This is a genomic window from Savagea serpentis (genome assembly GCF_015351395.1).
In the GTDB taxonomy this organism is placed as follows: Bacteria; Bacillota; Bacilli; order Bacillales_A; family Planococcaceae; genus Savagea; species Savagea serpentis.
Genome location: NZ_JADKPV010000001.1, coordinates 920178 through 977848, shown reverse-complemented (window position 1 = coordinate 977848; position 57671 = coordinate 920178). Strand labels below are relative to the sequence as shown.

Genomic DNA, 57671 nt, shown 5'->3' with positions numbered 1-57671 from the left:
CACAAAACTTAATTCCCGTTCATATCGCATTCATCCCGATTTTAATTCCGCCACTGCTTCACGTATTCAATGAGATGAAAATCGATCGTCGTGCAGTAGCGAGCGCTTTAACATTCGGCTTGAAGTTTCCGTACATTACAATACCCGTCGGTTACGGACTTCTTTACCAAACTTTAATTAAAGAAGCGATGGACGATAACGGAATGCCAATTGCGAAGTCGACAGTTTCAGTAGCTATGCTTTTCCCAGGAGCTGCCATGATTATCGGATTGTTTATCGCTGTATTTATTACGTATCGCAAGCAAGTAGAACCGAAAGAGCCGATTCGCAAATTAGAACAGCCTGAAGCGGTGGAAAAATGGAATATCCATCATACGTTGACGATCCTTGCGATTATCGGGGCGCTCGCTGTTCAAATTTGGCAAGATTCGCTCATTTTAGGGGCGCTTATCGGTATTATTATTTTATTTATCGCACAAGTTGTACCAGCTGCGCGTGGGGATGAGGTCGTTCAAGAAGGGATTGCGATGATGGGCTTTATCGCCTTCGTTATGCTTATTGCTGGAGGTTATGCGAACGTGTTGAAAGAGACGGGACATGTGAACGAGCTCGTTGAATGGACATTGACGATTACAGGCACATCGCCATTTATTATCGCCTTTTTCTTATTATCGATCGGTCTCATCATCACGCTCGGAATCGGCTCGTCGTTTGCGACAATTCCAATTTTAGCGACATTGTACATTCCGGTCTTTTTAGAAGCGGGAATTTCGGTTACATTAGCGGCTGTCTTAATCGGTACAGCTTCTGCGTTAGGAGATGCAGGATCACCGGCAAGTGACTCGACGCTCGGTCCGACTGCAGGGTTAAATGCGGACGGAACGCATCACCACATATGGGATACATGTGTACCGACTTTTTTACATTACAATATCCCACTCTTCTTGATTGGACTCGTAGCGGCTGTCATTTTAGGATAATATTTGAAATGACAGTAGAACCGTGTGAAAATATAAAGAGAGAATGAGAAGGGGATGAAGAAATGATTGAATATGTTAATTTGGACATTTTTAAAAGTAAGGCGGATGCCATTGTCAATCCAGTGAATACGGTCGGTGTGATGGGTGCGGGGCTTGCGAAATTATTCGCAGAGCGCTATCCGAAGATGGAAAAAGAGTACGTGCAACTGTGCGAAGACGGCAAGTTACGTGTCGGCATGCTACATTGGTATGAATCGGACGATTATTGGCTCGTCAATTTTCCGACGAAAGCCCATTACGAAAACTTATCGAAGCTTGCGTATATTGAAGCGGGCTTGAAAACTTTCGTAGCAACGTATAAAAACTATCCGATCGAATCGATTTCATTTCCTCAACTAGGTTCTGGGTTAGGGGGCCTCGTCTGGGAAGATGTACGTCAATTAATGGAGCGTTACTTACAAGATCTCCCTTTACATATTTATATTCACGTTCCCCCTTTTCACGATGCGTAATATTGAAGGAGCATACGGCACGAATCAAAATTGGCTCGCGACATATGGGGAGACGACGCCATTTTGGGCAGCGCGTGCTTGCGGTGTTGCAGCTGCTGCAAATGTATTATTGCAAGGAGAGCAAGTGACGGAACGACAAGCAGCGGCTTTCATGGGGATAGTCTTTCGTCAAATGAAACCGAAGTGGTGGGGAATGCCGTCGATGCATCGCTGGTTGCGCCACGTTCAAACACTCGCTCAATTACAAGGCAGAGCTGTGCAAATGAGTAAGCCACACGCTACGAATGCAGACGCATTGCGTCAGTTCATCGAGCAAAGTTTGCAGCGAGGGGAATGGGTCGTCGTACTTCACTGGTTTCATCCGATTAAAATGTTGCGTTATCATTGGGTGACGATTACCGCTTCAAATCAACAAGGGTTAACCTTATCAAGTTGGGGAAGGCGCTATACATTTAGTTGGGAAGATTGGTTTCAGCAATCATTTCATGCGAAATATGTCGGAATAAAGCTCATTTAATTCATTGATATATTATGATGTTTCACTCATAATAAAAAATAGACCCGATTCGGAGAGAACCGAAAGGGAAATGATTTAAAGGAGACAGGACTTATATGGAATTACAACGTGCCAAAATTATTAATCCAGTCGACCCGAACCGTGCGACGAAACTATTTGGTGGAGAAGCTTCAGGAATTTTGAATTGGAATGACTTGAAATATCCGCACTTTTACGAACTTCGTGAAGAAGTGCGTGCGAACTTTTGGATTGCAGCAGAAGTCGATATGAGCGCGGATGGTCGAGCATTTCCAACGTATGCGCACCGCGATGCTGTGCTCGAAACATTGGCGTTACTTGCTCATCACAATGAACAACAAATTGATTTATCTTCCCTCGTAGCAGATTATACGACAGACCCTTCTGTCACAAGTGTATTTGCGACGATGTATGATCAAAATAGCGAACATAATCATGCGCTCAATTATGCGATTGCTCATTTAGTAGGGGAGAAAGAGCAAGCAGATGTTTTACGTGTTGAGAATGACGTACTTTCTAAACGTCGTCTTCAAGCGAAAGAACAGTATGATAAGTTGCAACAAGCACCGACAGAACGTCATATTTTAGAAGCGCTCGCTTACTTAGCTGTATTTAAAGGAATGCAATATTACACACGCTTTGTCACGACGTATGAAATGACAGAGCGCGGTGAGATGAAGTCTGTTAGTGAACTCGTTGGCCTCATTCATCGCGACCGTCTCGCGCAGTTGAAATTTATCGGAGAATTGTTCCGCACAGCGCTGCAAGAAAGCGATATCGACAAATTGGACATTCACCCGTACGTGAAAGAGCTCGTCCGTACAGAAGTCGAGCTCGAGAAAGATGATATCGTACGAGAAGATTTAGAATCGTACATTCGTTACCGAGCGAATCGCGTTTGTCGCGTATTAGGTGTGGCGGAGATGTACCAAGAAACATCGAATCCGCTTGCTTGGATCGATAAATATACGACGTTCGAATCGACAGATGAAGCCCCGAAACAAGATAGTGTCGGTTTCGATTTAGACGGTTTCGACGATTTGTAAAATAAAAACTTCCTCCTTTTTTATTCAGGAGGAAGTTTTTATTATTTTTGCAAATGATCATGTGCGACTGGAATATTTAATTTTTCAAGGTGTTTGCGCATCGCATACGTAATGAGTTGCAATGTGCGAACGCGCGCATAGCGTTTTTGGTTACCCTCGATAATATACCAAGGAGCATTTTTCGTATTCGTTTTCGCAAACATATCGTCTACAGCCTCTTCATAGGCATCCCATTGTTCGCGATTGCGCCAATCTTCTTCTGTTAATTTCCAACGGCGGAACGGATCTTCTTCACGACTTTTAAAGCGTGCGAGTTGTTCGTCCTTGCTCACATGGAACCAAAACTTTAAGACGAGGAATTTTTCATCCGTTAATGTTTTTTCGAAGTTGTTAATTTGGCCGTAAGCACGTTGCCATTCGTCCTCTGTTGCAAACCCTTCGATACGCTCGACAAGGACGCGTCCGTACCAAGAACGGTCAAAAATCGCGATGCCTCCGTAGCGCGGTAAATTGCGCCAGAAACGTTGTAAATAGTGTTGACTTTTTTCTTCTGTCGTCGGTGCAGCAGTCGGATGCACTTTGTAGCCACGTGGGTCGAGTCGTTCTGTTAAACGTTTGATTGCGCCACCTTTTCCAGCAGCATCCCATCCTTCAAAAGCGAATACTGCGGGAATATCGTTTAAATAAAATGTTTGTTGCAATTTGAGCAATTCAAATTGGTAATGTTTCAATTGTGCTTTGTATTCTTTTTTTGATAGCTTTTTTGATAAGTCTACCTCTTGTAATGTTAAATGCATGTTAAAAACCTCCATGTTGTATTTGTCATATCTTGAAAAATCGATTATGATTTGTAACAACCCATCTAGGGTATATGTAAGGCGTTATGAATTGAGGAAGGTGCTAATATGTCTCATAAAATCAGTATTATCGATATCGGATCGAATACGATTCGACTCGTCATTTATGAAAAACGTCAAGACCGATATAGTTATGAATGTATCGAAAATATTAAAGAAACGGCTCGTTTACGATCCCGTTTTGACGAAGAGGGAAATTTATCCGAAGAAGGAATTCATATCCTTGTCTCTACATTACATGAATTCATGAAAATCGTCGATCATTATGGGGTAGATGAATGTGTAGCAGTTGCGACAGCTTCTTTACGGCTCGCTGCAAATTGCGATGACGTACTCGCTCGTGTGAAAGCGGAAACAAATATTCAAATCCGTTTGCTCAGTGATTATGAAGAAGCATACTACGGTTACTTTGCTGTTCATCATTCCATCAGTTTGCAAGAGGCGGTAACGATTGATATTGGCGGGGGCAGTACGGAAATCACGTATTTCAAAGATGGCAAAATGAAAAACTATCATAGTTTCCATTTCGGAGCGCTTTCTTTAAAAATGGAATATATTTCAGATGAAATGCTCACAGCGAAAGAACAGAAGCGTATGAAACAATTTTTAACGGAACAGTTTGCTTCACTCGACTGGTTACAAAACTTACAAGTACCCGTCATCGCAATTGGTGGAAGTGCTCGTAATATCGGTCGCATGTACCAACAAATAATCGATTACCCACTGGACGAACTTCACCATTACGAAATGACGGTTAAACAATTGCGCAAAGTAGAAGATATTATTTCTGAGCAAAGTTTATCAAGCTTGCAAAAGATGGATGTCATCGATAAAGAAAGGGCGGACACATTGCAACCTGCAATCGCCACTTTTATCGCTTTATGTGAAGCGGTTCATACATCGACGTGGATCATTAGCAATCGCGGTTTGCGCGACGGTCTTCTTTATGAGATGCAAGGGAAGACAGAGGAACAAGGTGATGAACTAATCGAGGAAAGTTTATATGAATTGAAAAGTCGATTCTACATAGGGAGTCAACAAGAAGATGACTTGCGTCGACTCGCGCTTCAGCTCTTTCACGAGGTGAATCATCTACGCCCGATATTCGATTCTTCTGACGAACATTTACTTCGACTTGCGACACCGATTTTTAACTTAGGTAAAAAAGCGGATGCTGAGACGAGTAACATGACTTTCTTCCTCGTTTCGCATTATACACTACTTGGTTTATCACAAAAAGAGCGAATTGCGATTGCGCTCATTGCTTCATTTAAAAATCGCCGATTGTTCAATCAATATGTCGAACCATTCTCCCCATGGTTTACGGAACAAGAACTCCATCGTTATGCAGCATTAGGAGCGATTTTGAAAGTGGCTCAAACATTAGATCGTACAAAAACATCCCATGTTAAAATGATTATCATACATGAACCAAAAGAATCATTTTGGGAAGCGAAAATCATTTATGAATGCTCCATCATAGCTGAGAAATATCATTTTAATCGGCAGAAAAAACATTTAGAAAAGCAATTTAATGTAACAATCTCCCCAAATTTTGTAGAAAAGTTGTAATTTACACGAAATTTACAAAAATTCACAGAAATTCAACGGATTCTTTGGTACTATATTGTTATACTAAAGAATAGAGAATTATTTGAATTTTAAATAAAGGAGAGCGATGATGTGGAAACGACACCATTAACGAATGAAAAACAAGAGCTTGTGCCGGTGGAAAAAGAGGTAGATTTAAACAATACGCTTTATTACAATAACCGTGAAATTAGCTGGCTAAATTTTAACTTACGTGTACTAGAAGAAGCGATGGATGAACGCAATGCTTTTTTAGAACGTTTAAAATTTTTAGCGATTTATGAATCCAACTTAGATGAGTTTTTCATGGTGCGTGTAGCGAGTTTATTCGATCAAATTCATGCGGGATACAACATTCCAGAAAATAAAGCCGGAATGACCCCAAGAGCGCAATTGAATGCTATTTCAGATGTTCTACATAAACATGTCGAAATTCAAAACAATACGTATTTAGCTTTAATGCCGAAGTTGAAAGATTATAATATTCACGTCTTAAAAATGGAAGAGTTATCAAAAGAGGATATTCAATATTTAGAAGAGCATTTCGACGAGCATATTTTTCCAGTGCTTACGCCGATGGTCATCGATGCCCATCGACCATTTCCGAAATTGTTAAATAAGTCATTAAACTTAGCCATTACAGTCGGAAATAAGCCATCGAAAAGGCAAGGAGATGCGACGGATGATGAGAAATTATCAATCGTTCAAGTGCCTTCTGTTTTAAAGCGTTATATCGAAATCCCAGCGCATGAAGAAACAGAAACGAAACGCGTGTTCGTTTTGTTGGAAAATGTTCTTAGTTATTTCATTCATAAATTGTTTAAAGGTTTCCAAGTGACATCGGTGACGGCTTTCCGCATCACACGCAATGCGGACTTGACGATTCACGAAGAAGGGGCGCAAGATTTGCTTGCGGAAATCGAACAAGAATTGCGTAAACGTCAATGGGGCGCGGCAGTTCGTCTTGAAATTCAAGGAGATAATAAAAATGATACGATTGTCAATTTCTTAATCGATAAATTAGAAGTGGAGCGCAAACATACATACTTTTATGAAGCGCCACTCGATTTAACATTTTTATTCTCGTTTTACGGCGCGTTAAAAGAGACGCATCCGACATTAGCAGACGCGCCGCACCCACCGCAAGTGCCACAAGATTTAGTAGCGGGCCAAAATGTGCTCGATGCAGCGCTTGAAGAAGACTTATTACTTCACCATCCGTATGAATCATTCGATCCGGTCGTCGAATTGATCGCACGTGCAGCGGAACATCCTGACGTATTAGCAATTAAACAAACGCTTTACCGTGTCAGCGGCAACTCACCAATTATTAAAAGTTTAAAACGAGCAGCAGAAAACGGCAAGCAAGTGACGGTATTACTTGAGTTAAAGGCGCGTTTTGATGAAGAAAATAACGTCCAATGGGCACGCGAACTTGAAAAAGCAGGTTGTCACGTCATTTACGGCATTATTTATTTAAAGACGCATAGTAAAATTTCATTAATCGTTCGTCGTCGCAACAATAAAATTGAGCGCTTCGTTCATCTCGGAACGGGGAACTATAACGACGCGACCGCACGTATTTACACGGATCTCGGACTTATCACAACGAATGAAGAAATCGGGGAAGATGCGACGAATTTCTTCAACCATTTAAGCGGCTATATGAAGAAACCGAAATACAATCATTTAATCGTTTCACCGGTCGATATTCGTAAAAAGTTTATCGAACTGATGGAAAAAGAGATGGAACATCATAAAAAGCATGGCAATGGACATATCATAGCGAAAATGAACTCACTGTCCGACAAGGCGCTCATTATGAAAATGTACGAAGCATCGCGCGCAGGAGTGAAAATTGATTTGATTGTGAGAGGTATTTGTTGCTTGCGTCCAGGCATTCCTGGCATTAGTGAAAACATTACCGTTCGCAGTATCGTCGGTCGCTTCCTCGAACATACGCGCATTTTCTACTTCCATAACAATGGGGATGAAAAAGTGTATTTATCTTCAGCGGATATGATGACACGCAATATGGACCGCCGTGTGGAGATTTTATTCCCGATTTTAAAGCCGCATTTACGCGACCGTATTATCGGCTGGCTCGATCTCATTTGGTCGGACAATGTGAAAGCGCGTGAACAAGCAGCAGACGGTACGTATCATTACGTTCCGCGCAAAGCGGGGGAGCCGGTCATTAACAGTCAAGAAGTGCTCTATGACCGAGCAAAACGCCATGCAACGGCTTCGTCTCAAGCATTGACTGAAATTCGCAAAAATAAAGTGAAAAGTCCATTTTGAAGAGTTCTGCATTGGCTAAAAAATAAGCTAATGCGAGGGCGAATAGCTCGCACTGAATAAAAATCGCAAATTTCTCATTTTAGTAAAAGTGGGAGTTTGCGATTTTTTTAATCGTTCGTCTTACCATACAGAAGCTTGAGTCCATTTTTATGTATGGTCCATTTATGACTTCATCGAACTGATGGCTAAACGATTTAAATAGCGCATGACATCATCTTTTGTGAGGGTGTCATGCGCTTTATTATTTAGTTCATCGCTTTAATTTCAGCAATTTTCCAACGCTTCCCGTCTAATTCGTAACGGAAGCGATATTCCGAATAGCCATACCAGTCACTATAGGTAGAATAATCGACATATACGTAATCACCTGTTGGAGATACATCTGCATAGCGAATGAATTTCAAAGGATTGTAATGCCCTGGAATGAGTTCCATGTCGCATTCGTAACAAAGTGCTCCACTTTTGTAATGAGTCATATAATCATTTAACATAGGCGATGTTAAATAAGGAGAAAGCATGTTTTGATAAGGTTGAAGTGTAGAAGCCCCCTCTTCAAATGCTTGGGTGATTGTTTGAACGACTTGGTTGACATACGCTTGCCCGTTTACTTGTGTTTCCATATGATCGATTGTTGCTTGTCTATTGTTAACTGGTTTTGTTGTATGTTCTTTTTTCTTATGCTTTGTTTCATCTAAAATGGTCTGTTTTTCGCCTTTTAATGCTTCAAGTTGCTCTGCTTTTAAGTTTGTTCTTTCATTTGTCAATAAATGTTCAATTCGCTCGAATCGTTTGGCATCGTCTTCAATCGCGAGTGCTTCAGCGACGATATCGGGCTCTTTTAATGCTTGTGCAATCTGTTTTTGTTCCGCTTGTCCGATGCGTTGATGCAATGTCGGGTTAAGCACAGTCGCTGGTCGCTTTTGTAAATCTTCGAAAAATTGTTTCGCTTCTTCCCAACGTTCTTCCTCCATTAGTTGTTGGCCTTCGAGCATCGCATTCGTCCAACTGAGCCATTCATTTACTTCATCTGTATTTTTTTCAGATAGTGCTTTTTCAAACATCGTTAGAGCGACGCGGTATTCACCCGCTGCAAACTGTTCTTCCCCTGTCTCCATCATCGATTTATATGTCGATGATTGGCACGCCGTCAATACGAAAAGAAGTGCGAATAAAAAGAGTTGTCTCATTGGCAAATCCCTCCAATTTTATATTCTCTTTATCATGAATGAAAAAAGTTGTAAAGTAAATGATAATGTCAAATTATTCTTGATAAAGCGTGAAGTTGTACGATAGTAAGAGAAAGGAGAGAACGAATGATGTATGAAAAAATAATAGAAACTCCAATCGGTCCGTGGGTCGTTCAAACATTGGAACGTAAAATTACATGGCTTGCTCCAATTGAGATGCCGAGAGAGAAGAAAATTCCCAAAAATTTAGCTATTTTGCAGTTGGCGGAGCAACAAGTGCGGGACTATTTCGCAGGAGAACGGATGGATTTTGAATTATCATCTGCTTTTGAAGTGACGGATATTCAAGCGGATATTTTCGAAGCGATCATGCTCATTCCGTACGGTGAGACAAGAACGATTCAACAAGTGGCAGCCTTTATCGACAAGCCAGAAGCAGTTTACGCGGTGAAGCGTGCTCTCTTACATAATGGATTGTGGCTCATCGTCCCTTCATCGCGTCGTCGATGAAGGGGCGGAAGCATTCCCAGGCGCACGTGCGATTGAACAACAGTTACTGCGCCACGAGCGCGATTATCGTATTCTTTAAACAACCCGAAACTTCGTGTGGCGCGAAGTTTCGGGTTGTTTTATTGAAGGGAAGAAGCGGTCTTTGCTTTATTTTTTAAAGAGAGACGCTTTCTTCTTTCGTGTTGTAGCAAAGATCGTTGATATAAATTGTTCGCGATGATCATCACAGATACGATGAGTACACCTGCAATTTCGTAAAAGCTCACGGTATATCCTTGGAGGACGCGAATGATGATTGTCGTCACGGGTGCAACGTTAATGAACAAAATCGCGTTGATTGGCTTTAAAATAACGACTGCTTGATTCCAAAAAATTAAAGCGAGTAAACCCGGGATGAAAATCATGAACAACATATGATAACGAACCGTATACACTTCTGCCATCGTCGGGACGTCTATCCATCCGATGAGGCTTGATATCATGACGACGACTGTCGCTGTGAGTGTTCCGTACAATACGCTCAATGCTGAGTAGCGGAGAACGGTCCATCGCGGGAACACACTTCCACCAATCGTGTAAAATGCCCAACCGCCCGCTGCGATTAATAAAATGATGAACGGAACGAGTCGTCCTGGTCCGAACAAGGATAAGAAGTCTCCGTTCGTCACAACGAGCAGCACACCGACGAATGCGCCGACAACGGTAAACATCGTGAAAGCATGAGGGCGTTGTTTATATAAGCCCCATACAATCAATACCGAAATGATCGGTGCGAGAGATTCCATAATTGAGGCGAGGACGACACCCGAGTCGCCAAGCATATTTTGTCCCCAGAAAATGAACAAATTATAGACGGTGAATCCCATCGTTCCGAAAAACCAAATCTGGAATCCATTTCCTTCTGTTTTGAAAGCTTCTTTCCCTTCTACCATCCAAAGCGCAACGCTTAAAATGAGGGCAACGGGTAAATAACGAATGATTGTAAAATAAAACGGGTCAATGTGTAAAAACGCGTCGTTTGCAACAGGGAACATCGCGCCCCAAGAAGCGCTGGCAATAATCGCTAAAAGTGCTCCGACAAAAATATTGTTACGCATTTTATCTATCTCCTATCTCGAATGGGTATGTTCAACTTACTTTCTATTTAACAATATTCTTCATATCGTGTAAAATGATTGTTAAAGATATTAGATATCTTAAAGTGAGATATCAAGGAGGATTTTATATGAACATTCGAGATTTACGTATTTTCCAAGAAGTCGCCAACTGCGGCAGTATTAATCAGGCAGCACAACGCTTAAACTACGCACAATCGAATATTACATCTCGCATACAAAAGCTCGAAAAAGATTTAAATATCCAACTATTTCGCCGACATCCGAAAGGAGTCTCATTAACGAATGAAGGAAAGGCACTCATTCCGTACGTGCAACAAATGATTTCGCTGTCCGAAAAAATGAAAATGATCGCGTCGAATCAAGATTTAGTCGGCGGAGAGTTGAAAATCGCGTCGGTCGAAACGGTAATTGAATTGCCGTTAATATTAGCGACGTACATTAAACGTTACGAACAAGTCGACCTTACGTTATCGACAGGGGTGACGGCGCAATTGCGCGATGAAGTGCTCGAATATAAATTAGACGGTGCTTTCGTGACGAAAAGTAATATGATCAACGACCCGCAACTAGAACAAGTGGAAGTGTTCGATGAGAAACTCGTCATCATTTCAAATAAAAAAGACCGCCCCCTCGATGAAATTATGCGAGAACCGATCATTCGTTTTAGTGAAGGGTGTATGTACCGTGCGAAGTTGAATGAATGGTTTTTTGACCAAGGGGAAGTGCCGAGCAAAACGATGGAACTCGGAACGCTCGAAACGATGATTAACTCGGTTATTTCAGGGCTCGGCATCGCCTATATTCCGTATGAAGTAGCGGAACGATACATTGAAGACGGGTATTTACATTATTACGAATTACCGAAGCAATATAGTAAAATCTCAACGGTATTCATTTACCGCAAATCACAATATGTCACGCCTGCCTTGCAAAAATTAATTGAAACGATCGATGAAATTCGCGAACGTCTTCTCACGTCTCAACAACCGTTGAAATTATCCGATATTACGGAGGGGTGAGAATATGAAAATTATGCCATATGTGCCGTTAGGGCGAGGAGAGAGTCGAGTAGAACAAACTCGCTCGCGCACAGAAGTTTCTTTTCATGAAACGTTACAAACGCGCTTAACGACGAAGGGGAATGCTGTCGATCCGTCGACTGCAACACGTCAAGCGAATGCGATGTCAGCGGAAGAAAAGAAGAAACTAATCGCTTATTATCAGGAGTTACTGCAACAATTATTGCTCCTTGCAGCGACAGAACCGAATATGCCAGGTGTGCAAGAGCGCATTCAAGAAGTGCGTGATGAATTGGACGCTCTAATGGGTGGAGGCGCAGGAGAAGCGCTCATCGGCTCATAAAAAAACGCTTCCTCGTAAAAAATACGAGGAAGCGTTTTGTTTTGTTAATCGAAAAGAACGAAAGGTTGCACACGCCTATGTGTCGCCATACTCATGATGAGAAAGGCGAGTAACGAGAACACAATCGGCAAAGTGACCGAATGCATGCCGAATACGTGGGGCCACCAAATGGAAATAGCGATGTAAGACGTCATCCCGACGACCATGGAAGCAAGCGCGCCGTACTTGTTCGCCCCTTTCCAATACAAGCCGAACACGACGGACCAGACGAAAGCGGCTTCTAGTCCACCGAATGCGAATAAATTGAGCCAGACGATTAAGCTTGGCGGATTCATCGCAAATAAAACGACAGCGAGTCCGATAATGCTTGTCGTCCAGAAGCTGACCCGTTTAATCGACGTTTCGGATGCTTCTGGTTTGACGTAATTTAAATAAATGTCTTTCACGACGGTCGAGCTGACGAGAATGAGTAAAGCATTCACCGTCGACATCGTCGCAGCCATCGGAGCGGCGAGGACGAATCCCGCAACAAATGGAGGGAGTACTTCCAATGTTAATAATGGCATCACTTTGTCTCCGATTTCAATGCCAGGCAAAATCGGACGTGCGAACACTCCGATTAAATGCATGCCGAACATAATCGTTCCAATCGCAATCGTTCCGATTATGATCGCTCGGTGCATACTTTTCGAATCTTTATAACTCATCGCACGCACCGCAATTTGGGGAAGCCCGACAACGCCAATCCCGATTAAAATCCAAAACGTGGAGACGTACAACGGGGTTAAATCTCCTTCCGCTCCGAACGGCGTAATGAGCTGAGGATTTTCAGCGACGAGCGAAGCCATAATCGCTTCAATGCCACCACCGGCGATAATCGTCCCGACGAGTAAAATAATCGTTCCAATCACCATGATCGACCCTTGCACGGCATCCGTTAAAGCGACTGCGCGGAACCCGCCGATAATGACGTAAACGAGGACGCTCGCTGCGAAAATGAACAGTGCGGCCGTATAAGAGAGACCGGTAAGTGATTCGATTAAACGCGCGCCTCCGACCCATTGTGCCGTCATCGAAGAAAATAAGAAAATAATAATAGCAAGCGCAGAAAGTAGCACAATCGCATCGCTTTGATAACGAATTTTCAAAAAGTCGATGAGCGTAATCGTATTAAATTTGCGCGCGATAATCGCGAACTTTTTGCCGAGCACCATTAAAACGAAATAGCCCGCAGGTAACTGCGCCATCGCCAGCAACACCCAGCCGAGTCCTTTCGTATAGGCGACACCAGGTCCTCCGATAAAACTCGAAGCGCTCCCGTACGTCGCAATCATCGTCATCGCGAGTAAAAACCCGCCCATTTCCCGACCGCCTAAAAAGTATTCTTGTAAAAAAGAATCGCTTTGGCGCAATCGCGTATTCGCCCAAATGCCAATCATAAAAATAAGGATTAAAAAGAGGACGAGTGGAAGGATGACTTGCCAATGAATCATAATTTTTCCTCCTCATCGTCAAACGGTACGTCTTTGAAGTAACGTTTTAAGACGAAAATAATGAGCGCAATCATAAAGACGGTACCTGCCATCGTGCTATAAAAAAACCAAGCAGGGAAGCCGAGCACATATGTATAATTTTCAGGGTCTGTGCTTCCGAGTCCGTACGCGAAGCCGAACCAAATCGCAAAGTTAATGATGACAAGTCCAACGCCGATCAATGCTTCGCGATTCGCGATACGAAAACGTTGATCTTTCATATGGATAACCTCCTCTTACATGAATCTGTTTTCCATTGTACGCATGTCGCACGAGAATGAAAAGAGGAAAAAAGACGTTCCGCACGTATTTTAGCGAAACGTCTTTTGCAAAGCGTTAAATGTTTAATTTTCCGTGCACGATTTCACTCTTTTCAATTTGAATCGTACTATGTTCGAGCTTGAATTGCTCGTATAAGATGTCGATCGCTCGTTGCAAAACGACTTGCTCATCGACATCATCTTCCACAACGATATGTGCACTTAACATATCCATCCCCGACGTGATTGCCCAAATGTGCAAATCATGCACTTTTACGACACCTTCTAAAGAACTGAGCGCATGCTCTACTTCTTCGAAATCCATATGACGGGGCACACCTTCCATTAAGACGTGCATACTTTCTTTAAACACACCCCAAGCGCTTTTTAAAATAAGTAAAGCAACGACGACGGAAATGATCGGATCGGCGATGTACCATTCAAAAAAGTACATGACGACTCCTGCGATAATCGCACCGACAGAGCCGAGCAAATCCCCGAGCACGTGAAGATACGCACTCTTCATATTTAAATTCCCTTCCACGTCACCTTTCTTCAACAAAATCGTAGCACTTCCGAGATTGGCAATGAGTCCGATCGTCGCAATGAAAATCATCGTACCACTCGCGACATTCGGTGGTGCAGCGAAACGGCCGATCGCTTCATAAATGATAAATCCAGCGATGACGAACAGCGTCACACCGTTAAAAAGAGCGGCCATCATTTCAAAACGGTAATAGCCGAACGTTTTATTCGGAGAAGGCGGGCGCATCGCGAAAGAAATCGCAATGAGACTGAGCGCTAACGAACTCGCGTCGCTCAACATATGCCCAGCGTCCGACAAGAGCGCTAAACTATTCGTCCAAAGTCCTCCTACAAATTCAACAATCATAATGGTAGATGTTAAAAGTAAAGTGAAAATTAAAGCTTTTCGATTCATATTTCGTGTGTCATGAAAATGATCGTGATGATCATGACTATGCGCATGTCCCATGCAATTCCCCCTTTTATTTCAGTATAACAAGAAAGTGAAAAAAGGGAGAGAAAATACATCTATTTACAAAAATCGGGTACATATCAGGTAGAATGGAAAAAGAAGATGAAACTTCGCAAATCGGTGTGACGTAAAGAACATGAGGTGACGAACGGATGGAAACGGTAAACATTTTAATTTTAGGAAAAAGTGGCGTCGGCAAAAGCTCACTTTTAAATTATTTATTTGAAGAAAATGTACGCGAAACAGGCATTGGCCGCCCCGTAACCGCGGAAGGCTTTTTTAAAGAACAGAAAGTATTGCAAGGAGTGCCGATTACGCTCATTGATTCATGGGGGATGGAAGCGGGTAAAAGTGACGTATGGTTTCAACAGTTTGCTCACTTTTTACGCGAGCACGGCGCAGAGCAACGTGTTGAAGAATGGATTCATATCGCACTTTACTGCATCGACGCACAAGGAGCGCGCATTGAACCGTTTGAAGTGGACGTATTAAATCGCCTGCGTGAAGCGGGCATTGAAGTCGTCGTCGCGTTAACGAAAAGCGGCGGGGTAGAAGAAGCACAACTCGCCCAGTTAGAAAAAACGATCAAACAACAAGTGGCTGAACAAATGACAATCGTTCGTGTGAATAGTGTTGAAATGACATTACTGACAGGCGAAACATTGCAATACTTCGGAAAAGAACAACTGCTCGCCACCATCCGTCAAAACTACTTTAAATCATTGCGCCATCAGTTGCCGATTCGCATCGAATATGTGATGAAAGAGCGCGTCGAACTGGTGAAACGAGCGATGTTACAAGCGGACTCGCGAAAAGAAGCGGAAAAAATAGCGACGTATTCGTTGGAGCACTTTTACGAAACGATCACTTCGCGCGTCATTCAAGAAGAATTAGGCGCTGTTTTTCAACTGTACAACAATCAATTGAATATTTTATTCGGTAATTCGAGTGTAGCGATTACCGATATGGAGGCGTTTTGGAAAGAAGTGAAAGAGTGGACGGTTCAAATTGTCGAAGCGGTCCAAAAAGTGATGAAAGGGATCGCGATCGTCTTACTTCCGTTATTATCGATTCCATACTATACGGCAAAAGGGATCAGCAAACTTTGGCAAACGAAGAAAAAACTAGCCGAACGTTACGAAGAACAAGCGGATGAACTCATACGTGAAGCGATGCCATCGATTCGTTCATTAATCGAACGAAATATTGACCTATTGGAAGAAAAAACGAGAGGAGTACAAGGATGAAAATGAAAGAACAAGTCGCTGCACAATTATTTGTCGGCGTTCAAGAACAATTAGAGAAAAAATATGAAGGGGAAGATGTCCACATTTTAGTAAGTGGGGCGACAGGAGCGGGGAAAAGTACACTCGTCAACCTCGTATTCGATGAAGACTTAGCGCAAACTGGCGTCGGTACACCCGTCACTCAACAAACTGAAAAATATACGAAAGAAGACTATCCGATCGTCATTTACGATACGAAAGGATACGAACTAACGGACGCGACACACGCGTTGTATGAACGCGAAATCGCAAACATGATGGCAACGGAAAAACTTCATTTAATGTGGCATTGTGTATCCGCTGCGAGCCGTCGCGTGCTCGATTACGACATTCAATTTATCGAACAGTGCAAGCGCGAAAAGTGGCCGGTATGTGCGGTATTAACGAAAGCAGACCAAACGGATGTAGACGGCCTAGAAGCGATGAAAGCGGAACTCGCAAAACTCGATGTCCCTGTCTTTGCGGTGTCGCAAGTGCCTGCTCTAATCGATAAATTAGACTTACAAGCGTTAATCGAATGGTCGGGGACACAACTAGAAGCAGGGCAACATCAAAGTTTTGCGATGAAACAACGTCATCATATGAAGTTGAAACGAAAAGAAGGCATTAACCTCGTCGGCAAAGCATCAGCCATTAGTGGCACGGTCGCACTCACTCCGATTCCGTTCGCGGATGCGCCGCTTTTAATTGCGAATCAGACGAAAATGGTCGCCGATCTCATTCGCATGTATGACTTGAAAGGATCGCAACATGAATTTATGCAGGCGTTGCAAGGGTTAATTGGTGGCACGATCATGGCGAACTTAGGACGCTCCGCAGCCGCTCAAGCGGCGAAACTCGTACCAGGAGCGGGCAGCATCGTCGGGGGTGCGATGAACGCAACCATTGCCACATCCATCACTTACGCACTCGGCTATACAGTGAACGAAGTGTGCTATCAATTTAAAGTGAAAGAAAAAGAAGATGCGAACTTATCCGTCGTCGACTTCTTCAACAACTTCATGTCCCCAGACCAAATCCAATCAATCTTCGACACGGTGTTCAAAAAGAAAAATGATGAATCAAAAAAGTAAATGGAGTTAAAACCCCCATCGATATTTATCTTTAAATAAATATCGATGGGGGTTATTGCTCCTATATAGAACTTATTGTTTCTGTCCGTATGTTTTAAAGGAGTTTAACATACTCTCCATTTCAGTATCATCTAAAATAACAGGATTTCCAAGTTGTTTTGAGCGGTAATAAATTTCAGCGCAAAATTCAATCTCTTCAGCGACATTAAAAGCATTCTTTAAATCGTGTGCACCAGCAATCATACCATGATTTGCAAGAAGAGCTGCTTTTCTATTTTTCATCGCTTCGAAAGCATTAATGGCAAGTTGTTCAGTACCAAAGCTAGCATATTCAGCACAGCGCACATTTTTTCCAGCATAGGCTACCAAGTAAGAAACAGCAGGTAAGTCCCATCGAAGAGAAGCAAGTGTTTTAGCGAATGTTGAATGAGTATGGACAATTGCATTGAGATCATTTCTCTTTTTGTAAAAAATAGAGTGCATATTTAATTCACTAGATGGTTTGTGCATACCATCGACAATTTCATGTTGTAAGTTAACAATAACGATATCTTCTAGAGTTAATTGATCATAATCTATTCCGCTAGGACTAATAGCGATTAACTCCTTTTCTCTGTTAAAAACACTTATATTTCCACCAGTTCCTTTTGTTAAATGGTGTGTTATTAATTTCTTGCAGTATTTTACGACCTCTTCACGTTCTTTTTGTAATAACATAAATTCTCCTTCCGCATTATTCCTTTGCGATCTGGACGTCAACACCTAAATCGATATATTGTTGGAGGCATTGTTGTTTTGCAGAGTCGGTATTTACTAACTCATCAGTAATTAAGTAGTCTATACTTGTAGGCTGACAAATTTTAAAAAATGCTGTCGTTGCAATTTTAGAATGGTCAGCTAGTATATAGATTTTCTTAGAACGTTTGATGATTGCTTGTTTAGCTTCACCTTCATCCATTAAAGAGTCCATCACACCGTCCTCTGCATTAATCGCTTTACAAGAAATAAATGCTTTATCGATATATAGTGATTCTAAATATTTGGGAATACCTGTACCAATTAAAGATAGAGAAGTTCTTCTCACGAATCCCCCTAACAAGATAGTGGAAATATCTGGATCTTCGGATAATTCTAAAGCTATATTGATGTTGTTTGTGATTACCGTGACTTTTTTAGTGAATTTGATTTTTTGACTTAAAACAAGAGCAGTCGTACTAGCGTCAAAAGCTATTACATCACCATCTTGAATTTCTTCATAAGCTAAATCTGTAACTAAATTTTTAGCCTCATAGTTTTCAGTTAATCGTTCGTTTATAGGGAGCTCCCATTCACGTTCATTTAAAGCTTTTAAACGAACTCCACCATAAACTTTCACTACTAAGTCTTCACTTTCTAGGCGATCAATATCTCGTCTAATGGTCATTTCCGAGACTTTGAAAGTATCACTTAAATAACTCACTTCTGCATAATCCTTTGTTTTTAAAATTTCTATAATTTGTTTTCTGCGATTTTCAGGTAACACTGTTGCGACACGCTCACTCTCTCCTAAATTTTGAGCTAATATTGGAACAGTTTTTTTAAATTTTCTTCAAAAGGAGCTCGAACAATGCCTTTTTCTGTAACAATAGCTGTAATATTATCAGCAGGAGTAACATCAAAAGCAGGGTTATACACCTTAACATCTTTCGGCGCAGTGAAAGAACCAAAACCACAAATAACTTCGAGGGGATCTCGCTCTTCAATTGGTATATCTTTCCCAGTTTTAGTTTCTAAATCGATGGTAGGCGTTGGGACTGCGATATACAACGGTATGTTAAAGTTACGAGCTAAAATGGATAAATTAAAAGTTCCAATTTTATTAGCTACATCTCCGTTAGCGGCTACTCGATCGGCTCCAACAATAATTGCATCAATTTTACCTTCTGCCATCACAACAGCCGCCATACTATCAGTAATGACTGTAACATCAATGCCTGCTTGGTGCAATTCAAAAGCGGTTAGTGTAGAGCCTTGTAGACGAGGTCTTGTTTCGTCTGAATAGACTTTAAAATTCCATCCTTTTTCTTGTGCGAGATAGATAGCGGCTGTTGCTGTCCCGTATTTAGTAGTTGCTAGAGCACCAGCATTACAATGTGTTAAAATTCCACAACCATCTTCTAATAGAGAAAGCATATTTTCGCCAATTTTATAGTTAATAAGTTCATCCTCTTTATGAATTTCGATAGCTTCATCAACTAATCGTTCTTTCAAATCTATAACAGAATGAACACTTTCATTTGAGCATGCAATCATTCGTTCGATAGCCCAAAAAAGATTAACAGCAGTAGGGCGTGAAGTAGCTAAGTAATCTCCAATTTCTTTGAAATTTTTTCTAAATGTGTTTAAGTCATCAGTATTAATATTTAATGCACCTATGGCCATTCCATAAGCCGCTGTTACACCAATTGCAGGGGCACCTCTGACAATCATATCTTGGATACCATGCCATACCGATTTGACATCTTTACATACGACATATTCAATTTTGTTAGGAAGAATTCGTTGATCTAATAAAATAACTGAGTTATCTTTCCATTCAATTGTTTTCATAGTTTTTCGCCTCACTTAATTTTTCATTTAAAATATTCATATAGTCTTGGCCTGTAAGTAACGAACTTGGATTAAGCATGTAATGTTTAGCTGTAAGGATAATCACTTTTTCAGCAAACATTCTCAAATTATCGTCTTCAATAGAAGTAATATCAATTACTTGAGCTAATCCGATTGTTCGTCTAATCATTTCTAAGCTTGCCATACCGGCAGTATCTTTTTTGACATTCGTTAAAAAGTCTGAAATGAATGAATTAGAAGAGAAGAAGGAGTGAGTATTTTGAGAATTTAAGAAACTTTCCATTTTAGAGAAAGTCAAATCTACAAACTGAACAATTGTTTTTTCACTCCATTTTAAATAATCACTTTGTTTGTATACGTATGCTCGAACATGTGCAAATAGCATATTTGCAATGACATTCCCGATGTCGTATCCAATAGGTCCATAAAAAGCAAATTCAGGATCAATAACTTTAGTAGAATCTTTTGTGACAAAAATAGAACCAGTGTGTAAGTCGCCATGAATTAAAGCTTCAGGATTATTCATGAATTTCCATTTTAATTTAGCTGCTTCAAAATGTAATTTGAGATCATCTGAAATTGTACTTTGAAGCCATTCTTTATGTGGCTCAAAAAGTAAGTTTCGATTATTATGATTTGTGTAAGGCTCGGTAAAAACTAACTCTTCAGAAATATCACATAAATCAGGATTAATAAACCGTTTAATTTCATTTTTCTTTTCTTGATGGTCCATTATAAAATCGGTAGTCGGTAATAGCACATTTGTAATGAAAGTAGAAAGATGGTCTGCCAAATTAGGGTAGGTTTGAAATTCGTTAAGACTAGAACGTAAGATAGCGTGATCTGAAAGGTCTTCCATTAAAAAACAATTCATAATAGGATCGTAAGAAAAAACATGTGGTGCATGTTCAGGAGTAAACTTGCCATATAAAGAAAGGATATCTGATTCGATACGAATTCGATTTGTTGAAAGTTTTATCTCATCTGAAATCCTTGCTATTGTGCTTGCTTGTTTCAAAATAATGGAATGGCCTGTGTGAATATCTTGAATTTTAAAAACATAATTCAAGTTCCCATCACCAATTTCTTCACACTTCAAATTGTCTAAATTTGTAAAAATATCAGTTTTTTCAAAAGCATATTTTTTGGCATCTTCAGAATTCATTAAAAAATATTCAGTGAATTTAGTCATTGTGAACACTCCTTTTTAATTAAAATTTCTTTTGGCTGTAATACGTAGATGCTAATGCTAGGGCAAGCACAGTACCTTTCACAATATTTAAAGAGTAGTAAGGAACGGACATCATAACGAGTCCATTTTCTAAAACACCAACGAGTACGGCACCTACAAAGGTTCCAATGGCATTTGGTTTACCATGTCCAGCGAATGAAGAACCTATAAAAGCAGCTGCAACTGCAGGCATTAAATAACCTGAACCAGCATTGATTTGGGAAGAACCAACGTATGAAGCTAAAACTATACCGCCTAATGCTGCAAAGAATGTAGACAGTACATAAGCTAGTGCGCGATATTTTTTAACAGGAATTCCTGAGAGTCGAGCGGCTTCTTGATTGCCACCAATCATATACATGTATCTACCATGTTTTGAATGATTTAAGAAAAGGTGTACTAGAAATACTGAAATTAACATGATAATGATAATCCAAGGAGTTTGTCCTAGTTTTAAAAAAAGTTCAGGAAGTTTTCCTGTAGTAGGAGAACCGTCGAGTTTAGGCATACCGACACTAATTGATCCACCACCTGTGTAAGTCATCGCAACCCCTTCAAAAATAAACATCGTAGATAAAGTAGCGAATAAATCAGGAATTTTAACTTTTACAATTAAAAAAGCGTTGATTCCAGCAATAATAAGTGTTAATAAAATTGCTAAAGGTAGAGCAATACCGAAAGGCATGTTATACCAAACGAAGAATGAAATAATTAAAGAGCTTGAAACGGTAGCAGCAGAGCCAACAGATAAATCAAACCCATTGACCGATAAAGAAATCGTAAGACCAACTGCTATAATAGTGACAATTGAAATGCTTCGTAAAATATTAATAATATTTGAGCTTGTTAAAAATAAATCAGGTAGTGAGAATGTGAAGAAGAGAATAATTAAAATTACTGCTAAAATAACTCCCCATTTATTTAAGAAATTCAATATATTCTTCGAATTTAATGTGTCCATCATTTAGTACCTCCTGTTGAAAAGAACATAATTTCTTCTTCTGAAGTATCTTTAGTTAAAACTTCTTTAACGATTTTATTGTCATACATAATATAAATTCGATCTGTAATTGTTAAAATCTCTTGTAATTCACTAGAGGCGTACAGAACAGCTTTACCTTCGCTAGCAAGCTGATCGATTAGTTCAAACATTTCAGCTTTAGCACCAATGTCAATTCCTTTAGTTGGTTCATCAAATATATAAACGTGGGCAGGGGAAATTAACCATTTTCCAACAGCTACTTTTTGTTGATTACCTCCAGAGAGTAATCCAATATTTTGAAGTTCATTAGGTGTTTTCACTCCAAGTTTTGCTATCATTTCTTTGGAAATTTCTCTTTCTTTTTTTTGAGAAAGGATATTGAATCGACTAGAAAAATTTTTTAAATGTGAAATTGTAAAGTTTTTATAAACAGGTTCATCGACAAAAATGCCTTCTTTACGTCGCTCTTCAGGAACAAGGGCAATACCTTTATTTACAGCTTGTGCAGTATTTTTGTATTTTTGTATTTCCTCATTAATTTGGATAGTGCCACTTTTAATCGGGAAATCACCAAACAATGTTTTACAAAGTTCAGTTTTACCAGCTCCTACTAAACCGGCAATACCTACAATTTCTCCAGAATTAATGTGAAGAGAGATATTTTTAATAGAGAGATCATGATTTGTTAAATCTGTTACTTGTAATGTTGTATTTCCGATAGTTTTTTCTTTTTTTACATAAAGATGTGTAGATTCATCACCTAGCATATCTTTAACGATTTCATCAATCGTTGTATTTTTAATTTTCTTATTTGACACGATTAACCCGTCACGCATGACTGTTATATTTTCGCAAATTTCAAATAATTCAGGTAATCTATGTGAGATGAAAACTATTCCTATATTAAATTCGTTTTGTAATTTTCTTATAGTAAAAAATAGCTTTTCTGTTTCAGTATCACTTAATGGTGCTGTTGGTTCGTCTAAAATTAAAAATTTAGGTTTATTAATAAGAGATCTAGCAATTAACACCATTTGTTTATCGGCTAAAGTTAACTCAGAAATTAAGCGATGTGTTGGCAAATGGATATCTAGCTGCAAAAGAACTTCTTTAGCTTCTTGATGAATTTCTTTCCATTTTATTCGGTGTCTATTCTCCATATTGTTGGCTATTTTATCTAATAGTATGTTCTCAGCTACAGTTAGGTATGGAACTAATGCAATATCTACTTCTTGATGAACGATATCAATTCCTAAATTTTTAGCTTGTTTAGGATTTCGGATCGTTGCAGGCTTATCGTTTAATGTGATTTCTCCCGTATAATGACTATATGATCCAGAAAGGATTTTCATCAGAGTAGATTTTCCAGCACCATTAGCACCAATTAAAGCGTTGATAGTACCTGATTTTAGTGTGAAATCCACTCCTTTTAAAGCGTGAACTCCCGGGAATTCAATATTTATATTGTTCATTTTTAATTCAACGGCTTTCATTACTTATCACCAACTTTAATTTTATATTTCGAAAGGACGTGCACACAGAGATATCTCAATGTGCACGATTATTTTGAATTATTTCGAATAAACTTCTTTTAACTTCGACATCCAATTTTCAATGAAATCATCTGAAACTCCCCATCCATCCACAACTTCATGTAGATTTGTCATATTAGTATCCTCTTTTAAATCTGATTGTTTAATGAGTTTAGGCTCTAGTTGATACTCACTTGGTGTATCTTCATTTGCAATTTTTTTAGCTAATAGACGCATATTCATCGTTCCGATTAAGTTGGGATCAACAGCTGCTGTTGATAGCCAAGTGCTCTCTTTTTCGTTCATTAAGTTAATATCTTGGTTTGATATATCAATAGAAATTAATGGGATATCTGTTCTTTTATTATCTTTTAAAGCGTTGTATCCACCTTTAGCTAGTTCATCCCATGATGCCCAAATCGCATCAATAGTACCTTCAGGATATTTACTTAGAATCGAGCTTACACTTGAAGAGATGTCTCCCTGTATATCTTGCATATTCGAAGGTCCAATAGTTTCAATAGTTTGAATTTTACCTTCAGATTCATATTGTTTGTAAATTTGTTCTCGAGTATCTAATGGTGGAATTCCTCCAAACCATAATTTTAAGACTTTAACAGGTTCATTATTCTTACTCAAAGCTACAATTTCTTCTAAACTTAATCTTGCTAATTCTTGATCATTTTGAACAGTGGCAGTTAGTCCTTCATTGTCAGCTACAGTGTCAAATGTAACGACTTTAATTCCAGCGTCTAGTGCTGGTTGAATTAACTCCTGTGAATAACCTTCTTTTCCATGTGAAATAATTAAGCCTGTATATTTCTTTTGAATTGCTTGTTTTACTAGATCTTGGAACTTAGCGTCATCTCCATCCGAAATGAAGGTATCTACTTTGAAACCTAACGCTTCTCCTTCTTTACGTGCCCCATCTAAAAATTGTTTTGTGTGATCGTCTGATGGTAAATTTCGAATGACAGCTACTTGAATATCACCTTGAACTTCATCAGGTACGCCTTCAACTTTCTCTTTAGGAGTAGCGTCTTTTCCACCATTCCCACAAGCTGTTAAAACTAAAATTAAAGAAACAATAAACATAAAAATAAAACTTCTTTTCACATATAACACCCCTTTGTAATCGTTTTCACTAACAATTTAACACAAACTTTATCATAAGTAAACATAAAGTAACATAAAAACACAAAAAAGTTATAGAGCTTTTCGGAATTTCTAGAAAATAAACATCTGAGATAATTGAATAAAGTGAAGAAATGAAATGGTAGATATGGAATTGTATCTAGAGAACTTAAAAGAGCGGGGGAGCAAATTCAAAACAATTTAAAAATTAAAATTTAATGAAATGAAATATAATTTTCGTCATATCTAATTTGTCTTCAACACGGTATTTCGAAAGAGAAGCACTTTACAAAAAAGAGGGTTTTGAGATAATTGAGGGGAGTAAAGAAAAGGAGCGACGGGTATGCGACAGTATGTAGAAAAATTAAAAGAGAGAGCGGAGCAAAATCTAAACGGCCAAACTCAAGTGAAGGTGAGGACGATTTTGCGCCAATGTAGAACGAAACGTCGTACGGAAGCGTTCGTGACACGGTGGCATGAAATGATGGAAGTATACGAGTTACATTACGTCAATCCAGGCGAAACGATCGCCACTGTCTCCCTTGAAAAAGCGATTCATTTTCAAGTAGAGAAAAAAGCACAGATGCACACATTAGAAGCGAAGCGGGCGACACAAATCACTGTTCAAAGTGGATTCACACCACAGCGACCGTACCCTCATCAAGAAGAGGCTCTTCATCATTTAGACTGCTTATATGAACAAAAACGTCATTTTTCAAGCTTGCTTGTCTTGCCGACAGGTGGGGGAAAGACGGCGACCGCGGCACGTTTTCTTGCGAAGCGGAGCATCGCAGAAGGGAAAAAAGTGCTGTGGCTCGCTCATCGACATGAATTGCTTGACCAAGCGCATCACGCCTTTTTGAATGTCTCCTATGAAGAGCTGATCCCAGAGCGCGAGACCTATCACTGTCGTGTCATATCCGGCGTCCATGAACGCGCGCGAGCAATTGAAATGACAGACGATGTCATCATCGCGAGTAAAGATAGTTTGTATCGTCAAGAAGCGGTTTTGCAACAGTGGCTCGCTAATGATGAAGAGTTATTCGTCATCATTGATGAAGCGCATCATGCGCCAACGAGAACATATCGTGAACTGTTGGAAAGTTTAGAAGCTGTCGTATCGGTGACCTTGCTCGGGCTAACGGCAACTCCTTTTCGTACGGCGGAGGAAGAAGTCGGGTCGATGCGTGCTATTTTTCACGATGATATCGTTTATAAAATCGACTTAACCCAACTCATTACAAAAGGAATTTTAGCCGAGCCTCACCTCATCGATGTGGAAACGAATTACATCGTCGAGACGGATTGGAAAGAGTGTGACATCCACCAAATTCAAGCGTTAGATAAACTACCGCAACACGTATCACGTCAATTAACGGACAATCATCAGCGAAATGAACTGATCACTCAACATTACAAGGAACATGAAGCAGCGTACGGGCAGACGCTCGTTTTTGCGATGAATCGGGTTCATGCAATCGCCCTTCGTGAAACATTCCGTTTATCAGGGATTCACGCTGAGGCAATTATTTCGAGCGTCACCGATGACACATTGCGTATCGATACGTCGCAAGAAGCAAGGCGCCGACATATCGTAGCATTTAAGCGCGGAGAATTTCCTGTGCTCATCAATGTAAATATGTTGACAGAGGGGACAGATTTACCTAATGTCCAAACGGTCTTTTTAACACGACCGACGACGAGTAAAATATTGATGACACAAATGCTCGGACGCGCTTTGCGTGGAGAGCGGGCAGGTGGGACGCGTCATGCGTATATCGTCAGCTTTATCGACGATTGGTCTAATGCGATCGCCTGGGAAAACCCGCGTCATTTGCTCGTAGGTGAAGATGTTCAAAATGGGCGAGATCCGCGTCAAGAACGACTCGTCACTGAATTGCTTTCGACGAAAATGATCCGTGCCTATGTCGAACAACTTTCAACGGATCGCGACGGCTGGCTGAAAGAAATCCCTTTCCAAAAGTCGATTCCACTCGGATTATATTTATTTGAATTGCTTGTTCCGACAGAAGAGGGAGAGGTTACGGAACATAGAGAAATTATTATTTTTGAAAGTACAGCCGAAAGTTATGCGAAACTGATGCAAGGGTTGCCTAAACTCGTCTCTCGAGACTTACGAGAAGAGCGGTTAAGCGACGAACGATTAACCGCTTTAACGCGAGAAGCGGAACGTTTATATTTCCAAGAAGCTTCTTACATCCCGGCATACGAAACCCGCGACATTCGCGCGCTCATCCAATATTATGCGATGACGGAACAGATTCCGAATTTCTACACTTTCGAACAGCGGGAAGAAACGAATATCGAACGCTACGTCGAGCACATTATGACTCACGAATTATCGCGCCGTGAAGAAGTACAGTGGCTGAAACAACAATGGGAACAAAACATCTTCCTGCAACTTTACTTCGGCCACCGTCTAGAACTGTTTGTTCGTGCAGTTAATGATGAAATCGAGAAGAAACTGCTTAAATGAAAGTATGAAAAGACGATCGAACGGGACTGTTTTTATATTTTTCTTTAACCATTTCACATCCCCCCGACCAAATCCAATCGATTTTCGACACGGTGTTTAAAAAGAAAAACGATGAAATGAAAAAGTAAAGAGAAGGACTGTTCGAAAAGACAAGCCAATTTGCGAACCCGAAGTGCCCATGAAAACCCCGGGACCTTCGCAAAGAAAACAGTGTGCTTTATGAACTGTTAGTGAAGTGTAAGCAAGCACTTGCAAGAAAAAGGGAAATGAGGCACAATATGTAGTAATTGAGGGATTCAAACACAACCCCTCGCAGTCTCCCTCTGCTTAGGGGGAGTGGATTGAAATAATCGTTTTATCAGGCGCTTTGAGTGACAAGTACAGTCTCCCTCTGCTTAGGGGGAGTGGATTGAAATACAAATCGTAAAATATGTTGCACTCCCAAATACAAGTCTCCCTCTGCTTAGGGGGAGTGGATTGAAATGTTAGATGCTCCACTGTACTCTTTAAACGACCGTGTCTCCCTCTGCTTAGGGGGAGTGGATTGAAATATCATAGATAATAGAGATACCTATATTATGTTTGTCTCCCTCTGCTAAGAGGGAGTAGATTAAAATAGAACAAAGCACTGAGCCAACCGTAAAATAACCTCTACTCGAGATAGTCGGGTAGAGGTTATTTGCGTTGTTTTTTTATGGGGTTGGGCGTAAAACCCCTATGCCTTTAGGCTAGGGGATGTAAGCCCTGACTACCTTGTGTTTGAATGTACTGTTGAATAGTCTCTTTGCTAGCATTTCCAATGCTACATGAGAAATATCCATCACTTCAGAAGGTTCGTTCCTTCCAAAAATGTCGAGAAAGGTACTCACTATGTTTTTGCCAGATTCTATAAGTCGTGAGTTGTTTTAACAACCTAACTATTTCAAGAATACTCCACTTAGGAGAGTAGCATGAAATGACACATAATGAAATGCTTACTATGATTTTCAGAAACGTATTTCATTGTTTTTCTAGACCTTTCCTGATTAGTTCGTAGACAGTGCCTGAAAAAGTTCGGATCTGGTGTTGTTCCCTATATTCCTCGATTCGTACGACTAAATCGACAGGGAACTTAATTAGTTTTGGTACACGTTCCAATCACCTCACCACCTTTCGAGTATATTGTTGATATACTTACTAAATTTATATATATTTTTAGTATATTTTAAAAAAGGAGGTGAAAATCAATGTTCATTCATAAAGCGTATAAGTTTCGTATCTATCCTAACAAAAAACAAGAAGTCTTAATCGCTAAAACAATCGGTTGTTATCGTTTTGTGTATAATTACTTTTTAGCTAAATGGAAGGATGCGTATGAAGAAACAGGTAAAGGGTTGACCTATACGACTTGCTCTTCCCAATTAACACAATTAAAGAAAGAATTAGAATGGCTAAAAGAAGTAGACAGTATCGCTTTACAATCTTCTCTTAAAAATCTTGCTGACGCATATAGTAGATTTTTCAAGAAACAAAATAAAGCACCTCGCTTTAAATCTAAAAAGAATAGAGTTCAGTCGTATGTTACAAAACATACGAACGGGAACATCGCTGTTGTAGGGAATAAGATTAAATTACCTAAACTAGGCTTAGTAAAGTTCGCTAAAAGTCGCGAGGTAGAAGGGCGTATTTTAAACGCTACAATCAGACGCAACTCAAGCGGAAAATACTTTGTATCTATACTTGTTGAAACTAATGTAGATAAATTACCAAAAACCAATTCTTCCATAGGTGTAGATGTTGGTCTGAAAGACTTTGCTATACTTTCGAACGGTGAAGTATTTAGTAATCCCAAATGGTTTCGTAAGCTAGAAGAAAAATTAGCGAAAGAACAGCGTATTCTATCAAGAAGGCGGCAATTAGTAATAAAACGAAGATGTAAAGTAAGCGAAGCTAAAAACTATCAAAAACAAAGACGGAAAGTCGCAAGAATACATGAGAAGATCATCAATGCACGAACAGATTACTTGCAAAAAATCTCTACTGAAATCATCAAAAACCACGATGTGATCGGAATAGAAGATTTGCACGTATCCAATATGCTAAAGAATCGTAAATTATCTAAGGCAATTAGTGAGGTTTCATGGTATCAATTTAGAACGATGTTGGAATATAAAGCGAAATGGTATGGCAAACAAGTTGTTACGGTATCTAAAACGTTTGCCAGCTCTCAATTGTGTTCAAATTGCGGACACCAAAACAAAGACGTTAAAAATCTCAATCTTCGTGAATGGACATGTCCGTCATGTCATACACATCACGATCGAGATATTAACGCAAGTATTAATCTCAAAAAAGAAGCCGAAAGACTTCTAACCGTAGGGACTACGGGGATCGCCTAATCAATTAGAGTTCGTTAGAGCTCTGTACTTAGGAATCCACGACGGCTTTAGCCTAGTGGTAGTCCAAGGTATGGTATGTATACAAAATAAAATAGAGGAGAGGAGCGGACCGGTGGTGAAACGAGTACTCGCAATGATGAGCGTTGTTTTTTTGTTGACGGCTTGTTCTGGAGCGAGTTCAGAAGAAGGCTTACAAGCGATCGAACAAGGGGACTGGAAGACGGCAAGTGAACAGTTAAAAGGAGAGGAAGCGGAGTGGGCGAAAGAGTTAAAGAAAATTGAAGAACAGTCGCCTGAACAAGCAGTGGTCGCTTTGCAAGCATTACGTGACAAGATGAGTGAAGCAGATGGTTCCGTGCAAGCTGCATTTGAAATTCAAATGAAAAAAATAGAAGAGCAGAAACAAAGCTTGCATGCGGCTTGGTCGAATATTGACGCACTCATCGCAGAAGGGGCTTATGAAGAAGCTGCTTCTGTTCTCGAATCGATTCGAGGCGACGTCGCTAAAGGAGAAGAGGCGAAAGTTGCGCAGTATGAGGAACAATTAGAAGAAGCGATGAAAGAAGATCCGCTTTATTCCAACGCGGACGGTACGATGCGTATCGCTGATGTCGCATTTGGCGATTCGTTTGAGTCCATCCAACAAAAATATCCACACGTCGTGAAAACAGCAGACGGTGGAATGTCCGCAGGGTATGAAACGTTTCCGATGTATCAAGTGACGTTTGATGAAGGGGTGTTAACTTTTGAGTCAGACGGCGACAAAGCATACGGAATCGCCTTTGAATCACCGATGAAAGAAGAGTTGTTAGAACGATTTATCGCTTCTCATAACGGTGCGATTTACGTCGATGAGTATCCAGGAGGGGCGACGTACAACTTCGTCAATCCAGGGAATGAGCATATGATGCAAGTGGCGGTGCGCGGTACCATTTTGCATGCGTCCCTCATCCTTGACGACCCGAATGCGAAACACCATTTATCTTACATGAAAAAATACCGTGATTAACGGAAAGAGGATTAGTGAATGATGCGAAGTAAAAAACAACAAGCGGCAAGTCGAATCGAACAGTGGGGCAATTGTTTCCGATGCCCGCATTGTCATACAGACTTACATTTCGAACAAGAAACGTTTCGATGTGAGAACGGGCATACGTTTGATCTTGCGAAACAAGGTTATGCGTATTTGTTTAACGGGCAGCCGATGAACGATTATTCGAAAGCATTATTTGAAGCGCGTGAACGAATTATCGTCGACCTCGATTTATATGCACCCGTTCATGAAGCGCTCGCTTCCTGGTTACGAGAAATTGGTCAAGAACGGGGAAAGTTGCTCGATGCAGGGAGTGGCGAAGGGTCGCAATTGTATCAAGTGTTGCAGCGTGTGCCGAATGTTCAAGCGATCGGCATCGATCTTGCGAAAGATGGTGTCCAACAAGCGGCGAAGCAATATAGCGATGCGACATGGTTCGTCAATGATTTAGCGAATCTCGCTTTTCAAGATGAAACGTTCGATGTCATTTTAAACATGCTTTCACCTGCTAATTATGATGAGTTCGACCGCGTGTTAAAAGCGGGTGGGTATTTAGTGAAAATTATTCCGAATACGTATTATTTACGTGAACTACGAGAAGCGGTGTATGAAGCATCGGATGAACGCGCGACATACAATAATGAAAAAACACGTCGTTTAATGGAAGTGCGCTATGATATAGTAAAAGAGTTCCAGTGGACGTATTCGGTCACATTGACAGAACAAGAGTGGCAAGCACTCGTGCAAATGACACCACTGACGTGGAACGTACAACAAGACATCCCTTATGAGCCGAGCATTACGATTGATTTAGTCGGACTGGTCGTTCAAAAATAAGGAGATGTAGAAAGTAGGCATCAATTGAAAAAACAATGGTCCATCGTCATCCTTTTACTCGTTTTCGTTTTAAGTGCTTGTAGCCAGCAGACGGTAAATGTGACATTGACGAAAGAAACACTCGGTGGAGAGTCCGTCGATGAATGGTTAGCAGCAGAAGAGATGAAAGCGGAAAGTGTTGTCGATAACGAAGACGGTACGGTGACATTCGAGTTGAAAAAAGAAGATCAACAGCAAATTTTAAAAGAAATGCACGAAAACTTTAAAGCGATGGATTTATCCGAATTCGCTTCGATTGAAACGATAGGAGTGAATCAAGAGATGACGAATGTCGTTGTTGAAGTTTCCTCAGAAGAAAATTTCATCAACAGTTTAGATTCATTCGTCATTTTAGGATTGGGCATTACGACCACGATGTATCAAGCATTTGATGGGAAGACAGGCAATGATATTTCGACAAAGATTCAACTGAAAGAACAAGGTGGAGACGTCTTCAACGAGATGAATTTCCCGCAAGATTTAGCAGAATAATAAAGAGGGAAGCTTTTGGCGAAAGTCAGAAGCTTTTTTCATCGTGTTAAGAAAAAGTGAATACCTGCGCTCCTATGTCGATGCGTTTGAAATTCGAGAAAAAGCAGACGGAGTATATTATAATTGTTATAACGTTAATAAACATAAAAGAGGTGAGTGATATGGTAAAAGTTAAAGGGATTGAAAGAAAAATTACCCAGGTTGGCAATTCATTAGGATTAACTGTTCCGACTAACATGTTAGAAGCGTTAGGCGTTAAAAAAGGCGACGACGTTATAGTGGAACTGAAAAACGATCAGTTGCTTGTTAAAAAAGCTCCAACGATGGTTGAATTACCAGAAGGTGTCCCCGTTGATTTTTTCGAAGTGTTAGAAAAAGAAATGGAAGCCCATGATGAAGCGTTAAAAGGATTGGTTAATCGGTGACATGGTACGTAACGACAGAGGTAGTAATTTTAGTGTATCTTGACTATTAGTTTAATGATGATAGAAGGACTGCTGATCGCAGTGAATGGCTAAATGTCTCTTTATGAGGCGTTTTTTCGTTTGAAGGCAAAATAAAAAGAGCGGGGCTCATCTCCCGCTCTAAAAAATAGATCAGCACTCGCAATCCGTGCGTGAACGTGCCGATCTAGTGTGATGTAAAACATCACGAGGTTTTGGCACCTGTTCGTACTATACACGTTACACACACGAATTGCAATACTTTATGGTAAACTAAAAAGAAAAAGGAGTGAGTGACATGGATTCCATTATCGATGTTCCAGGCATTGACGTTGGGCATGTGGAAAATCGTGAAGCGCCAACCGGGTGTACCGTTATTTTGACGCCACAAGGAGCGGTGGCCGGTGTAGATGTGCGCGGCTCAGCACCGGGAACGCGGGAGACAGATTTATTAGACCCGATTAATTTAGTGAATGAAGTACATGCGGTCGTTTTAAGTGGTGGCAGCGCATTCGGACTTGCGGCAGCAGATGGTGTCATGCGTTATTTAGAAGAGCAAAATATCGGACTCGATGTCGGTGTGGCGAAAGTGCCAATCGTTCCGCAAGCGGTCTTGTTCGATTTAGCACTCGGTGACCCATCTGTGCGACCGACAGCTGAAATGGGCTACGAAGCAGCGCGTCGTGCATCAAAAGAGCCGTTTCCGTATGGCAATGTCGGAGCAGGATGCGGGGCGACTGTTGGTAAATTGCTCGGTCCGAAGCAAGCGATGAAAGGCGGGCTCGGTAGCGCATCGATCACATTGCCGGGTGGCATCGTCGTCGGTGCCATCGTTGCGGTGAATGCGGTCGGAGAAGTGCGGGATATAGACGGGACGATTTTGGCGAGTGCGCGTCATCCTGAGACGAATGAGCGCATCGATAGCATCGCTTATTTGAAAGAGCATCCACATATTGAAGCATTACCTGGAGGGAATACGACAATTGGAGTCGTCGCAGCGAATGTGAAGATGACGAAAGCAGAAGCGCAAAAAATTGCACAAATTGCGCAAAATGGCATCGCGCGTTCGATTTATCCTGCGCATACGATGTTGGACGGCGATACGATTTTCGCACTCGGTACCGGCGAACATAAAGTGCCAATCGACGTCGTTGGCAATTTAGCAGCGGAAGCGATGCAGGTGGCGATCGCTCGTGCGATTCGATTTGCGGAAAGTTCACACGGCATTCCGTCCTATGCTGAGGTGACGAATGAATAAAAGAGGACTCATCCTCGGCTTTGCGGGAGGATTATTGCTTTCTTACGGAATGGCGAGTCAATTCGATGAACTATTTTGGTACGGAGCGGTTTTCGTCGGAGTGAGTTATGTCGGCATGACGCTCTGGTTGGATGAACGAGAGGAAGAGAAATGATGATTACGACGAAGAAAGAGTTACAACAGCAATTGAAAAAAGAATCACCGTATTTTATCGTCGGTGGATCTGTCGCATATGCGTTACAAGTATTCGTAGATGAAACGAAAGAAACACTCGCTTTGCAAGAAGTTGCAGGGGAAAAGACGACCGATCTCACAGCGTCACGTGCGCAATTGAGAAAAGCAGGGCTCGCTCCGAAGACGATCGCTCTTTTGTTTCAACATGTTGGGTTTAAGGCGCTGTGGACACTATTAACGAAATATGAAATGGAGAAGCGACTCCCTGATTATTCAGAACTTCTCATTAAACAGACGAAAAACGAGTAGTGAACGAAAGCTCTTTTCCATATTGGGAAGGGGCTTTTGTTGTGGCCTACTCGTTTTTACGTCAAGAAAGGATGTTAGCGCTTCCAATTCACAGGATAAATATACATCGTTTGTGTAGATAAGGAAGAGTGGCGTTCAGGTCTTTCTTTTATTTTTTCGGGAGGGAGTGAATATTCACGTTTTGCCTGATCTAGTGATTCAGGTGTAATCGCCTGAATTCGCTTGATTTTTGCATAATCATAGTGAGGGGAAACAGGGTTTTCGAGAAATTGTTGTACATGCCACATACGCTCACATCCTTTCTTTCGGTGTTGCTTTACTTTTCCCATTCAGTGCATTTTGTAATCTTTTTTCGAATAAAATGAATCATCGGTAGTAGAATTACAAAAAAAGTAAAACTTTCGTTGTATCCACAGCAATGAAAGGTAAACCTTTTAACGTACCTCTCATTCACTGTTTACATATAAAAAAGTGATAAACGATAAAATCGTTTATCACTTGATACGTGTATTATTCGTTTGTTACAACGATGACAAGACGTCCATCGTCTAATACTTCTTCCGCTTCAGCGGCACTCACTTCTGAGAGGCCGAGTGATTGGAATTGACTACGGAGTTCATCGCCACGTTTAGAGAAGATGTTTTTGATTTTGTTAACAAATCCTTCTTCTTTCATGCCTACTTCTTCTGTACCGAAGTATTCTGCCATTTTGTCTTCGAGGTCTTCTTGATGACTAAACACATAAATTTGATCATGAGGTGTACCTTCTCTCACCAATTCATCAATTACTTCTTTTGCTTTTACTACGTTTTCTACATCAATACGTTTTGTCATTGATAATTCCTCCTTCATCATTAACGATCTAGTATATGTATTCCACAAAGATGAAATGATAAACAAAAGAGGGTACAATCAGGTCTTATGACATGGTAATTTCTTTTTATTCCTTTTTATAATCGTTTAAAACCATTTCTTCTATGTTTTGAGTAATCATTTCGTGAATTTCAGAACGAAATGAGGCGAATAATTGATGAGTGAAAGGAAAGGAGTGTTCATCATTTTCATAGTTTAAAAATTGTTTTAGACGTTCGGGATGTTGTACGATTGCGAGTCTGCGTTTTATAAGTGGTAACTGGAGCTGTACTTTTAATTTTTGAACATTATGGAAAATAGCATTAAAATGACTCGGAGCTCCTTTTGTTAAACGATCTCGTTCGATTATAGAAAGTGCATGAGTAGAGGCAAATAAAGCGTTTCCTACATATAAATCATCGGAGGCATTTACTCCAATTATAATATAGTCATATGTTTCATCCAACTGTTCTAAGATTGTTTGTAGCAAGACGTATCGATAAGGTGTTCCTACATTATTTCCAAGTTCCTCTGTTTGTTCATCGAAATTCAAGAGTTGTTTGCGTAAATGAAAATAGTGGAGCGTGTCACGCATTTTTAAAAACAAGGAAGATAGCGGTTGCTCTTTAGAAATGACGGAATCCACTGTCGTTGTATCAAATGCGTAATTGTACGGAATGTGAAAAGTCGCGTCTGTTTCATTTGTCGCATTAATATGTAAAACACGGTATCCGTAATCTTCTAAATAAAGAGATATTAAATAATTATTTTGTAGCAAATACCGATTATGATTAAAATTTGTAACCGTCACAAATTCAGCCATCTTCTACCATCCTTTCTTATAATTGTTTAATATTTACTATATAAGATAGTAGAGCATTTCGTAAATAAAAATGTTTAAAAGACAATAAAAAAGATTGAACATGTGATAAAAGGATGATGGACAAATAAAAAACATGTATAATATAGATAATAAATGAGAAGGGGTGAGCAAAATGATGTTCTTTATTTTAACAGTACTCGTCTTTGTTGAGATGGTAGTAATGTGGTCTCTTTACAAAGCAATTGGTAAAGAAGAGCATATTTGGTTAATCAAAGTATTTTATGTCTTTTTCTTCTCAGGATTGGTAGCGCTTCCAATTGAGAAGTTAATTTTTCATGTAGATTCGATTTTGTGGGAACTGCTCGTTTTAGGAGTCGGGTTCATCGTGATCGGTTCATTAATCGCACATCTTCAACAACAAAAGAAGGAGGCCTATTCTTTATGAGTCCGTATAATACGTAAAAAGAAGTTTGAGCAAATCACGACTCAAACTTCTTTTTATTTTGTCTATTCATCATCTCCACGGTAGCGTTTATATGGAAGTGGATTCCATGTCGTATGTTCCATTGCGTCGCGTGTGACGGGATAAGGTGTGTATCGTTTCACTGTTTTGGCTGCTTCTAGTTCTTTTTCGACTTCACTACGATCTTGATACATAAATTCATCGCTCGTTTCTTCCTCTGCTAAATGGAGTTTCTCTTGCAAGTCATCCAGCACCATGTCTTGTTGAGCATGCATTTCTAAATAACTGTCCGTGATCCAAGAAGGTTGAATGTCTCGATTATGGTCTGTGACATAACTGAACTCTCGGAAAATATCACGATAAATTAAAGCAGCATGTGTGCGCGCATCGAGAACAGCGAGTTCTAAATCTTCAATCGTCAATTCACGTGTAATCGGATTTTTGCGTGGATGATAACCGATTCTGCGTGAAGTTCTATAATAAGGGAAGATGCTGTTAATCGTTTTAGAAACAGGAGAAATCGATTCTCCGTGCTCATCCAATCCTTTCGGTTGCACCCCTTGCATCGCAATGCGTGCCGATTCTGGACGAATGATTTCCTTCGGTGGCATCATGCCGTGTCGCAGTAGTTCGCGCACACCTGTACCTGAAATGTTAATGCGATAACGAATGTCGTGTGGACACGTTTGGGTTGTCGCTAAGTTGCTGCAACGCGCGCAATAAAATACTTCATGGAAGAGGCGGACGTCGATGCCTAATTCTTCCGGTGTATATTCATCGAAAATCGAGTGGCTTTCATATTTGTCGTAGAAGTCGCCAACCCCTGCATGATCTCGACCGATGAGCGCATGGGTACAGCCGTAGTTTTTCATGATAAGTGCGTGTAAAATCGTCTCACGCGGTCCAGCGAAAATATACGTCACACGGAGCGGTGCGAGTTGTGCGCGTTCTTTCGGATAGTATGTATCGAGAACAGCGCGGTAGGCGAGCATGCGGAATTCATGTCGCGTATATTCACGTTTGGCGAGTTCAACGAGTGGCTGAATGAGCACACCGTCCAATTCTTCTAAAGCATTTTTGTGAATGTATTCATGCCCGCGGTGAAGCGGGTTCGCACCCGTTATGAAGCCACCGACTGTTTTCCATTTATGCTCTTCGTAAAACAGTTTCCACGTATCTTTCGGTTCGAGTCTCATTTTTTCGAACGGTCCCCAATCTGCTCGGTTCAATAAACTAATTTGTCCTCCAACCGCGATGTCACCCATTCGTCTGTAAATCGAATCGACTCCTGGATGATGGCGGTCCGTCGTATTGAATAAATAATGGGCCCGCATTTCTTTATCGTATTCAAAAATATCTGACACGTGCAAAATCGCGATCGGCTTTTTATAATAGTCGGTTAAGACGACATCGTCCCCAACCGCGAGTGAACGAATGACTTCTTCATTCATTTGTCCAATCGGCGCGAAAGAGAGTGGGACCGGCCAAATGGTGCCATCTGTTAGACGTCCTTCTTTCAATACCGATTTGTAATTCGCTTCGTCCATAAAGCCGTCATTCGGTGACAGTACTCCTGTCGCGATCATTTCAAGTGTGATGATTGCCTCCAAATCGACGACGATTGTCGGGAGGTCTTTCGCTCGTTGTAATGCTTCTTCACGAGCGTCTCCTTCCAAAACCCGATTGACTAAAGTTCCCCCATGTGGTTGTTGTGGATAGTTTTTCATCTTCATTCCCCCTTTTTGATAGCGCTTACATATATTTCTTACTATAAATCTATGCTTCGTTTGCGTCAACTAAAATGAGTGTAGGAAGGGGGATTTCCCTTTCTACACTCATCGATTAGCAACCGTAGTAGCCGCTGATTGAACGCCTTAAATTTTTAATCATATCGGGATTTTCAAAAATATTTCCTAATTTGAATATATGTGCTTTTTCTTCATTAATTTCGACAATTCCTTCACCTAAATCTTCAACGACGAAAGCACCGTTTTGCTTTTTCAAAACACCGAAGTATTCATTGCGTAGTAAGCCGTCATATTGTACGAGTTGTACGAGGTCTTGTTCGTAAAGTGGTTGATTGTCAGCGCTTTTTTTCGGATAGCGTTCCATCGCAATCGCACCGTCTTTTGCTTCTTCACTCATTTGCTTCGTCTCTTCATCCCAATAGCGAAATGACTTCATTTGAAATTCCTCCTTTGAAATATGAATTTAAACGTAAAAGTGGAGAAAACACCCCACGCCGTATATTTTTCATTAAAATATAGTATAACATATATGATTTGGAAAGGTTGTCATTTGCTTAACGCAAGAAGAGGTTCTTCTGTTGAAATCTCATCAAAAGGAAAAAGAGATATAGTATGATGAGAAGAGTTGTTTGTGATGAATATTTAATTTTGGAGGAGAAATTATACGATGCGTCGAAAAATCGGGTTATTTTTTATTATAATGAGTTTACCTTTATTATTGCTTTACGTTGTAGAGGCAGGATGGGGCATGTATGAAGACGGTCGCTACATTGGGAATACCGCGATCGCTTATGAAGACCATCCATTTGAAATGGAAGAACAAATTCAAAATATGCCGAGTTATATCGACCCGTGGGGTGTCGAAAAAGGATTAGCGAATGTGACATTGCGTTATGACGGGGAAGTCATTGAAACATTTCAAACGGTTCCTGTAGCGATCGAGGCAAAAGGGCTCGATCGGTATTACGGAACAATCGGCATGCAAGAGAAGCAAGGGACGTGGACTGTCGTCGTACTGAATGAGCCGGAGCTGTTCATTACGAATGAATTCGGGCAATTAGAAGGGTGCGTGCCTGATGAGGAACGTTCGTATACAGTGATTAAGCGCGGTGAGGAAAATTCAGAAGCGGTGTACGCTTTTACAGAACGCACACCGGAATTGACAGCGTACATTCGAGCGATGCATTTGTATCCGACAAAACTCGGCTATTTGACGAACGTACCGTACACATTGCCGAGCATTTGGGTTCCGATCACGTATCCGTTTGCGACATTATTTATCGGCTTAGCCCTTTACGTCACCGGACGCAAAAAAACCGAAGCTTCTGAATGAAGTTCGGTTTTTTCTTATTTATACAATCGGCCGAATGACAGCACGGACGGGGCTACCGTCTGCGCCATCGATGCGAAGGGGAAGGGCGATGCAGTCGTACAATCCTTCCGCTGCTTCATCTAAGACGATATTTTCTAAAATGTGAATGCGTGATGCGTACAACGCATGGTGCGCATCTAACGTTTTACTATCGACCGGGTCAATCGTCGGTGTGTCGACTCCGATGAGTGAAATATTCGCGTCTTTCAAGAACGGACCGAGCCGCGGCGAAAGTGTCGCATACTGCTTCGGAAACGCGGTCGTTGAAGCGGTTTGCGTCGTGCGTAGTAACAGGAACTGCGCTCGTTCGTCCAGCGTCAGATGTTCTGGTTCAATGACGGGTACATCGATTACGTGAACGACTTGAGCAACTCCGATAAACTCATTGACGTCGAGTTGCTCAACCGTTTCTCCTAAAGAATCGAAATGAAACGGCGCATCGATATGTGTTCCCGTATGCACACTCGTTGCAATCCGGCCGAGGTTGACAGAGCCGGTCTGTTCTTTCGAAAAGGCGAGCGTGTATGTGAAAGGTAAGTCCCCTTCCCATGTCGTCGTTTTATTATGAAATGGTTGTGAAATATCAATCCAGCGCATCCAATCATCCTTTCAATGAAATGACGAACACAATCGCAATGACAATCGGTACGAAAAATTTCATCATGCCGTAATACCAAACATGAAACAATCCTTCGCCGTGACGATTCGCCGTTAAAAATTCTTCTTTCACGAGTGTTTTATTCATTTTCCATCCGATAAAGATAGCGATGAGTAAGCTGCCGAGTGGAAGTAATACATTACTGACGACAAAGTCAGTTAAATCAAAAACAGAGCGATTGAAAATTGAAAAGTCCGCGAGCGTACTTGAAGAAAGGGCGGAAGGAATCGCCGCAATGAAGACGATTAATCCAATCATTAACGTAGTCGGAACACGTCTCTTTTTGCCACTCGCTGTCAATGCTGCAATAATAATTTCGAATAAGCTGAAAGAAGAGGTCAAAGTCGCAAATAAAAATAACATTAAAAAGAGTGCTAAAAATAGTTGACCGAATGCCATCTGTCCGAACGCTTCTGGCAATACCATAAATAGTAAGCCTGGCCCTTCATCAGGTTGTAAACCGAATGAAAAGACGACGGGGAAAATCGCGAGACCCGCAAGTAAAGAGACGAAAATATTCATCCAAACGACTGAATTCGCACTCGATACGAGGCTGACATCTTTTTTTAAATAACTGCTGTACGTAACCATACATGAAAATCCGACAGCGAGTGAGAAGAACGATTGTCCGAGCGCGTAAAGGAACGCTTGACTCGTCATATTTTCAAAGCTCGGCATTAAGAAGAATTTTACCCCTTCCATCGCTCCAGGCAATGTTAAGCTACGAATGACGATCGCGATAAAGAAAAGAAATAATAAAGGCATTAAAATTTTATTCGCGCGTTCAATACCTGCTTGAATACCGCCTGCTAAGACGAATACGTTAATCGCAATAAATAAGCCGAGTCCGAGTAATGTCGTGCTTGGTGAGCTGATCGTCTCACCAAATAAAGCGACATAGTTCACCTGTTCTCCGATGACGCCCCCTGTGAGTGATTTCAACGTATAAATGAGCACCCATCCACCGACGACACTGTAAAACGATAATAGTAAGAAACAACCGATGACGCCGATGCGCCCGATCCACACCCATAATGAACGAGGTGCGAGTTGTTTGTAAGCACTGATCGCTTCTTTACCTGTTGAACGACCGATGATAAATTCGGATAAAAGCATCGGAAGCCCGATGAGCAATGTTAAAATGACGAACACGAGGAAGAAAGCCCCTCCGCCGTTCATACCTGTCACATAAGGTGTTTTCCAAATGGCTCCTAATCCGATTGCCGCTCCCGCTGTTGATAAAATGAACCCTAATTTTGATGACCAAAGATCTTGTCTTTTTTCCATACATTCCACCCCTTTGTAGAGTGAAAAGAAAGCCGAACGTGCGACTTTCTTTTCGATTTCGTTATAATGTTGTGCGCAAATCCCAAAGTTCCGGGAAGAAGCGGTGATCGAGCACTTCGCGTAAATAGTTGACCCCGCTTGAGCCACCTGTTCCTTGTTTGAAACCGATGATGCGTTCGACCGTTTTCATATGACGGAACCGCCACTGTTGAAGCCAATCTTCCACGTCGACGAGTTTTTCGGCAAGCTGATACAACTCCCAATATTGGTCGACATTGCGATACACCGTTTCCCACGCTTGACGCACCGTTTCGTCACCACCATATGTGACGGAAAAATCACGGTCTAACAATTGTTCATTAATTTCAAATCCTGCGCGTGCGAGCGCTCGAATCGATACGTCATAAATGCTCGGCTGCTTGATCGCTTCGGTTAAAAATTCATGCAAGACGGCATCTTTTTCATAAATTTTTAAAATATGTTTCGTCTTATAGCCGAGAGCGAATTCGATGAGTCGGTATTGATACGATTGGAAACCAGACGCTTTTCCTAAGTCATCGCGAAACTCCAAATACTCACTCGGTGTCATCGTCGCGAGCACGTCCCACGCTTGAATAATTTGCGATTGAATTTTAGATACACGCGCGAGCATTTTGAATGCGGTGTTCATTTCATTTTGATCAATGGCCGTAATCGCCGCCGTCATTTCGTGCAAGGCGAGTTTCATCCATAGTTCGCTCACTTGATGAATGATGATAAATAACATTTCATCGTGGTGATCGGATAGTCGGTTTTGACTCGTTAAAATTTTGTCTAAATTTAAATATTCCCCATACGTCATCTCGTCTTTAAAGTCGGTATGAATCGCAGGTTCTTGTGATGCAAGTTTTTTGTGTAAATCGGCAATCGTATGTTTCATAAGGCACCTTCTTTCGAATTAGGAGACAATTTCTCGTGCATTAGAAAATTCTTTATACGTTTCATGTTCCATAATATTTTTCAAACGTTGTACCATGTCGTACACTTCTTCTGCTGTGTTGTAAAGGGCGACAGGTGCTAGACGAATGCCACGTGGGGTGCGGAAGTCTGGAATGACATTCACTTTTTTCAGCGCTTTACAAATGCGCGCCGCTTCAGGATGTTCTAAGTAAACATGTGCGCCTCGGCGATGATCTTCTCGCGGGTTCGAAATTGTAAAGCCGTATCCGTCGAGTTCGATTTCAACAAGTTTCATTAAGAAGTTCGTCAATTCGAGCGAACGTTTCCGAATTGCATCGATGCCGACTTCGTGGAAAATTTCGAGTGAACCGAAGAGCGGAGCGGCACTTAAAATATGCGGTGTCCCCATTTGATAAGCACCGGCTGTCATCGCTTGTGTCATCGTATGACTCATATCGAACTGACGGTTTTTATCGCTGCCGAACCAGCCGGCAAGACCAGGAGCAGTACCGAAATGACGTTCGTTCACGTAAAGGCCAGCGACAGAACCAGGGCCGCCGTTTAAATGTTTGTACGTACACCAGAAAGCGAAGTCGACGCCCCATTTCGATAAGTCATGGGGGATCGCGCCGATGGAATGACAAAGGTCAAAGCCGATTAAAATACCACGCTCATGCGCTTCTTGTGTCAATTGTTGCATGTTTAAAATTTGACCGCTGCGATATAAAACGCTCGGCAAAATGATGATGGACACGTCTTCACGCATCGCTGCGATAACATCGATCTCTTCAATCGTATGGCCGTCACGGCTTTCCACTTGAATGAAATGTGAATTCGGATCGAGCCCGTGTTGTTCGAGCTTTGATTTAATCGCATAAATATCGGTCGGGAAGTTTAAATTGTCCGCCAAAATTTTATTGCGTTTTTCTGTCGGTTTGAAAAATGTTGCAAGCAATTGGTGTAAGTTAGACGTTGTCGAACCTGTCACAATCACTTCTTCTTTTTTCGCACCGATGAGGGGAGCGCTTAATTCGGCTAACTTTTCTGACAATGTGAACCAAGGGTATGCGCCTTTCGTCCAGCCGTCAATCGCATAACGCTTCCATGAATCTGTTAAATAGTCGAGCGCCATTTCCGCTCGCTTGCTCATTAATCCGAGGGAGTTGCCATCGAAGTAAATTTGACCATCATTTAAATAGAACTCATCGCGATATGCTTTTAATTTATTTTCAAAATCGAGTGCTTTCGCTTCTTGTAATAATGAAATTTTCATCATATAGGATGCTCCTTTCCATTTGTTCTTATCATACGGGATAGGTTAAAAGCCCGTCAATGACTAGTTCGAGCAAAGTAGTCGAGAAATCGGAAAGAAAATGGTAATATAGAAAAAGATTCATTAAAATTTTATGAGGAGATGTATTATGTTAACGATCGCACGCAAATCAACACTTGAAATTGTACCCGCAGACGAGGAAGACGCCAGGACATTGGAGCGGCTCATTGATTTATATTGCTATGACTATTCGGAGTTCGATGAGGCAGATGTCCTCGACTCAGGGAGTTATGAATATATTGATGTCGCTCAATATGTGAAAAATAAGGCGAATTATCCTCATTTCATTAAATACAATGGAAAGTACGCAGGATTTGCTTTAATTCAAAAAATAACAGACGAGACAGGATCATTTTGGTATTTGCAAGATTATTTTATTATGCGCAAATATCGTCAGTACGGCTTAGGACGCAAAGTGGCGACCCGCTTATTCGATTCATTACAAGGAGAGTGGGAAGTGCGCCAAGACGCGACGAATGTCCCTGCTCAAAAGTTTTGGAAGAAAGTGATCGGCACATATACGAACGAGCAATATCGCTCGATTACTCGTAAAAAATGGGACGGTCCGATTCAACGATTTAATTCTGGTGATTTTTATGACGAAGATCGCTTACAAGTCATTTAAAGAACAAAAAGACGAAAAGAATTTTCTTTTCGTCTTTTTTATGCGAAAAAATCATTTAAATCGTTGTGAGCTAGCACTTTTTCTTTGCTTTTCATAAAAAACTTTTCTTAATAAGCTAAAAAAACGTATTGACTATTTTCGAGAAACCGTTTACATTAAGAATCAGAAGTTAACTGTTATCAGAACAGAATATTCTGACAATTTAACTTTTGTCAAATGTGATGAAACAAACTGCGAATGACTTTTTTAAAAGGAAGGGGTGGAAAAATGCGACTTACAAAACAATCGATTAGCGATCAAGCAGCTCAAATGTTGCGTAAACAAATTATGTTACATGAACTGAAAGAAGGAACGCACTTAAAAGAGTCTGAGTTGTCAGGAGTGTTAGGCGTAAGTCGTGGTCCGATCCGAGAAGCGATTAAGAAATTAGAAGCAGAAGGATTTGTTGAGACGCGAACGAATGGTCGTTCCATCGTTCAACCATTCACGGAAAAAGAAGTGCAAGATTTATACGATGCTCGAATTTTAATTGAAACGAATGCTTTATTAAATATTCGACCCGAAATTGTAGCGCGTTACTTACCGACTTTGCAATTAGCCTTAAAAGAAATGGAAGAATCACGTGTCATTGACGACGTTATGATTGATAATTCTCATATTGAAGCAGACGTTCATTTCCATTACACGCTCGTTTGTATGTCTGAAAATAAAACATTAATGCGCATGTGGCAATCGTTAAACGAAACGACGCAAACACTGATTGAAGTGACCGCTCGTCATACGTTAACACGGAAAGAAAAAATTCAAAACGAGCATTTGGCGATTGTCGATGCCATCATCAAGTATGATGTGGCGACTGCCCAAAAAGCTTTAACGGCTCATTTAATGGGAGCATCTAATTATTATAGTGAAGCGGTTTTTAAAATAGAAAGTAGAGGAGAATACGATGAATAAAAAAATGAAATGTGCCATTATCGGTTCAGGAAATATCGGAACAGATTTAATGATTAAATTAGCAAGAAGCGAATATCTCGAGCCTACTGTCATGATTGGAATTGATCCGAATTCAGAAGGGCTCCGCATGGCGAAAGAAAATGGCATGCAAGTGTCTCATGAAGGAATGGAAGGATTTAAACAACTTCAAGAAGGAGTCGACATCGTTTTTGAAGCGACGAGCGCACATGCTCATGCGGCGAATGCTCCGATTTTAAAAGAGATGGGGAAATTTGCAATCGATTTAACACCAGCGGCAGTTGGTCCGTTCGTCGTTCCAGCAGTCAACTTAACGGAAGAACTCATCCATCATGAAGCGAATGTCAACATGGTTACATGTGGCGGACAAGCGACTGTTCCGATCGTTCATGCAGTGAGTGAAGTCGTCGATGTGGAATACGCTGAAATCGTTTCGAGTGTTTCGAGTAAAAGCGCAGGACCTGGAACGCGTCAAAATATCGATGAATTTACAGAGACGACATCGAAAGCACTTGAAGTGGTAGGACGCGCGAAAAAAGGTAAAACATTAATCGTGATTAATCCTGCAGAGCCACCGATTTTAATGCGTAATACTGTATACATGCAAATTGCAGAGCATTCGGAACAAATCTATGAAGAAATTCGCCGAGCTTTAGATGCGCGTGTAGAAGTGATGAAGCAATACGTGCCAGGATATCGTTATAAAGCAGAGCCCGTATTGAAAGAAAACGTTGTCACGGTTCAAATTGAAGTAGAAGGTATGGGTGATTTTTTACCGACGTATGCAGGGAATTTAGACATCATTACAGCAGCCGCAATCCGAACAGCAGAGCAATATGCACAAGTGAAAGGAGCTTCTAAATGAGTAAAATTACAATTAACGACGTAACGTTACGTGACGGAATGCATGCGATTTCGCATCAATATTCACAAGAGCAAATCGCAGAATTAACGAAAGTTCTTGACGAATCAGGTGTAGACATCATCGAAGCGACACATGGCGACGGTCTTGGAGGAAGTTCATTACAATACGGATTTTCAAAAGAAAGTGAAGAAACAATTATTCGTACCGCAGTTGAAAATAGTAAACATGCAAAAGTGGGCGTGTTATTAATTCCAGGAATCGGGATTATCGACGATTTAAAACGCGCGCATGACTTAGGAGCATCTGTCGTACGTGTCGCAACGCATTGTACGGAAGCGGACGTTTCGATGCAACATATTCAAGCAGGAGTTAAACTCGGCATGGATACAGTCGGATTTTTAATGATGTCACACCGTACGACGCCTGAAAATTTAGTCGAAGAAGCGAAAAAGATGGAGTCTTACGGAGCGAAAACGATTTACGTCGTGGACTCTGCTGGTGCTTTAACGATGGATGATGCACGCGCACGCGTTTCAATGTTCAAAGAAAAGCTTTCGCCTGAAACGGAAATTGGTTTCCATGCGCATAACAACTTATCACTCGGAATCGCAAACTCGATTGTCGCGATTGAAGAAGGAGCGACACGCATCGATGCAAGTTTGGCAGGAATGGGTGCAGGGGCAGGGAATGCCGCACTAGAGCAACTCATCGCGGTCATGAATCGCCTCGAACTTGATCATAATGTCGACTTGTATAAAGTGATGGATGCGGCGGACTACTTAATGAAACCGATGATGAAGCGTCCGGTTCAAATCGACCGTTTAAGTTTAATGCTCGGATATTCTGGCGTTTACTCAAGTTTCTTATTGTTCGCAGAGCGTGCGGGACAAGAGTATGGCGTCGACGCGCGAGACATTTTAATGCGCATCGCGGAAATGGGAGCGATCGGTGGGCAAGAAGATTGGATTATCGGCGTGGCACAACAATTAGCAGCAGAAGCAAAATAATGTGAAATCATAGGGGGATTGCGCAATGAAAAAGCTTTTACAATTCGGTTTATTGGCAGTATTAATGGTCGTTTTAGCAGCTTGTGGTGGAGATAAAGAGAAAGAAACGACAGATGGTGGGAAAGATAAGTATGTCATTAAAGCAGGACACGCAGCATCGGAAGACCATTTCGCACAAGGGTCTTTTGAGAAATTTAAAGAAGTCGTCGAAGCGAAATCAGATGGTCGCATCGAAGTTCAAATTTTCCCGAATGGTCAAGTTGGGGGAGAGCGCGAAATGATTGAAGCGATCCAACTTGGAAACTTAACGATGGCAGCGCCTTCAAGTGCTCCTCTTACAGCATTTAGCCCGGGGATGTACTTATGGGATCTTCCATTCTTGTTCTCAGACCATGAAGAAGCCCATCGTGTATTAGACGGTGAAATTGGGGCGGAAGTATTGACACAATTAGAAGAAGTCGGAATTAAAGGATTAGGCTATTGGGAAAATGGATTCCGTCATTTAATGAACAGTAAACGTCCTGTAGAAAAAATGAGCGATATGAAAGGGTTAAAAATGCGTACACTGGAAAGTCCACAGCAAATTAAAGCGTGGAATGCGACAGGTGCGAACTCGACATCCATCGCCTTCACAGAACTTTATTCCGCTTTACAACAAGGGACCGTAGATGCAGCAGAGTCACCACTCGCATTAATGTACGCACAAAAATTCCAAGAAGTACAAAATCATTTAACATTAACAGGTCATATGTATTCTCCGTGGCCAGTCATTATGAGCAAAAAATTCTATGAAGAATTACCAGAAGATTTACAACAAGTAGTAGATGAAGCGGTACTCGAAGCGCGTGATCATAACCGAAAACTCTCTGCAGAAGATGAAGCAGCTTCATTACAATTGCTTCAAGATGCAGGAATGGAAGTGGTCGAATTAAGCGATGAAGCGAAAAATGAATTCCGTGAAACGATGAAAATTGTCTATCCAGACATTGAAGAATTAGTCGGTGCTGAATTATTTGAGCGTTTAATGAAAGAAGTGGAATAAGACAGTAGAAGCGATACGAGCGCGGATGGAGCGTGTGTGCCTGTCGAGTGACAGGCGCATCAGCTTCCTGTGGAACCGTCGCTTTCGTTATAGGAGGATTATGCGATGAAAAAAATAGTTTCCTTCCTTGATATGTTTGAGAAAGTGATGATCACATTATTTATGTCAATCATGGTCGTCTTAATTTTTACGCAAGTATTTACACGTTTTGTGTTAAATGATGCGGCAACGTGGACGGAAGAAGCTTCTCGTTACTTATTTATTTGGTTAATCTTTTTATCGATCGGTGTGGCGTTCGTTGAAAAGAAACATATTAGCATTGATATCGTGATGGACCGCTTGCCGAAAGTAGCGCAAGTCGTCTTACAACAAATCGTGTACATCATGTTAATCGGTTTATCGATTTTCTTCCTTATGCAAGGAATTGAACTCGTTGACAATATGATGACGTTCAATCAAAAGTCTTCTATTTTACAAGTGCCGATGTGGGCGGTATATGCTTCTTTACCTGTTGGATTTTTGTTTGCTGTTTTGCGTTTAATTCAAGCTTCGATTCGTTTATATGTGACGGATGAAGAAGAGAAAGAAGGGAGCGAGACGTTATGAGTACAGGAATTGTATTGTTCGGATCTTTAATTATTTTATTACTATTGTCTGTACCTGTCGGGTTCGCTCTTCTTTTAGCAAGTTTAGCGACGATCGTTTTGACAGATATCGCATTACCTTTTAGTTTAATGACGCAAGTGCTCATTACAGCGAATGATTCCTTTCCTTTAATGGCGATTCCTTTCTTCATATTAGCCGGTGTGCTCATGGGAAAAGGGGGCGTCTCCGAACGTTTATTAGATATTGCGAGTTCGTTCGTCGGGCATTATCGTGGAGGATTCGCGGTCGCTACCGTCTTAACGGCGATGTTTTTCTCAGCGATTTCAGGATCAGGTCCAGCGACGGTCGCAGCGATTGGAACGATTATGATTCCAGCGATGACGAAGCGAGGATATAATAAATCATTCGCTACAGCGCTCGTCGCGGCAGCGGGTACGATCGGAATCGTCATTCCGCCGAGCATTCCGCTCGTCATTTACGGCGTTTCAGCAAGCGCTTCAATCGGTGACCTTTTCGTAGCAGGAATTATTCCAGGTATTTTGATGGGTCTCGCTTTAATTATTTGGTCGGTCGTTCATGCGAGACGTGAAAATTACGCTGTCGAAAAGAAAGCGACGTGGAAAGAAAGACTGCATGCACTCAATCGTGGGAAAGGTGCATTGTTCATGCCCGTCGTCATTTTAGGTGGGATTTACGGAAGTATTTTCACACCGACAGAAGCAGCGGTCATTGCCGTCGTGTACGGGTTAATTTTAAGCTTATTCGTCTATCGCGAAATGTCGATAAAAGAAACGATTCGCGTCATTTATGATTCATCGATTACGACAGGAACGATTATGTTAATCGTCGCAGCGGCAGCTGTATTTGGACGCATTTTAGCGCTCGAACAAATTCCGAACGCTGTTGCCCAATCGATTACAGACATTACGACGAATCCGTTACTTTTTTTACTTATCGTGAACGTTTTGTTAATCATTATCGGCACATTTATGGAAACGATCGCGGCCGTTATTATTTTAACGCCGATTTTATTGCCACTCACTGTGGAGATGGGTATCGATCCCGTTCATTTCGGAATCATTATGATCGTTAACTTAAGCTTAGGGTTTATTACACCGCCACTCGGTCTTAATTTATTTGTGGCGTCGAGCATTTCAGAATTGAAAATCGAAACGTTGAGTAAAGCGATTATTCCAGCCTTTTTAGTGCTCGTGTTAACGTTACTACTCATCACATATATTCCAGCGTTGTCACTTATTTTACTTTAGGAGGAATGTCTTTTGTTTAAGGTCACTTTAGTCGATCATGAATGGGAAGATACACAATTAGAAGAGCGCATGTTTGAAGAAGCAGGGCTCGAATTTCAAATTTTGCAAAGTCGTGAAAAAGAACGCATTATTGAAGCGGCAAAAACGAGCGATGCATTGCTTATTTTATATGCGGATATCGATGAAGACATTTTAAAAGAAGCGCAAGAGGCAGGGCGTTTGCAAATTGTTTCTCGCTACGGTATCGGCATCAATATGGTAGATGTTGCAGCTGCCAAAGCGTGTGGGATTGATGTCGCGAATGTGAATGACTACTGTATCGATGAAGTGAGTGATCATTCGCTCGCCTTTATTTTAGCAGCAGCACGTCGTATTATTCCTTATTATAACGACACGCGTGCAGGCCATTGGGATTTTAAAGTAGCGGATTTACCGATTCGCAGTTCGAAGGCGACAGTCGGTTTGCTCGGATTTGGAAAAATCCCGCGTCGCCTCGCTGAAAAATTAAATGCGATCGGTTACAATGTGATGGCTTACGATCCATTTGTAAGCGAAGAAGATATGCGCGCTGTCGATGTCGAAAAAGCGACGGTGGAAGAAATTATCGCAGAAAGTGATTTTATTTCTGTGCACGTGCCATTAATTGAAGCGACGCACCATTTATTGAATCGTGAAGCTTTCCAAGCGATGAAATCAAATGCTTACATTATTAATACAGCGCGCGGTCCGATCATCGATGAAGAAGCGATGATTGAAGCGTTGCAAAATGGAGAAATTGCGGGGGCTTATTTAGATGTGACGGAAACAGAACCACTCCCAGCCAATAGCCCGCTTCGCACATTGCCGAATGTCGTCTTATCTCCTCATGCGGCATGGTATTCAGAGGATGCTTTTTTCGAAATTCGCTACAAAGCGATTCAAAATATTATTGAGAAAAGCGAAGGAAAAACACCGACGTATTTAATTCATTCGTAAATGAGAACGATGAGCGATGCAATCAGAACAAGCACTACTAAAACTTCTTTCGTGAATGAAAAGAAGGTCAACATGAGTGATAGCAAATCGAAAACGTATGAAATCAAAGGAAAACTTTTGGTTTCATACGTTTTTTATGTTGTTCACAATAGATGGACTTTTTCGAAAAAATGTCATAATGAAAATCACGTCAAATATTAAATAGCAAGGCGCTACTTTTAATTAACATAAAAATGATAATACTAAATGAGTGTAATTTGAAATAGATAGAAGAAAATGTTTGTTGTTCTAAGAAAGAATATAATCTTTTCCGAGCATATAGCGTCCAGTTCGTGGACCGTCTGAAAATAGCGCTCGGGCTATGGATTCCTCCTAATAGTTCCGATACATCGCACGTTCCCAGTCATGAACCATCGTGCGGTATTCATCCCATTCTTGGCGTTTCAATCGAAGATAAGCAGTATGAATCGATTCGCCGAGTGCTTCTTTCATCAATTCACTTTTTTCGAGAGCGATGAGCGCATGGTCTAAGTCGCTCGGTAATGTGTGAATGTCACTCGCTTCACGTTCTTCCGGTGTCATATGAAAAATATTCGCATCGACTCGATGAGTGGCCAGTGCTTTTTTCTCAATGCCCGCAAGTCCTGCCGCTAAAATGACGGTCATTGCGAGGTATGGATTAGCCATCGGGTCAACAGAACGGACCTCAATACGTGTTCCGAGACCACGACTCGCTGGAATTCGGATGAGTGCTGTACGATTGGACGTGCTCCACGCGATATAACTTGGTGCTTCAAAGCCTGGGACGAGTCGTTTGTATGAGTTGACGGTCGGGTTCGTAATCGCGGAAAAATCATACACATGTTCTAACACGCCTCCGATAAATTGGTACGCAATATCGCTTAAACCTTCCTTGCTTTTTTCATCGTAAAACATATTGTCGCCCTCTTTAAAAAGAGAAACATTCGCATGCATTCCTGAACCGTTCATGCCGTAAAATGGTTTTGCCATAAATGTCGCTTCCAAGTCATACTTTGCTGCCACTCTTTTGACGACCGTTTTGAACAATTGAAGACGGTCGCACGTTGTGAGTGCGTCGCTATATTGGAAATCGACTTCATGTTGTCCAGGAGCGACTTCATGATGGCTTGCTTCAATTCGGAATCCGAGTTTTTGAAGGGAGAGTGTAATTTCGCGTCGACATATTTCTCCTTTGTCGAAAGGTGCGAGGTCGAAATAGTCTGCATCGTCATGACGAGATCCGTCTTTTTCTAATAAGAAAAACTCCGGTTCCGCTCCGAAGTTAAACGTATCGAAACCGAGCGATTCCATTTTCCGTAACATGCGTTTTAAATTGCTGCGTGGATCACCGATGAATGGTTCGCCATTTGGAAGAGCAATATCGCAAATAAATTGTCCGACACGATATGGCTCGCTTTCAATAATTGTCCAAGTTGACAAATCCGGTTTTAAGTACATATCACTCGCTTCGATGGAGGCAAATCCTTCAATAGAAGAACCGTCAAACATCATCTCGTTATCGAGCACTTTTTCATATTCAGAACTCGGAACTTCGATATGTTTCGGTCTGCCGAATAAATCAGCAAATTGTAATTGAATAAAATCGACCTCTCGTAATTTCGCGTGCATTGTTTCATTCATCTTTGATCACCTCTACTAAAATAAGATACATCTCTTTTCCTTTTTTTACTAAAGTTCAAACGTTATTTGCAAATAAAATGTTATTTGTGTAGAATTATATTATTACTTACCTAGGTAACTATAAGGAGAATGGCATGAAATCTATTATTAATCATGAATTAGTTCATTTACTTCATCAAAAGACGAGACTTTTGGAGAAAGAAGCGAATGCGACATTGAGTGAATATGAATTGTATAGCGCACAATGGGCGATCATTTACTGTTTGGCGACACAAGGCCCAATGGTGCAAGCGGAAATTGGGAAATATTTAAATGTTGAAGCGCCGACTGTAACGCGTACATTGCGGCGTATGGAAGAGAAGGATTGGATCCTTCGCGAAGAAGGGGAAGATAAGCGCGAACGTTTAGTGCGACTATCGCCGAGAGGAGAGTTAAAGTTACCCGAGATAAAACGCAGTATGCAACAAATGGAAGCGACATTATTACGCGATTTAAATCAAGCAGAAAAAGAGCAATTGTACCAGTTGCTAGGAAAGATAAAAGGAGACCGAGACACTGTATGACGAAGGAACAACCATCAACGAAAATATGGACGAAGGATTTCATTACGATATCCGTCGCTTATTTTTTTGTGTTTATTGTATTTTATGCATTATTAACAACTTTACCTTTATATGTAATTCACGAATTAGGGGAGTCTGAAGCCCGCGCAGGATTAGTTGTGACGAGTATGCTCGTGGCGGCCATTCTCGTGCGTCCTTTCGCACCAAAGTTGTTAGAAATTTTCGGAAAGAAAAAAGTTTTACTTCTCATGTTATTGCTATATACCATTACGATGGGGTTCTATTTATTAATTGACGATTTCATGCCATTGCTGGCGATTCGCTTTTTACACGGGATTTCATTCGCTGTCGTGACCACAGTGATGAGTGCAATTGCGGTTGACGTCATCCCGAAAGAGCGAAAGGGAGCAGGTATGGGGTATTTTGCGATGGCGATGAACTTAGCTGTCGTCATCGGTCCATTCATCGGCTTATTAATTGCCCAACAGTTATCGTTTCATATGCTATTTATTGTGTTGACAGCAGTGATGCTTATTAGTTTAGTGACGTCTCTGTTCTTAAATGTGGAAGAAAAAGAGCGAAAACAAACGGATTTTTCATTATCATTCCATGATTTAATTGAAGTGAAAGCATTACCTGTCGGAATATTAAGTGGACTTGTCGGTTTTGCGTATGCAAGTATTTTGTCATTCGTTCCGATTTATGCGGAAGAAATTGGTCTTGCGCATGTCGCGAGTTATTTCTTTTTAGTGTATGCAGGCCTGATGTTGTTGACGCGTCCATCACTCGGGCGCGCATTTGATGAAAAAGGTCCGAGGGCTGTACTCATTCCTTGTTTAGGATTATTTGCATTCGGCTTAATGTTACTCGGATTCACGACGACGGGAATTGTTTTATTAGTGAGCGCTGCTTTGATCGGAATCGGTTACGGAACATTGCTTCCTGGGTTTCAAACGATGGCGATTCAAAGTACGAGTCACGAGCGTAGTGGCCACGCGATTGCGACATTTTTCATTTTCTTCGATATCGGCATTTCATTCGGTGCGTATACGTGGGGAGTGATCGTCGATCGTTCTGGATTTGAAACGATGTACTTCATCGGCAGTGCGCTCGTCGTAGTGACTATTTTTGTTTATTTAGCATTGGATGCTCGCATGCGTAGAAAAGTAAAAATATAAAAAAGCGGTAAAAGTAGAGACTCGCTCTACTTTTACCGTTTTTTAATGGATGGCTGATTTAAATTTTGAGCCATACGTTTCTTGTGTGTCCATGACGGTTGTGAACGCATCTGGATCTGTTGTACGAATAATTTCTTTTAATTTGGAAAGTTCCAGTCTCGTAATGACGACATAAATGACATCGGTCTCGACATTTGCGTATCCGCCGCGACCGTGCAATTTCGTCACGCTTCGGCCGAGCCGTTCATTGATTGTTTCTGCGAGTTCTTCCGACTTGTCCGAAACGAGTAAAATCGCTTTCGTATCATCTAGCCCTTGAATGACGGCGTCAATTGCTTTTGAGGCGATATAATATGTTAAAATCGAAAACATTGCCTGTTCCCAGCCAAGCACAAAACCTGCCCAACTGAAAATGAAAATATTGAAGAACATGACGAATTCTCCGACAGAGTACGGGATGCGACGCGTCAGTAAAATGCCTAAAATCTCCGTTCCGTCCAACGCGCCGCCATTTCGAATGACGAGCCCGACACCGATTCCGAGCATAAGTCCACCGAATACGGTAGCGAGAAGAGGTTCTGTCGTAATCGGATCCATTCCTTTAATCGTTGCTTCGATAATCGCTAATAAGACGATGGCGATACTAGATGAGATAAAAAAGTTTTTGCCGATATGTTTATATCCTGCGAATAAAAAAGGTAAGTTTAAAATTAAAATTAAAATCCCAAACGGAATTCCTGTCATAATGTTTAAAATTAAGCCAATCCCGATAATGCCGCCATCAATGATACTATTCGGTACTAAAAACAGCTCAATCGCGCCTGCTGCTAGCCCTGCCCCTAATGTGATAAAAAATAGTCTAAAAATAAAATGTCTCGCTGTTTCTGTTTCGTGTTGCTTCTTCACGATGTCCACCTACAATTCCAATAAGATACTTTATATATTACCGAAGTCGCGCAGTAGAAAACACCTTTTTGTAAAAAAACGTTTTATTTTGTGAGAGGAGGGAATCGATGAGACATTAGGTAAGAGAAAGGGAGTTTTGTATGGATATACAGCCAAAGGACAAAGAACAACAACGAAGGAAGTTAAAGAAAACGCTCTCTCCAGCGTCTGTCTTCGCCATTGCACTCGGGTCTAGTGTCGGTTGGGGAGCGTTCATTTTACCGGGAGACTGGATTCAAGAAGCGGGACCGATCGGCGCGATGATTGGACTATTTATCGGAGCACTTCTCATGATGGTCATCGCGTCGAGTTACGGCGTGATGATTAAGAAGTTCCCTGTTTCCGGAGGGGGATTCACGTATGCGTATATCGCAGCAGGTAAGGTGTGGGCATACATAGCAGGATGGTTTTTATCGCTCGGATATATTTCCATCGTCGCATTAAACGCCTCTGCGTTTTCATTACTTTTAAAATTTATCGCTCCCCAGTTTATGGAGCAAGGCTATTTATATACGATTGCCGATTGGGACATTTTCATTCCTGAAGTAATCATTTCATCTGCACTTATTTTAATTTTTGCGATTTTAAATACGACAGGGACAGAAATCTCTGGAAAACTGCAATTTTATTTCAGTATTCTCCTCGTGTTAGGCGTTGTTATTTTAGGTGGCGTGACATTTGGACTCGCGGACAACCCGATTGAAAATATGAAGCCATTTTTCAAAGAGAATCAATCCATGTTCGTGTCTATCATGCTCATTTTATCGATCGCTCCGTGGGCTTATGTCGGATTCGATAATGTTCCGCAAGCAGCGGAAGAATTTAATTTCAAACCGAAAATCGCGACATGGCTCATCGTCGGTTCACTATTATCTTCTTTCCTCATTTACGCAGTGATGATCGGCATTACATCATGGTCGTTTGCTGATACGTCAGCACTTGGTGGGAATTTATGGCTGACAGGAGATATTATTAATGCCATCATGGGGAAAACAGGCGTCATCGTGTTAGCGATTGCGATTATGATGGGGATTTTCACAGGATTAAACGGCTTTTATATGTCGTCGAGCCGTCTCATTTTCTCGATGGCGCGCGCTCGTGCGTTACCGAACTTTTTCCGTACATTGACGAAAAAGTCTAAAGTGCCCGTATGGGGAGTATGGTTCGTCACATTAATTACACTCCCGACACCTTGGTTCGGTCGTCAAGCATTGACATGGATCGTCGATATGAGTTCGACCGGTGTATCGGTCGCTTACTTTTTCGCTTCCCTCGCAGCCTTTAAAGTGCTCGCGTGGAAACAAGAAGCACGTGGCTTAGAAGTCGCACCGTTTCAAAAGTTATTAGCGCTCATCGGAATGATTTCGAGCTTAGCCTTTTTAGCGCTTTTACTTTTACCATTTTCACCAGCTTCATTAACGACACCAAGTTACATTTTACTCGGCTTATGGATTTTATTAGGCATCGTCTTTTACGTGGCGATTCGCAAACGGTACAATAGTTTATCAGGAAAAGAAACGGAATATTATATTTTAGGAAAATCATTAAAAGAAGAAATTGAAAACAGTAATTAAATGAAAAAACCCGCATGAAATCAATAATCATTGATTCCATGCGGGTTTTTTTATTGTTGTTCGATGCTTTCTAATTCACTGTCGACGATAAATGGATTGTTTTTGTCTTCCGTTTCCATTACGTCATGGTGTTTAATTAATCCGATGCCGACTTTGTAATAATAATCGCTCGTCAATTCTTCGTTGACGACTTGCATATGAATGACGTCTTCATACGTTTCTGTATCTGTTTTCAACGTCATGCTTGGGTCGATGATTGTCCACGTTGCATCGTCAATCGTGAACGTATCTCCTTTTTTCGCATCTTCACGGTAAACGACGACACGTTCTTCACTCGCATCGAGTCGTTCGACCGTCGGTAAAATATAATCGCCCATTTCACCTGTTTCGGTTTCTTCAAATTCTGTCATCTCACGCAATACGCGAATGAGGTCACCGTCTTCTAATGTATATACGGTCGTAACGACAGAGCCTCCATTCGATTCCACAAGTGCGACATAATGTTCACCGATGTGACGTACTTGTATGTCTAATTCCGCAAACTCACTACCGACCCCGCGGTAGTGCAAGTGCGAGCCATCCGGTGCGAAATATTGTTGAACCGTTTCGACCGTCATGTTTGGTGTTTCAACTTCTGTTGGAGTTTCCTGTTCTGTTTCGGCAGGTTGTTCCACAGGGGGTGTTGTATGATCTTTCGGTTCATCCTCATTGCTACATGCAGCGAGCGCAAATGCAGCAAGCCCGATACTTGTAATGAATTTCCATTTCTTCATCTAATCATCCTTTCTTTCTTACAAATATCATACCCGATTAGACGGA

At 41.1% G+C, this 57671-nt stretch carries 59 protein-coding genes and 1 CRISPR repeat array (2 of these 60 cut by a window edge); of the genes, 33 read left to right on the top strand and 26 right to left on the bottom strand.

Translation table 11 applies throughout. The annotated features are described in order from the left end of the window. From IRY55_RS05085 to IRY55_RS05070, 4 genes are all read left to right on the top strand, one after another. Positions 1–980, top strand: the 3' portion of a protein-coding gene (locus IRY55_RS05085; RefSeq protein ID WP_328799619.1) for a Na+/H+ antiporter family protein. It extends 316 nt beyond the left edge of the window; 980 of the gene's 1296 nt are visible here — the last part of the coding sequence; its start codon lies off the left edge, out of view; it ends in the stop codon at positions 978–980. Positions 981–1042: 62 nt separating this feature from the next. After that, positions 1043–1492: a macro domain-containing protein gene (locus tag IRY55_RS05080; protein ID WP_194562155.1), complete on the top strand. Its 450-nt coding sequence runs from the start codon at positions 1043–1045 to the stop codon at positions 1490–1492. Beyond that, positions 1485–2009: a hypothetical protein gene (locus tag IRY55_RS05075; RefSeq protein WP_194562154.1), complete on the top strand. Its 525-nt coding sequence runs from the start codon at positions 1485–1487 to the stop codon at positions 2007–2009. The genes IRY55_RS05080 and IRY55_RS05075 overlap by 8 nt, the downstream gene beginning before the upstream one ends. 95 nt (positions 2010–2104) lie before the next feature. Beyond that, positions 2105–3073, top strand: coding sequence for a ribonucleotide-diphosphate reductase subunit beta (locus IRY55_RS05070; protein ID WP_194562153.1), 969 nt, complete (start codon positions 2105–2107; stop codon positions 3071–3073). Between the two features lie 41 nt (positions 3074–3114). Here IRY55_RS05070 and IRY55_RS05065 read toward each other — a convergent pair whose 3' ends face one another. Next, complete coding sequence (locus tag IRY55_RS05065; protein ID WP_194562152.1) at positions 3115–3870, bottom strand: polyphosphate kinase 2 family protein; 756 nt, start codon at positions 3868–3870, stop codon at positions 3115–3117. Positions 3871–3978: 108 nt separating this feature from the next. Between IRY55_RS05065 and IRY55_RS05060 the strand changes: the two genes are divergently transcribed. Together IRY55_RS05060 and IRY55_RS05055 are read left to right on the top strand one after the other, a co-directional pair. Next, positions 3979–5502 (top strand): Ppx/GppA family phosphatase, encoded by a 1524-nt coding sequence (locus IRY55_RS05060; protein ID WP_194562151.1) that lies wholly within the window; start codon positions 3979–3981, stop codon positions 5500–5502. Positions 5503–5613: 111 nt separating this feature from the next. Continuing rightward, positions 5614–7821 carry an RNA degradosome polyphosphate kinase gene (locus IRY55_RS05055; RefSeq protein ID WP_328799618.1) on the top strand — a complete coding sequence of 736 codons (2208 nt, stop codon included), beginning with the start codon at positions 5614–5616 and terminating at the stop codon, positions 7819–7821. A 245-nt stretch (positions 7822–8066) separates the two neighbouring features. Here the strand turns inward: IRY55_RS05055 and IRY55_RS05050 are convergent, their stop codons facing one another. Next, positions 8067–9008, bottom strand: a complete 942-nt coding sequence (locus tag IRY55_RS05050; RefSeq protein ID WP_194562150.1) for a hypothetical protein — start codon at positions 9006–9008, stop codon at positions 8067–8069. 126 nt (positions 9009–9134) lie between these two features. Here IRY55_RS05050 and IRY55_RS05045 point away from each other — a divergent pair, with 126 nt between their 5' ends. Further along, a complete protein-coding gene (locus IRY55_RS05045) occupies positions 9135–9518 on the top strand; it encodes a methylated-DNA--[protein]-cysteine S-methyltransferase (protein WP_194562149.1) in 384 nt (127 codons plus the stop codon). A 119-nt stretch (positions 9519–9637) separates the two neighbouring features. On the opposite strand, the gene IRY55_RS05040 is transcribed toward IRY55_RS05045, so the two are convergent. Next, entirely contained in the window at positions 9638–10615 is a 978-nt protein-coding gene (locus IRY55_RS05040) for a DMT family transporter (RefSeq protein WP_194562148.1), read from the bottom strand. A gap of 128 nt (positions 10616–10743) precedes the next feature. On the opposite strand from IRY55_RS05040, the gene IRY55_RS05035 reads away from it, so the two are divergent. Together IRY55_RS05035 and IRY55_RS05030 are read left to right on the top strand one after the other, a co-directional pair. Continuing rightward, the gene (locus tag IRY55_RS05035; RefSeq protein WP_194562147.1) at positions 10744–11655 is read left to right on the top strand and encodes a LysR family transcriptional regulator; all 912 of its coding nucleotides are present in this window, start codon (positions 10744–10746) and stop codon (positions 11653–11655) included. Between the two features lie 4 nt (positions 11656–11659). Next, positions 11660–11998 carry a hypothetical protein gene (locus tag IRY55_RS05030; RefSeq protein ID WP_194562146.1) on the top strand — a complete coding sequence of 113 codons (339 nt, stop codon included), beginning with the start codon at positions 11660–11662 and terminating at the stop codon, positions 11996–11998. Between the two features lie 44 nt (positions 11999–12042). On the opposite strand, the gene panF is transcribed toward IRY55_RS05030, so the two are convergent. The 3 genes from panF to IRY55_RS05015 all read right to left on the bottom strand — a co-directional run bounded on the left by panF (position 12043) and on the right by IRY55_RS05015 (position 14784). Beyond that, a complete protein-coding gene (panF, locus tag IRY55_RS05025; RefSeq protein ID WP_194562395.1) occupies positions 12043–13488 on the bottom strand; it encodes a sodium/pantothenate symporter in 1446 nt (481 codons plus the stop codon). Beyond that, entirely contained in the window at positions 13488–13751 is a 264-nt protein-coding gene (locus tag IRY55_RS05020; protein ID WP_194562145.1) for a YhdT family protein, read from the bottom strand. The genes panF and IRY55_RS05020 overlap by 1 nt, the downstream gene beginning before the upstream one ends. A gap of 115 nt (positions 13752–13866) precedes the next feature. Beyond that, positions 13867–14784, bottom strand: a complete 918-nt coding sequence (locus tag IRY55_RS05015; RefSeq protein ID WP_194562144.1) for a cation diffusion facilitator family transporter — start codon at positions 14782–14784, stop codon at positions 13867–13869. 155 nt (positions 14785–14939) lie between these two features. On the opposite strand from IRY55_RS05015, the gene IRY55_RS05010 reads away from it, so the two are divergent. Next, entirely contained in the window at positions 14940–16034 is a 1095-nt protein-coding gene (locus tag IRY55_RS05010) for a GTPase (protein WP_194562143.1), read from the top strand. After that, positions 16031–17146 (top strand): YcjF family protein, encoded by a 1116-nt coding sequence (locus IRY55_RS05005; RefSeq protein ID WP_194562142.1) that lies wholly within the window; start codon positions 16031–16033, stop codon positions 17144–17146. Before IRY55_RS05010 ends, IRY55_RS05005 begins: the two co-directional genes overlap by 4 nt. Positions 17147–17218: 72 nt before the next feature. On the opposite strand, the gene IRY55_RS05000 is transcribed toward IRY55_RS05005, so the two are convergent. The 7 genes from IRY55_RS05000 to IRY55_RS04970 all read right to left on the bottom strand — a co-directional run bounded on the left by IRY55_RS05000 (position 17219) and on the right by IRY55_RS04970 (position 24617). Beyond that, positions 17219–17863, bottom strand: coding sequence for an L-fuculose-phosphate aldolase (locus IRY55_RS05000; RefSeq protein ID WP_194562141.1), 645 nt, complete (start codon positions 17861–17863; stop codon positions 17219–17221). Between the two features lie 16 nt (positions 17864–17879). Then, positions 17880–18668 (bottom strand): DeoR/GlpR family DNA-binding transcription regulator, encoded by a 789-nt coding sequence (locus IRY55_RS04995; RefSeq protein WP_194562140.1) that lies wholly within the window; start codon positions 18666–18668, stop codon positions 17880–17882. Positions 18669–18703: 35 nt separating this feature from the next. Continuing rightward, positions 18704–19735, bottom strand: a complete 1032-nt coding sequence (gene mtnA / locus IRY55_RS04990) for an S-methyl-5-thioribose-1-phosphate isomerase (RefSeq protein ID WP_194562139.1) — start codon at positions 19733–19735, stop codon at positions 18704–18706. Beyond that, positions 19722–20948: an S-methyl-5-thioribose kinase gene (mtnK, locus tag IRY55_RS04985; RefSeq protein WP_194562138.1), complete on the bottom strand. Its 1227-nt coding sequence runs from the start codon at positions 20946–20948 to the stop codon at positions 19722–19724. The genes mtnA and mtnK overlap by 14 nt, the downstream gene beginning before the upstream one ends. 19 nt (positions 20949–20967) lie before the next feature. Beyond that, entirely contained in the window at positions 20968–21951 is a 984-nt protein-coding gene (locus IRY55_RS04980; protein ID WP_194562137.1) for an ABC transporter permease, read from the bottom strand. Next, positions 21948–23462, bottom strand: coding sequence for a sugar ABC transporter ATP-binding protein (locus IRY55_RS04975; protein ID WP_194562136.1), 1515 nt, complete (start codon positions 23460–23462; stop codon positions 21948–21950). The genes IRY55_RS04980 and IRY55_RS04975 overlap by 4 nt, the downstream gene beginning before the upstream one ends. Before the next feature lie 78 nt (positions 23463–23540). After that, positions 23541–24617 (bottom strand): sugar ABC transporter substrate-binding protein, encoded by a 1077-nt coding sequence (locus IRY55_RS04970; RefSeq protein ID WP_328799617.1) that lies wholly within the window; start codon positions 24615–24617, stop codon positions 23541–23543. 361 nt (positions 24618–24978) lie between these two features. On the opposite strand from IRY55_RS04970, the gene IRY55_RS04965 reads away from it, so the two are divergent. From IRY55_RS04965 to IRY55_RS04920, 9 genes are all read left to right on the top strand, one after another. Then, a complete protein-coding gene (locus IRY55_RS04965; RefSeq protein ID WP_194562135.1) occupies positions 24979–27132 on the top strand; it encodes a DEAD/DEAH box helicase in 2154 nt (717 codons plus the stop codon). A gap of 315 nt (positions 27133–27447) precedes the next feature. Continuing rightward, positions 27448–27749: direct repeats of the CRISPR family, unit length 33 nt; unit sequence GTCTCCCTCTGCTTAGGGGGAGTGGATTGAAAT. A gap of 609 nt (positions 27750–28358) precedes the next feature. Continuing rightward, the gene (gene tnpB / locus IRY55_RS04955) at positions 28359–29510 is read left to right on the top strand and encodes an IS200/IS605 family element RNA-guided endonuclease TnpB (protein ID WP_194562134.1); all 1152 of its coding nucleotides are present in this window, start codon (positions 28359–28361) and stop codon (positions 29508–29510) included. A 112-nt stretch (positions 29511–29622) separates the two neighbouring features. Next, on the top strand, positions 29623–30519 hold the full coding sequence (locus IRY55_RS04950; protein WP_194562133.1) for a hypothetical protein: 897 nt from the start codon (positions 29623–29625) through the stop codon (positions 30517–30519). A gap of 18 nt (positions 30520–30537) precedes the next feature. Then, on the top strand, positions 30538–31380 hold the full coding sequence (locus IRY55_RS04945) for a putative RNA methyltransferase (RefSeq protein WP_194562132.1): 843 nt from the start codon (positions 30538–30540) through the stop codon (positions 31378–31380). A gap of 24 nt (positions 31381–31404) precedes the next feature. Next, complete coding sequence (locus IRY55_RS04940) at positions 31405–31911, top strand: hypothetical protein (RefSeq protein ID WP_194562131.1); 507 nt, start codon at positions 31405–31407, stop codon at positions 31909–31911. A gap of 161 nt (positions 31912–32072) precedes the next feature. Beyond that, positions 32073–32336 carry an AbrB/MazE/SpoVT family DNA-binding domain-containing protein gene (locus IRY55_RS04935; protein ID WP_194562130.1) on the top strand — a complete coding sequence of 88 codons (264 nt, stop codon included), beginning with the start codon at positions 32073–32075 and terminating at the stop codon, positions 32334–32336. 316 nt (positions 32337–32652) lie between these two features. Then, positions 32653–33612 (top strand): P1 family peptidase, encoded by a 960-nt coding sequence (locus IRY55_RS04930; RefSeq protein WP_194562129.1) that lies wholly within the window; start codon positions 32653–32655, stop codon positions 33610–33612. Beyond that, on the top strand, positions 33605–33766 hold the full coding sequence (locus IRY55_RS04925; RefSeq protein WP_194562128.1) for a hypothetical protein: 162 nt from the start codon (positions 33605–33607) through the stop codon (positions 33764–33766). The genes IRY55_RS04930 and IRY55_RS04925 overlap by 8 nt, the downstream gene beginning before the upstream one ends. Then, entirely contained in the window at positions 33766–34095 is a 330-nt protein-coding gene (locus IRY55_RS04920; protein ID WP_194562127.1) for a hypothetical protein, read from the top strand. The genes IRY55_RS04925 and IRY55_RS04920 overlap by 1 nt, the downstream gene beginning before the upstream one ends. A gap of 74 nt (positions 34096–34169) precedes the next feature. Here the strand turns inward: IRY55_RS04920 and IRY55_RS04915 are convergent, their stop codons facing one another. The 3 genes from IRY55_RS04915 to IRY55_RS04905 form a co-directional block, all read right to left on the bottom strand. Further along, positions 34170–34382, bottom strand: a complete 213-nt coding sequence (locus IRY55_RS04915) for a hypothetical protein (protein WP_194562126.1) — start codon at positions 34380–34382, stop codon at positions 34170–34172. Positions 34383–34605: 223 nt separating this feature from the next. Continuing rightward, the gene (locus IRY55_RS04910) at positions 34606–34929 is read right to left on the bottom strand and encodes a general stress protein (protein WP_194562125.1); all 324 of its coding nucleotides are present in this window, start codon (positions 34927–34929) and stop codon (positions 34606–34608) included. Between the two features lie 106 nt (positions 34930–35035). Then, the gene (locus IRY55_RS04905) at positions 35036–35770 is read right to left on the bottom strand and encodes an AAA family ATPase (RefSeq protein WP_194562124.1); all 735 of its coding nucleotides are present in this window, start codon (positions 35768–35770) and stop codon (positions 35036–35038) included. A gap of 172 nt (positions 35771–35942) precedes the next feature. Here IRY55_RS04905 and IRY55_RS04900 point away from each other — a divergent pair, with 172 nt between their 5' ends. Then, on the top strand, positions 35943–36215 hold the full coding sequence (locus IRY55_RS04900; protein WP_194562123.1) for a hypothetical protein: 273 nt from the start codon (positions 35943–35945) through the stop codon (positions 36213–36215). Positions 36216–36277: 62 nt separating this feature from the next. Here the strand turns inward: IRY55_RS04900 and IRY55_RS04895 are convergent, their stop codons facing one another. Continuing rightward, on the bottom strand, positions 36278–37960 hold the full coding sequence (locus IRY55_RS04895) for a sulfate adenylyltransferase (protein ID WP_235961015.1): 1683 nt from the start codon (positions 37958–37960) through the stop codon (positions 36278–36280). A gap of 115 nt (positions 37961–38075) precedes the next feature. After that, complete coding sequence (locus tag IRY55_RS04890) at positions 38076–38417, bottom strand: hypothetical protein (RefSeq protein WP_194562121.1); 342 nt, start codon at positions 38415–38417, stop codon at positions 38076–38078. A gap of 231 nt (positions 38418–38648) precedes the next feature. Between IRY55_RS04890 and IRY55_RS04885 the strand changes: the two genes are divergently transcribed. After that, the gene (locus IRY55_RS04885; RefSeq protein ID WP_194562120.1) at positions 38649–39314 is read left to right on the top strand and encodes a hypothetical protein; all 666 of its coding nucleotides are present in this window, start codon (positions 38649–38651) and stop codon (positions 39312–39314) included. Positions 39315–39332: 18 nt separating this feature from the next. Here IRY55_RS04885 and kynB read toward each other — a convergent pair whose 3' ends face one another. The 4 genes from kynB to kynU form a co-directional block, all read right to left on the bottom strand. Next, a complete protein-coding gene (kynB, locus tag IRY55_RS04880; protein WP_194562119.1) occupies positions 39333–39950 on the bottom strand; it encodes an arylformamidase in 618 nt (205 codons plus the stop codon). A gap of 4 nt (positions 39951–39954) precedes the next feature. Beyond that, positions 39955–41298 carry a sodium-dependent transporter gene (locus tag IRY55_RS04875; protein ID WP_194562118.1) on the bottom strand — a complete coding sequence of 448 codons (1344 nt, stop codon included), beginning with the start codon at positions 41296–41298 and terminating at the stop codon, positions 39955–39957. Between the two features lie 61 nt (positions 41299–41359). Beyond that, entirely contained in the window at positions 41360–42217 is an 858-nt protein-coding gene (gene kynA / locus IRY55_RS04870) for a tryptophan 2,3-dioxygenase (protein WP_194562117.1), read from the bottom strand. A gap of 18 nt (positions 42218–42235) precedes the next feature. Next, positions 42236–43513, bottom strand: a complete 1278-nt coding sequence (gene kynU / locus IRY55_RS04865) for a kynureninase (RefSeq protein ID WP_408015123.1) — start codon at positions 43511–43513, stop codon at positions 42236–42238. A gap of 145 nt (positions 43514–43658) precedes the next feature. Here kynU and IRY55_RS04860 point away from each other — a divergent pair, with 145 nt between their 5' ends. From IRY55_RS04860 to IRY55_RS04825, 8 genes are all read left to right on the top strand, one after another. Next, a complete protein-coding gene (locus tag IRY55_RS04860; RefSeq protein ID WP_194562116.1) occupies positions 43659–44195 on the top strand; it encodes a GNAT family N-acetyltransferase in 537 nt (178 codons plus the stop codon). 267 nt (positions 44196–44462) lie between these two features. Continuing rightward, positions 44463–45149, top strand: a complete 687-nt coding sequence (locus IRY55_RS04855) for a GntR family transcriptional regulator (protein WP_194562115.1) — start codon at positions 44463–44465, stop codon at positions 45147–45149. Continuing rightward, positions 45142–46032, top strand: a complete 891-nt coding sequence (locus IRY55_RS04850) for an acetaldehyde dehydrogenase (acetylating) (RefSeq protein WP_194562114.1) — start codon at positions 45142–45144, stop codon at positions 46030–46032. Before IRY55_RS04855 ends, IRY55_RS04850 begins: the two co-directional genes overlap by 8 nt. Further along, positions 46029–47039, top strand: a complete 1011-nt coding sequence (gene dmpG / locus IRY55_RS04845) for a 4-hydroxy-2-oxovalerate aldolase (protein WP_194562113.1) — start codon at positions 46029–46031, stop codon at positions 47037–47039. Before IRY55_RS04850 ends, dmpG begins: the two co-directional genes overlap by 4 nt. Before the next feature lie 25 nt (positions 47040–47064). Continuing rightward, positions 47065–48081, top strand: coding sequence for a TRAP transporter substrate-binding protein (locus tag IRY55_RS04840; protein WP_194562112.1), 1017 nt, complete (start codon positions 47065–47067; stop codon positions 48079–48081). Between the two features lie 105 nt (positions 48082–48186). After that, positions 48187–48687, top strand: coding sequence for a TRAP transporter small permease (locus IRY55_RS04835; RefSeq protein WP_194562111.1), 501 nt, complete (start codon positions 48187–48189; stop codon positions 48685–48687). Continuing rightward, the gene (locus tag IRY55_RS04830) at positions 48684–49955 is read left to right on the top strand and encodes a TRAP transporter large permease (RefSeq protein WP_194562110.1); all 1272 of its coding nucleotides are present in this window, start codon (positions 48684–48686) and stop codon (positions 49953–49955) included. The genes IRY55_RS04835 and IRY55_RS04830 overlap by 4 nt, the downstream gene beginning before the upstream one ends. A 12-nt stretch (positions 49956–49967) precedes the next feature. Beyond that, positions 49968–50930 carry a C-terminal binding protein gene (locus IRY55_RS04825; protein WP_235961014.1) on the top strand — a complete coding sequence of 321 codons (963 nt, stop codon included), beginning with the start codon at positions 49968–49970 and terminating at the stop codon, positions 50928–50930. Positions 50931–51302: 372 nt separating this feature from the next. Here the strand turns inward: IRY55_RS04825 and IRY55_RS04820 are convergent, their stop codons facing one another. After that, positions 51303–52592 (bottom strand): glutamine synthetase family protein, encoded by a 1290-nt coding sequence (locus tag IRY55_RS04820; protein WP_194562109.1) that lies wholly within the window; start codon positions 52590–52592, stop codon positions 51303–51305. Positions 52593–52726: 134 nt separating this feature from the next. Between IRY55_RS04820 and IRY55_RS04815 the strand changes: the two genes are divergently transcribed. Together IRY55_RS04815 and IRY55_RS04810 are read left to right on the top strand one after the other, a co-directional pair. Continuing rightward, positions 52727–53155: a MarR family winged helix-turn-helix transcriptional regulator gene (locus IRY55_RS04815; RefSeq protein ID WP_194562108.1), complete on the top strand. Its 429-nt coding sequence runs from the start codon at positions 52727–52729 to the stop codon at positions 53153–53155. Further along, positions 53152–54333, top strand: a complete 1182-nt coding sequence (locus tag IRY55_RS04810; protein WP_194562107.1) for an MFS transporter — start codon at positions 53152–53154, stop codon at positions 54331–54333. The genes IRY55_RS04815 and IRY55_RS04810 overlap by 4 nt, the downstream gene beginning before the upstream one ends. Before the next feature lie 42 nt (positions 54334–54375). Here the strand turns inward: IRY55_RS04810 and IRY55_RS04805 are convergent, their stop codons facing one another. After that, positions 54376–55242: a YitT family protein gene (locus tag IRY55_RS04805; RefSeq protein ID WP_194562391.1), complete on the bottom strand. Its 867-nt coding sequence runs from the start codon at positions 55240–55242 to the stop codon at positions 54376–54378. Between the two features lie 137 nt (positions 55243–55379). Between IRY55_RS04805 and IRY55_RS04800 the strand changes: the two genes are divergently transcribed. Then, positions 55380–56852, top strand: coding sequence for an APC family permease (locus tag IRY55_RS04800; protein ID WP_194562106.1), 1473 nt, complete (start codon positions 55380–55382; stop codon positions 56850–56852). A gap of 50 nt (positions 56853–56902) precedes the next feature. Here the strand turns inward: IRY55_RS04800 and IRY55_RS04795 are convergent, their stop codons facing one another. Both IRY55_RS04795 and IRY55_RS04790 read right to left on the bottom strand, forming a co-directional pair. After that, the gene (locus tag IRY55_RS04795) at positions 56903–57625 is read right to left on the bottom strand and encodes a hypothetical protein (RefSeq protein ID WP_194562105.1); all 723 of its coding nucleotides are present in this window, start codon (positions 57623–57625) and stop codon (positions 56903–56905) included. Positions 57626–57652: 27 nt separating this feature from the next. After that, positions 57653–57671 carry the 3' end of a hypothetical protein gene (locus tag IRY55_RS04790; RefSeq protein WP_194562104.1) on the bottom strand. It continues 383 nt past the right edge of the window, so the window shows 19 of its 402 coding nt (coding positions 384–402); its start codon lies beyond the right edge, outside the window; it ends in the stop codon at positions 57653–57655.

Excerpts from the sequence above, each read along its gene's own strand:
- IRY55_RS05080 (WP_194562155.1), top strand. The coding sequence starts at position 1,043 with ATGATTGAATATGTTAATTTGGACATTTTTAAAAGTAAGGCGGATGCC.
- IRY55_RS05075 (WP_194562154.1), top strand. The coding sequence starts at position 1,485 with ATGCGTAATATTGAAGGAGCATACGGCACGAATCAAAATTGGCTCGCG.
- IRY55_RS05070 (WP_194562153.1), top strand. The coding sequence starts at position 2,105 with ATGGAATTACAACGTGCCAAAATTATTAATCCAGTCGACCCGAACCGT.
- IRY55_RS05065 (WP_194562152.1), bottom strand. The coding sequence starts at position 3,870 with ATGCATTTAACATTACAAGAGGTAGACTTATCAAAAAAGCTATCAAAA.
- IRY55_RS05060 (WP_194562151.1), top strand. The coding sequence starts at position 3,979 with ATGTCTCATAAAATCAGTATTATCGATATCGGATCGAATACGATTCGA.
- IRY55_RS05050 (WP_194562150.1), bottom strand. The coding sequence starts at position 9,008 with ATGAGACAACTCTTTTTATTCGCACTTCTTTTCGTATTGACGGCGTGC.
- IRY55_RS05045 (WP_194562149.1), top strand. The coding sequence starts at position 9,135 with ATGATGTATGAAAAAATAATAGAAACTCCAATCGGTCCGTGGGTCGTT.
- IRY55_RS05040 (WP_194562148.1), bottom strand. The coding sequence starts at position 10,615 with ATGCGTAACAATATTTTTGTCGGAGCACTTTTAGCGATTATTGCCAGC.
- IRY55_RS05035 (WP_194562147.1), top strand. The coding sequence starts at position 10,744 with ATGAACATTCGAGATTTACGTATTTTCCAAGAAGTCGCCAACTGCGGC.
- IRY55_RS05030 (WP_194562146.1), top strand. The coding sequence starts at position 11,660 with ATGAAAATTATGCCATATGTGCCGTTAGGGCGAGGAGAGAGTCGAGTA.
- IRY55_RS05020 (WP_194562145.1), bottom strand. The coding sequence starts at position 13,751 with ATGAAAGATCAACGTTTTCGTATCGCGAATCGCGAAGCATTGATCGGC.
- IRY55_RS05015 (WP_194562144.1), bottom strand. The coding sequence starts at position 14,784 with ATGGGACATGCGCATAGTCATGATCATCACGATCATTTTCATGACACA.
- IRY55_RS05010 (WP_194562143.1), top strand. The coding sequence starts at position 14,940 with ATGGAAACGGTAAACATTTTAATTTTAGGAAAAAGTGGCGTCGGCAAA.
- IRY55_RS05005 (WP_194562142.1), top strand. The coding sequence starts at position 16,031 with ATGAAAATGAAAGAACAAGTCGCTGCACAATTATTTGTCGGCGTTCAA.
- IRY55_RS05000 (WP_194562141.1), bottom strand. The coding sequence starts at position 17,863 with ATGTTATTACAAAAAGAACGTGAAGAGGTCGTAAAATACTGCAAGAAA.
- mtnA (WP_194562139.1), bottom strand. The coding sequence starts at position 19,735 with ATGAAAACAATTGAATGGAAAGATAACTCAGTTATTTTATTAGATCAA.
- mtnK (WP_194562138.1), bottom strand. The coding sequence starts at position 20,948 with ATGACTAAATTCACTGAATATTTTTTAATGAATTCTGAAGATGCCAAA.
- IRY55_RS04980 (WP_194562137.1), bottom strand. The coding sequence starts at position 21,951 with ATGATGGACACATTAAATTCGAAGAATATATTGAATTTCTTAAATAAA.
- IRY55_RS04975 (WP_194562136.1), bottom strand. The coding sequence starts at position 23,462 with ATGAAAGCCGTTGAATTAAAAATGAACAATATAAATATTGAATTCCCG.
- IRY55_RS04965 (WP_194562135.1), top strand. The coding sequence starts at position 24,979 with ATGCGACAGTATGTAGAAAAATTAAAAGAGAGAGCGGAGCAAAATCTA.
- tnpB (WP_194562134.1), top strand. The coding sequence starts at position 28,359 with ATGTTCATTCATAAAGCGTATAAGTTTCGTATCTATCCTAACAAAAAA.
- IRY55_RS04945 (WP_194562132.1), top strand. The coding sequence starts at position 30,538 with ATGATGCGAAGTAAAAAACAACAAGCGGCAAGTCGAATCGAACAGTGG.
- IRY55_RS04935 (WP_194562130.1), top strand. The coding sequence starts at position 32,073 with ATGGTAAAAGTTAAAGGGATTGAAAGAAAAATTACCCAGGTTGGCAAT.
- IRY55_RS04930 (WP_194562129.1), top strand. The coding sequence starts at position 32,653 with ATGGATTCCATTATCGATGTTCCAGGCATTGACGTTGGGCATGTGGAA.
- IRY55_RS04925 (WP_194562128.1), top strand. The coding sequence starts at position 33,605 with ATGAATAAAAGAGGACTCATCCTCGGCTTTGCGGGAGGATTATTGCTT.
- IRY55_RS04920 (WP_194562127.1), top strand. The coding sequence starts at position 33,766 with ATGATTACGACGAAGAAAGAGTTACAACAGCAATTGAAAAAAGAATCA.
- IRY55_RS04915 (WP_194562126.1), bottom strand. The coding sequence starts at position 34,382 with ATGTGGCATGTACAACAATTTCTCGAAAACCCTGTTTCCCCTCACTAT.
- IRY55_RS04910 (WP_194562125.1), bottom strand. The coding sequence starts at position 34,929 with ATGACAAAACGTATTGATGTAGAAAACGTAGTAAAAGCAAAAGAAGTA.
- IRY55_RS04905 (WP_194562124.1), bottom strand. The coding sequence starts at position 35,770 with ATGGCTGAATTTGTGACGGTTACAAATTTTAATCATAATCGGTATTTG.
- IRY55_RS04900 (WP_194562123.1), top strand. The coding sequence starts at position 35,943 with ATGATGTTCTTTATTTTAACAGTACTCGTCTTTGTTGAGATGGTAGTA.
- IRY55_RS04895 (WP_235961015.1), bottom strand. The coding sequence starts at position 37,960 with ATGAAAAACTATCCACAACAACCACATGGGGGAACTTTAGTCAATCGG.
- IRY55_RS04890 (WP_194562121.1), bottom strand. The coding sequence starts at position 38,417 with ATGAAGTCATTTCGCTATTGGGATGAAGAGACGAAGCAAATGAGTGAA.
- IRY55_RS04885 (WP_194562120.1), top strand. The coding sequence starts at position 38,649 with ATGCGTCGAAAAATCGGGTTATTTTTTATTATAATGAGTTTACCTTTA.
- kynB (WP_194562119.1), bottom strand. The coding sequence starts at position 39,950 with ATGCGCTGGATTGATATTTCACAACCATTTCATAATAAAACGACGACA.
- IRY55_RS04875 (WP_194562118.1), bottom strand. The coding sequence starts at position 41,298 with ATGGAAAAAAGACAAGATCTTTGGTCATCAAAATTAGGGTTCATTTTA.
- kynA (WP_194562117.1), bottom strand. The coding sequence starts at position 42,217 with ATGAAACATACGATTGCCGATTTACACAAAAAACTTGCATCACAAGAA.
- kynU (WP_408015123.1), bottom strand. The coding sequence starts at position 43,513 with ATGATGAAAATTTCATTATTACAAGAAGCGAAAGCACTCGATTTTGAA.
- IRY55_RS04860 (WP_194562116.1), top strand. The coding sequence starts at position 43,659 with ATGTTAACGATCGCACGCAAATCAACACTTGAAATTGTACCCGCAGAC.
- IRY55_RS04855 (WP_194562115.1), top strand. The coding sequence starts at position 44,463 with ATGCGACTTACAAAACAATCGATTAGCGATCAAGCAGCTCAAATGTTG.
- IRY55_RS04850 (WP_194562114.1), top strand. The coding sequence starts at position 45,142 with ATGAATAAAAAAATGAAATGTGCCATTATCGGTTCAGGAAATATCGGA.
- dmpG (WP_194562113.1), top strand. The coding sequence starts at position 46,029 with ATGAGTAAAATTACAATTAACGACGTAACGTTACGTGACGGAATGCAT.
- IRY55_RS04840 (WP_194562112.1), top strand. The coding sequence starts at position 47,065 with ATGAAAAAGCTTTTACAATTCGGTTTATTGGCAGTATTAATGGTCGTT.
- IRY55_RS04835 (WP_194562111.1), top strand. The coding sequence starts at position 48,187 with ATGAAAAAAATAGTTTCCTTCCTTGATATGTTTGAGAAAGTGATGATC.
- IRY55_RS04830 (WP_194562110.1), top strand. The coding sequence starts at position 48,684 with ATGAGTACAGGAATTGTATTGTTCGGATCTTTAATTATTTTATTACTA.
- IRY55_RS04820 (WP_194562109.1), bottom strand. The coding sequence starts at position 52,592 with ATGAATGAAACAATGCACGCGAAATTACGAGAGGTCGATTTTATTCAA.
- IRY55_RS04815 (WP_194562108.1), top strand. The coding sequence starts at position 52,727 with ATGAAATCTATTATTAATCATGAATTAGTTCATTTACTTCATCAAAAG.
- IRY55_RS04810 (WP_194562107.1), top strand. The coding sequence starts at position 53,152 with ATGACGAAGGAACAACCATCAACGAAAATATGGACGAAGGATTTCATT.
- IRY55_RS04800 (WP_194562106.1), top strand. The coding sequence starts at position 55,380 with ATGGATATACAGCCAAAGGACAAAGAACAACAACGAAGGAAGTTAAAG.
- IRY55_RS04795 (WP_194562105.1), bottom strand. The coding sequence starts at position 57,625 with ATGAAGAAATGGAAATTCATTACAAGTATCGGGCTTGCTGCATTTGCG.